Here is a 57,671-nt window from a genome sequence, read left to right as displayed (position 1 = left end):
GAACGCGAGCCTGAGCGGGCCGGTATCTCGCGGCGCAGGTGCTGCGCTCATTTCCGCTACCGGAGACGACCCCATTGCCGCGCCGCACAGTAGAGGCATTCTGCCGAAGGACAGCAGCGAACAATACGAAATCACCTTCTGGAATTCCATTAAGGACAGCAACTACCCGGGCGATTACGAGGCTTATTTGAAGGCCTATCCGAATGGCCGCTTTGCCGCGCTCGCCCACGCACGCATCGACCGGCTGCGCGCCGCAGCGGCGGCGAGTGCGCCGTCCGCTTCGCCATCTGTTGCACCGCCGATTGCACCGCCACCGCAAGTCGCCCGGCCGGCGCCACCCGCCAGCGCCGCGCCGCAAGACCACCCGCATGCGGCAGCGCCAGCCGCGACGCCCACTACAACGACCGCCCCACCCGCGGCCGCTGTCACGGCGGCCGTCGCACAAAAGCCTGCAGTGCATCCACCGGGCGCGGGAGAAAGCCGCGATTGCGCCACCTGCCCGATCATGATTGCGTTGCCCGCAGGCGCGTTCTCGATGGGCAGCAATTCCGACGATCCCTCCGAGAAACCCGTCCATCACGTGACCATCGGCGCGCCGTTCGCGATCGGCAAATACGGGGTGACCGTCGAGCAATGGAACGCGTGCGTCACCGCGAACGCCTGCCAGAAACTGACGCCCGACAGCAATACGAACAAGGCAGCGCCGGCACGCGACCTCAGCTGGGACGACGCGCAACAGTACGTGAAATGGCTGAGCAAAACGACCGGCAAACCGTACCGCCTGCCCACCGAAGCCGAATGGGAATATGCGGACCGTGGCGGCACCACGACCGCTTACTGGTGGGGCGATCAGATGCGCAAGGGCAACGCCAATTGCAAGGACTGCGGCGACCCGTGGCACAAGGAAGGTCCGGAAGCTGCCGGGTCGTTCGCGCCGAATCCGGTCGGTTTGTATGACATGAACGGCAGCGTCTGGGAGTGGGTCGCCGACTGCTGGCACAACTCCTATCAGGGCGCGCCCGCCGACGGCCACGCGTGGGACAGCCCAGGGTGCGATATGCGGGTGATCCGCGGCGGCTCGTGGCGCGAAGGCGGAAGCTACATGCTGAGCGCGACACGCTTCAAATACAGTTCGAGCGTGCGCCAGTCACAGGATGGATTCAGGGTGGTCAAGGACCTTAAGTGATGCGAGGCCGCGCGTCTCTTAAGGCGCGTGCGGCCTGGTCGTGATCGGCGCGAAGTCTGCAACGATATGATCCTGACCGTATTTACCGGCGATCTGTGCAAGCCGTGTGTCCAGTGCACGCAGATAATCGGCACGTGACTCGCTTTCGGGCCGCGGCTTGTCGAATAGCTGTGCCGGCGTAATCAGCAGCACCACCATCTCCGATCCGAACGGCTTCGAAATAATCCAGTCACCCGCGCTGCCGATGGTGGCCGCATAGTGCAGGGGCGCCTGATTGTCCTTCGCGCGCGGGCTCGGCACCATGTGCACGACGCTGCCGTCGAGTTGATAGTAGTCGAGGTTCACGTACGAGTCGTAACCGGGCGTCGTCACGTCGACCACCAGCGGATCGCCTTCGCTCAACTGGCCACCGGGCGTTCGTACATGCAGCGACGCAACGTGGCCTGCCTGCCAGTTACGGGTCCAGTAGGGAGCGAGCGCTTTGACCATGTCGCATTTGTCGTCCGCGAGCGGCTCGACCTGGAGCGTCAGCGTGTCGACGCCCGGCAATGCCGCCAACGTGTCCTTCAAATGGGCTGCGCCGTAGCGTTGCGAGACGTAGCCGCGTACCGTCAACGAATGGTCTTGTGCAGAAGCGGACAGCGCCGAGCACGGCACCTGTGCGAGAACCGGTGTGACGGCGGCTAAGGTTAGCGCGGGTTTGGGCGCGGGAGGTGCAGGAGCTTGCGTCGGGGCGGATGCAACTGGCGCGGCCGTTGACGGCGGCACCGGCGCGGTCGCTACCGGTGCGGCAAAAACAGGCGTCGCCGTCGAAGCCACCTGAACCTCTGGCGCTTCCGAAGCCGGTTGTGGGCCACTCTGCCGATTCGGCGCTGATCGCAAAGCAAACACACCGACAGCGGCGGCACACACCACCGCGAAACCCGCAAACCCCGCCTTGACCAACGTACCCGACTTCTCCGCACGCGCTTCGTTGTCGAACTCCGCGATGAAACGCACGACACTCGGCATACGTGTGTTGCGATCGAACGAGAGCGCGGCGCGCAACGCGCGCCACTGTTTCGCATCGAGATTAGGTGGACGCAGCGGTTTGAAGTCCGCATTGCGGGCCTGCGTCGCCGACAATCGGTCGAACGGATGGTGGCCCGTCAACAATTCATACGTAATGCAGCCGAGCGCGTAGATGTCGTCGCGCGGGTCCGGCTCGCGATGCTCGATCATCTCCGGACTCGCATACGCGGGCGTCAATGCACCGAGGCTGCCCGGGTCGAACACGGTGGCGTCGCTCTCCTCTTCCGGCCGCTGGAACACGCGGGCGATGCCGAAGTCGATCACCTTCACTTCGGCATTCGTCGTGAGAAAGACGTTGGCGGGTTTGAAATCGCAATGCACGAAGCCGTGTTCGTGCGCATAGGCCAGCGCATTGCACATGCCGCGCACAATCGGCAGCGCGGCGCGAACCGGCATGCCCTTATAGCCCGGCGTGCGCAATAGCTGGCTGAGCGGCTTGCCGGTGAGGTACTCCATCGTCAGGTAGACGATCGGCCCGTCGCGGTCGAAGTCGTACACCGTGATGATGTTGCGGTGCGCGAGCACCTGCGCCTTGCGCGCCTCGCGTTGCAGCGCGACCAGCGAATTCGGATTGCCGCGAAACTGGACGTTGAGCACCTTGATCGCGACATAGGGTTTGCGATCCGACGCCTCCAGCTTGCGCAAATCGAGCGCCTTGTACACCGTGCCCATCCCGCCGACGCCCAGGCATTCCTCGAGGACGAAGCGGTTGTTCAGCGTGTCGCCGGTGCCTTTGATCTGGTCATGTTCCGGCACACCGGCGGCGCTGCCTGCGCTTGCCGGGCTTGCCGGGTTTGCACTGCTCGCCGGGCGTACCGACGGTATCTCGACGGTGGTCTGCATGCCGGTTTCCTCGCCGCCGGCCGCCACGTTCGAGACCCGCAACTGCTCGATACGCCGCCGCACTTCGGCATAGAGATCGTCGGGCAGAGGGGATTTGCGATGCGCGACGCCGAGCATGTCCAGCAGCTGCGTGGGACCGAGCCCTTCGGTCGTCAACGTGCTGTCGAGTTGAGCGACGAACTCGTCACGTGACAACTCGCCGTTCTGATAGTCGCGAATCACATGCGCAAGGCTAGCCATTTGTGCGAAGCGCCCCCGCTGCCGTTGGGCCGGATCGCATGCGACCGGAGCCTTTCGGGCTGATAGAAAACCTGTCGTAACCAGTTACATGTGCCGCTTCGATACTAGCTCCCGACCCGCGCTTTCGCAAACCAGGATTGCCCCGCTGCGTGCACTGCCGGCGAGTGTCTTGCAGCGTCCAACAGAATCCGGCGCGTTGTTGGGTCCGCGCCGTCAGCCGCCAATCGTCTGCTGGTGGCCGTGCTACCGCCCCGACGCCGCGCCGTGGCGCGAAAGCCTTGTGTATCAAGCCTCCGCCAACTTTCTTAGGAGGCACGAATAAAACAGGCACAGCCCATGCGTTAGTGACACTCGAGCAGACAAGATGCTCGAACCCAACCGCAAGACTGTGATGTTTCCTTCCAGGAGATTTACCATGAACACGCTGATGATCAAAGACCTGTCCCTTACCGAACAACTCGACAGCAAGGCCATGAGCGCCGTACGCGGCGGCTGGGGCTACCCGTCCACGTCGTACTTCAACTTCAGCCCGGTGGTCGCGCCGAACAACAGCAAGAACGTCGACGCCACGCAGTTGATCAGCAACGAGATGAACATCCAGAGCGCCAACGGCAACAACGTCGCGTTCGCCGCAGGTCTCACCTCGACGATCAATCCCTGCGTCACGTCGAGCAACAACATCCACGTTTAAAGCCTGATTCGGCGAAGCGAAGGGGCCTTCGGCCCACTCCGCTTCGCCCCGATCACGCCCGTCTTCCGCGCACCTTTGGAGAATCACCATGTCATCCCTCATGATTCGCGATCTGTCCCGCACCCGCGAGCTCGACCGCCGAGCAATGTCGACGGTGGCCGGCGGCACCGGCGGCAGCGTGCCCGGCCTGCCTTCGGTGGCCGGCCTCAGCGGCATCGCCAATGTCAACGTCTCCGTGAACCAGAACCTCAGCCAGATCCAAACTGTTAATGTTGCCGCCCTCAACAACATCGGTGTCATCGGCGCGGGTTTCGTACCGTTGAATCTGAATGTCAGCCCGTCGCTGTGGGGCGCCAATTACGCCAACGTTTAACGGCGTGCGGTAGCGAAGGGCCGGGGACTTCCCTACTGCTGCCTGTTTGCATCCAGACGGCGAGTTGCAGGCAGATTTCCTATACTGATAGTGCGACGAGACCACCGCACACATAAACGCACACCCGGGCCGCGACTGGGCAACCGCACCAGCCGCCGGCTCGATTACATCCCTGGAGCTGCCATGGCAAAGCTCGTCATCAAAGACCTCACCGAGAGCGTCGAACTGGACCGCCAGGCGATGGCCGCCATTGTCGGCGGCGCACGGATCGGTGCGCGAGCGAGCGTCGCCGTACAGACAGTGCCGGCTTCCGCACGCGTTGTTGAATATCCACCGGGTTTTCCAGCGGCGCATCAGGCTATTGCCGATGTGCCCGCCGCCGCAGTGCCGCGCCGTTCCCCGCGCAGCTAGACTCCGGCTCAGACGCTCGCAGCAACGGCACGTGCTTAACGCTCGTGCCGTTTGCGTTTCATGTATTTGCGTTTGTTCCGTTTGCCATGCGTACGCGTGCCGGTCGTGCCGCTTGAGCGCATGGCGCGCTTCGAAACTGATCGATACCGACATCGTCGACAGCCCTATCAAGAATGTCTTTCTTGTAGGACGCACGAGAGGCTGGCAATTAGAAACATATGTAGCCGCCACGCTTTCCCGGCAGCGGCCGACTTGTTCGATTGACCTGGTGAATGTCCGTACGCAGCGACGTTTGTGACCGTGCGTTCAACTATGATGCTTAGGATGCCACGTAGTTTCATCTTGGAGACACGCAATGAAATTCATCGTGCAATGGAATGGTCTGCCGACCGCCGAAAATTCCGTCATCGAGCGCTTCATGAAAACCGGCGGTCAGGCGCCTGAAGGTGTCAAATTGCTGGGGCGCTGGCATGCGATCGGCGAGTTGCATGGCTTCGCGGTTGTCGAGGCGGAGGACACGCGTGGACTGTCGGCGCTGGCGCTCGAATGGGGCGACTTACTGACGATGCGCATCGTCCCCGCGGTGACGGACGAGGAACTCGGCGCGGCATTGGGCGCGTATCAGGCCGCGCGCAAGTAGGACGGTCATGACGCCCGGTTTCGACGCGCCTTTGCCTTTACCCAGCGGACAACTGCTGCCGTTTCGCGAGTCGCTGCTGGCGATGCTCGGTATCGCTTTCGTCTCGATGCTGGTCGCGCTCGATCAGACCATTGTTGGTACTGCGCTGCCGCGCATCGTCGCCGATCTGAAGGGCTTCGACCTGTATGCGTGGGTCGCGACGGCTTACATGCTGGCTTCGGTGATCACCATTCCGATTTTTGGGCGGTTAGGTGATCTGTTCGGCCGCAAGCCATTTCTGATTGCCGCGATTCTGCTGTTTACTGGCGCGTCGGTATTGTGCGGGTTCGCCACCAGCATGCTGTTGCTGGTTATTTCGCGCGGCTTGCAGGGGATAGGCGGCGGCATTCTGATCGGGACGGTATTCGCCACCGTCGCCGATCTGTTCCCCAATCCGAGGCTGCGGCTGCGCTGGCTCGTGTTCGTCACGTCCGCGTTCGGGGTCGCCAATATGGTCGGGCCGACGCTCGGGGGCATTCTCACCCAATACGGCGGCTGGCGGCTGGTGTTCTTCGTCAACGTGCCGGTCGGCGTCGTGTCGCTGCTGTTCGTGCAGCGCTTTTTGCCGCCGCTGCGTCACCTGCGGCGCAAGGGCCCCGTTCGGCTCGACTGGCTCGGCGCGTTTGTGATCGCGGTCACGTTCGGCGCGCTGCAATTATTGATTGAGCTGTTTCCGAAACATGGCGTCGACACGATAACCATCGTGCTCGCCGTCGTAGCGGCGAGTTTTGCGCTGACGTTGTGGCTATGGGAGCGACGCATCGCGTATCCGATCGTGCCGGTGGATATGCTGTTGGACCGCAAGCTCTCCGCGCTCTTCGCGATGTCGGTGCTCGGCGGTTTTGCGCTGTTTTCGCTGGTGTTTTATGTGCCGCTGCTGTTTCAGGGTGGCTATGCGATGTCCGCGCACGACTCCGGCATGCTGATCACACCGCTATTGCTCGGCACGACGGTTGGCAGCGTGGTGAACAATCGAATCGTCACACGGATCCGCCGCGCGAACGGCATCATGTATGTTGGTTTTGCTTTGTCCGCGTTGGCTTGTCTGAGCGTGATTGTGCTCAGAGGGACCGAGCCGCACCTGGTGTGGCTGTCGTGCATGGGTATTAGCGGTCTTGGACTCGGTCTGGTGGCGACCAGCCTGACAGTGTGTTCGCAGCAGATCGTTGCGCGCGACCAGCTCGGCGCGGCAACTGCGCTGCTGCAATCGCTGCGTACTTTCGGTGGGATGCTGGGGACGGTGATGACCGGTGCGTTGCTTGGGCATCTTTATACGCAGGGCGTGCATCGCTCGCTTTCTTCGTATCAGGCGACGCAGTGGTTTAAATCGTTTGCGAGCCCTGAGTTGCTGGTGGACCGCGCGGAGCAGGCGGCGTTGATCAATCGCCTGGTGAGCGCCGGGCATGCGGGTGATGCGATGATGAATTCTGCGCGAGATGCGCTCGTGCAGTCGATTCATATTGGCATTCTGGTGGCGGGGGCGGCGGCGTTGATTGGGTTGTGTCTGGCTTGGTTTGTGCCGCCGGTGAGGATTAGTTATACGGAGGGGGAGTTGATGCCCGGCGAACAGACGCAGGCTGATGCGCTTCAGTCGGGGGGGAATGTGCTTTGAGCAACACGTCTCTCAAGCTACCGCATGGAATCCTTGTGTGAACTGAAAAAACCCGAATTAAAGGGAATATTCGACACACTACCCACGCGAACGGTGGTCAGAAAGCTTGACCGGACAATTGTGATTTCTTACCATTGGCGCCGCCGCTTGCGCACCTACTACCAACTGGTTTTCACCCAGGCGCGCCCATAAAACAAGGCCAAAACTAAACAACGAGGTCTTCCGGGGTTCTTGCATGACAATGGATGAAGACATCGCGCACGTGGCGCGTGTGATGGAGCCGTCGTTGCGCGCATTTCGTGGTGAGCCTGTGCTGCCACCAGCATATTGGCGAAAGCGGCTACAGCGCATACAGGATGAATTCTCCCTGACCGCATTGCAGATGTTTCAGATCGAGCGTTTGCTTGGGGAGTTGGATCGGTTTGAGGCGGAGCGGTGCCGGAGGATTTAGAGGGCCTAGCGCGCGGGATCGGAGCACGCGTTGCAAAAACAGGCCCTACCAATTGGCATGACTATTGCTCAATAGCAGTGCGCGAAATCGTTCGCGTCACTTCTCCACATGAGCGTCGAGCCAATCCGGCCGCCCCCGACATGCGTATCCTGATCGTAGCTGCCCAATTTCCCACCCTCTCCGAAACCTTCGTCATTGAGCAAGCGAATGCGTTGAAGCACGCGGGCGCCGACGTCGAAGTGTTGACGCTCCGCCCAGGCGATCAGGATGTCCTTAGGTCGATCGCAACGGAGTTCCCGGTTCACGCGGTCCAGCCTGACGGCGTAACCCGCGCAATGAAGCTGGCAACACTCCTGGCGTTTCCGGTCCTTGCGATGCTGTCGTCGCGCGGCCGCAAAGCCTTGCGCGCGGCGATCTCGGCAGTTCGCCATGGGCTCGTGTCTCACGCGAAGCAGATTGTGCAACTGTTCAATCAAGGCTCCGTCCGCCGATACGACGCGATCGTCGCGCACTTCGGCCCGACCGGCGTCGCAGCACAGTATCTTCGCGAGGCGGGCTTGATCGAAGGCGCTTTAGGGACCGTCTTTCACGGCTACGACGTCAGCATGACCGAGGTCGTGGAACGCTACGCTCCGCACTATCGCAGGCTGTTCGAGTCGGGCGATTTGTTCATGCCCGTCAGTGAATTCTGGGCAGAGCGGCTCCGCGGATGGGGTTGCGATCACCGGAAAATTCACGTCGTACGCATGGGCATCGACGTCGATCGATTCAACTATGCCCCCCCGGTTCCGCCTGAGCGCCAGTTCGAACTGCTCGCCGTGGGACGGCTGACGGAGAAGAAAGGCATCGAATACGCGATTCGCGCGGTCGCAATGATCGACGCGCCGGTGAAGTTGACCGTGATCGGTGGAGGTGAACTTCTCGAACCGCTTCGACAGCTTGTGGCAACGTTGAATGTCGAGGAGCGCGTGCAGTTTCTCGGCAAACAGGCGCACACGGAAGTCGCACGCCGGTTGCGTCACGCGAACGCATTCCTGTTGCCGTCCGTCACGTCCAGCACCGGCGACATGGAAGGCATACCCGTCGCATTGATCGAAGCGATGGCGACCGGCTTGCTCGTCATCTCGTCAAGGCATAGCGGCATTCCCGAACTGATTGACGATCGGCAAACCGGGTTCCTCGTCGACGAGCGCGATGTCGAGGCACTGGCCAAGGTCATCGAAGCGATCAGTCGCGGGCAGTTCGATTTGCCGGCTATCACGCGTGCCGCCCGGGAGACTGTGGTTAGGCGCTTCAATTCTTCGGTCGAGGCGTCCAGGTTGATCGACCAATTGCGCCTTGTCTGCAAGGCGAATAGCGTGAATCATCCAGTCGCAACAAACCGTTTTCACTCAACCTCGACTTCTGCATGACGCGTCGCGGATGCTAAAGGATGTTCCCTTTATCCGTAACGTAGTAACACGTCCCCCGTAACACTCCCCTACTTTAGACACTGCGGATGGTTCTTCCGCGTGTCCAATTCCGTATCGACAAACACGAAAGGCACTTAACCGAGTCCTTGACGCTTAAGAACGACCGATGTTTTGCCCCTTAAGCGATATGGCACGCAATCTGCTTTTATCAGTGACAAAGGGACGACGGGGAGTCCTTGCCAATCTGGAGATCGAACCAGTTTTCTATGGCTCGACTCGAGCGCATATCCCGTTTCCCGCAATCATTGAAGCGTGCCGATATGCGTCGATCCAATTATCTGTCAACACCATCCGACTCTCAACGTCACATTCCCACGCTGAGGCTTTCACACGCAGCGTGGCTCCTGATCGCGCTTTGTAACGCGGGAACCGCACACACACAAACGGATTGGAACTCGTCGTCTACCAACAAGGGTTCGTACGCTGCCACCTATGGCACGTACAGCGACGACACGTCTGACACCGAGAGCGACTACACCGCCTTGGTGCCTCGTCAGTCGAGCCTGCCGCCGTCTTCCAGCTTTGCGTCGACAGGCACACACCAGGGCAGCACATCACGTCGATCCGCGAGCGCGACTTCGCGCAGTGCGCTCGACTCCAGCTTTACAGGCAACACCGGTACGTCTGCTTCGCGTGCGGCCCGGAGCAAAAACCGCTCAGTAACCGACCCGACTTCTAGCGACTATATGGGTCAGTCCGATACGGACGCCGGTTCGTATATGACCACGACCTTGTCGCCCAAAGCGGGCGCACGCGCGACCGGCAGCAAAAACCGCGCGCTAAAAAACATCGACGCGGGTGCACCGGGCATCTATCTGGGCGGCCAATACAGGACCACGGACGACGCTTCGGCAATCTATGCGCCGGCATGGAAGGCCGATCCGTATCCCGTTTATTGACGCAATCAGTTTGGCATGTGTTCAAGGATTGAATGCTTTAACTGGCAGTCCGAATGACAACATAAAACACCGGGGAAAGAAAAATGACACATCTACGCCGATACACACAACGGGCGCAAACAGGAGCACTCATCCGAAAGCGCCCGTCATAGCACGCTGATCGCCTAAGCAAGACGCTCCGTCCGACACACCGCCTTTCAGACGAATCACTCGTCTCGCTTCGTCACGCCTTGACGTTCTGACGCCGTGGATAGCCGACCCGCTCGAGTCGCGCCAACACAAGACGGACGCACGCCGGACTTGACCGCCAACCTATACGCGAAACCGACTATGACAAGCAACGCACTGCCATTCAGAAATACTCGCGATCTGCTCAGCCACACCAATCTGCTTGATAACGAAGACCATGTGTTCGACATGATCAACACCACGCAAAGCGTTGCAGAGCACCCGATCATTGTTTCGTGGGTAAATGCGCACGCTGTGATGCTAGCTAAAAACAATCCCGCGTTTTCTGAAACGCTGTCGCGATCGGATCTGATTTTCCGCGACGGTATCGGCGTCTCCATTCTTTTGCGTATGCTCGGGATCGATCCGCGCGGCAACATGAACGGCACCGATATGATTCCGCATATCGTTCGCGCTTATCAGGGCCGTTCGATTGCGCTGTTCGGCACCGCCGAGCCGTATCTGTCGCAAGCCACTGAAGCCTTTGGCCGCCAGGGCGCACGTGTCGTCGCAACGATGGACGGGTTTCAGAATCCGCAAGCGTATGTCGAACGTCTCGAAGGGCTCGACGTGGATCTGGTGGTATTGGGGATGGGCATGCCCAAGCAGGAAGGTGTCGCCGCACTGCTGGCCGAGCGCATCGCCAAACCATGCGTGATTCTCAACGGCGGCGCGATCCTCGACTTCATGGCGGGACGTTTTCCGCGCGCGCCGCGCGTGTGGCGTCAGCTAAAACTGGAATGGCTGTTCCGCATGATCCTCGAACCTAAGCGACTGTGGCGCCGGTATCTGCTGGGCGGTGTGAGCTTCGTCGCGCACGCGGCGCAGATTGCGATTTCCGCTCGCATGGAACGGTAGTTGCCGGTTGGCGAGTCCGCGGGTCTGCGAATCAGACCCGGCACAAAATCACTCCCGATCGCTACGAACCCAGCCCACGCGACGACCCACGATCAGGCTGACATACATCGGCACTTTGCGCAGCATATAGAGCGGGATATATAACGCGTCCGATCCGGCAAGCAGATCGCGACCGCTCGTCCACCATGCCATGACGATCGCACTCGCCGTCAAACACAGCGACGCGCATTGAATCACCACAGGGATCACGCTGCCGCCCAGCGCATGAAAGCACGCACTGACGGCGAAGCACGCTATCTGCGCAAACACCAGCAAGGTCAGCGGCACCACGATGAGATCGAGCGCCGTTGCCAGACATGTCCACGAACGACGCATGATCGCCGATAGCAGCAAACGCGGAAACATATGCGCAATCGTGCTCAGGTGCCCCTGCTCCCAGCGCTTTCGTTGCGCGTGGTGTCCTGTGTCCGAAGACGGAAGCGGGCTGGTCACAAGCGCTTCGGGACAATAAAGCGGCGGCCATCCGGCCAGTGTCAGATCGATCCCAAGCGCGAGGTCTTCCACGATATTCGGCGTTGCGAGTTGCACACCGGAGAGCACCGGCCATGGAAATGCCATTCCGCTGCCATTCAGCGAACAGGGTGCAGCGAGCCCAAGATTGCCGAGCGGCCGAACGTGATTTTTCAAACGCACCGCAAACGCCGATACACGCGCGCCAAGACCTGCCGACAGAGGCGCGTTCAATGCATAGCGCGCTTGAACCGGGCGCGTTGTCGCATGGGCGAGCTTCGCCAGCTTGCCGATTGCGCCCGGCGCGACTTCGCAATCGGCGTCGATGAAGATCACGACATCGGGCGCGCCAGACTGTGCGAGATGCGCCACGCCATAGTCCAGCGCGAAGCCCTTGCCTCGGCGCCGCGCATCGTCGCGAACGAGTACTTCCGCACCCGCTTTCATGCCGACGTCGGCGGTGTCGTCGGTGCAGTTGTCCGCGACCACGACGACGCGATCCTGCTTGCGCAATTGCGGCAATACCGTGGCCAGCAACTGCGCCAGCATCTTCGTTTCATTGTGCGCAGGCACGACGACGGCGATGCGCGGTGGCGTTGCGAATTCGTCCACACAAGACGATCGCCGCCTGAATGTCGCTACCATTACCTGAACGAACAGCATCGCCGAAGGAACCGACACGATCAGAACGGCAACCGTCAAGATTGCATTCGCGGTCTCGCTCATCACCATCCCCTCAGGTTCGACGGCTCCAACTGCCCCGCAAAAAGCCGCGCCAACAGTCCCGCCTCCCGCGCCTGATCGTGACGCTCCTTGATCAGACGCCGCCCTCGATCACCCATTTCCGAATGCGTGTCTTCATGCGCGGCGATGCATTGGCGAATTGCGCCAGACAGCGACTCGACCGAGCCGGGCGAGTAAAGCCAGCCGGTTTTATCGGTCTGCACGAGTTCAGGAATTGCAGCGATATCCGCGGCAATCACGGCCCGCCCCAGCGACATGGCCTCCATGATCACGATCGGCAAGCCTTCGGCAAAACTGCCCAGCACCAGGCCGCGTCCTGCGATCAACGCGTCGCGGACGCCCTCGGTGTCCTTCCAGCCCGTAATTTGCACGGCATGCTCGATCCCTTCGTTGCGAATCAGCGCCTCGATTTCCGCACGCATTTCGCCATCGCCGATCAGCATCAGTTCGAGATCGGGAATATCGTCGATAACATTTGCCAGCGCTCTGACCAGCAACATGTGACCTTTCTGCGCCGCAAGACGGCCGACACACACGAGCCGCCTGGGATGCGCGGGCGTCGCATAGCCGGTCGCACCGAACGACGCGTCGATCCCGCATCGGACGATCACCACTTTCTGCCAGTCCTCATACGCGCACCATCGATAGATCTGACTCGCGCAGAAATCGCTGATCGCAATGACGAATTTCGCATGTCGCACCTTCTTGCTGAGTTTGATGAATTCGGGCTTGTCGAACTCGTCGGGACCGTGGACTGTAAAGCTATACGGAATACCCGACAGCGTCGACGCATGCATCGCCACCTCGGTAGAATTAGTGCCGAAATGCGCGTGCATATGCGTGATGCCACGGCCTTTCATCAGACGCGCGAGAAGGCATGCTTCGGCCAGGGTGACGATGTGCAGTGCAACACTGCGGTCGCTTTTTCGCACCATTCCCAGCGCATGACCCAGTGCCCGAAAGAAGCACCCCGTATTGGCAACCAGTTGATAGATCGCGGCGAACAGCAGCGGCAGCAGTCCACCGCGAAGCAGGTATTCGGTCAGGTTGCGCTCGGCGATATCGGTCGGGTCCACCACATTCTCGGTCCATCCGCGTATCGCATAGCGGCACACCTGCACGCCATGGCTCTCCAGTGCGAGGATTTCCCGCCGGATGAAACTATGACTGACCTTAGGGTATTGATTGACCACGTATGCGACTTTCATTTTTATTCCCCGCCCTCTCACCTTCAGATGCAACGTCGATTTCCACTAAGCTTTGAGCACTTCCAGACGTATCGCAGCAGCAGGCCCCGGATGCTTCAGCACATGAACGACGCAAAGCGGCGCACCGTCGCGCGGCATGGCAATCGAGTCGGTTTCCTTCGGTCTGAGAGACCGCGTTGCGCCAAGGCGCTGCGCGCCATCTCCGGTCCGGATCTCGAACGAGGCCTCACACTCGCCCGTACCGGACGCGTTAATCCGATAGACGCTTCCCGCTTGCGGGTTCGTGTACCAACGCATCGCGTCTTGCCATTTGAACCACCTCGCCGGCGACGCGTCGTCTCTCAGGTAGAGAAGTTTTCGACACACAAGCGGTTGATCGCTCGCGGGCAGCATGAGCAGTCCGCTCGTCGTGTCGAATTCACAATCGGGCTGGCCGGTTCCATTTGCAAAGGTCCACGGTCCGCGCATCGACAGCAGGTTCATGTCCGACCATGGTGTTGGCGCAAATCTCGCACCGTTCGCGTCCAGCCATCCTTCGACGGACATCACCGGTCGCAGCGCATCGCGTATGCGCGTCAAATCCGTCTCCCAACCGCCGTTCCACGCGCCGGTTCCGCTTCGCGACTGCGACCATGCACTGCCGATCTCACCGTAGAACGCAAACGTGCCGACGGTCTGATCTACAAGGCGCGCGCCGAATGTCTTCAGCGTGCGCGCAATGGCGCGCGCGTGCGGGAACGCTAAACTCACTTCGTCGAAATCGCGCGGCAACATCAGCAGGGTGCCCATCGCGAACGGCCCCGTGTAACGCGTGCCGCCGTCGCGGTCTTCCAGGGTCGCGGGAAACATTGGGCCGCTGCGCAGCGCGTTGGCGTTGGCGGCCACGGCTATTGCATGAGACAGTTCGAGCAATTCCGCTTCGTGAATGCGCAATAATCCCCCGGCAGTCGATACGCCCGCCGCGCGCGGCCCGTCGGGTCTTTCGGGCGAGCCCCAACCGCTGCCGGCCGCCTGGACAACCGTGTACTTTTTGGCACGCCACATGCGGGCGTTGGCGTCGTACTTCATGCCGTAGACGGAGTGAATCAATCCGCTCGCACGATCATAGATCTCACAGTGACCATCTGTGCCCGTCGCAGGTTGCGTATCCGCAGGAAAGTGCGGAATCACCACGTTGCGATGGCGCAATTCGTCGGACACCCACGGCCCGTGAGCGTCTTGCGTACCAGCGATACTGACAGCCGGATCGGACAACGTTGCTTCGAACACGCGGCTTGAAAACGGTCCCTGCTCCAGATACGCCCGGTTATTCGTTGCGGGGATCGCCGTATTTCCAAGCACAGGATTCAGCGGCCTTGCATTCCACAATGAGCGCGGCGAGAAGGGCTTTTCGAACAGATCCACTGATTCTGGCTGCGGCTGTGCATGCGCGACGCTGCTCAATGAAGCGAACCTGCCAACCATCGGCGCGATCGCGATCGACTTCGCCACCCGCCGTCGAAACATGTCCGTTTTCACGCCACTGCTCCTGTCGAAGACCCGTACAAGCTCACGTCCCTTGCTTCAAGGCAAGCGCCCGGAATAGCCGCTTTTTGAACCCGTCGATCCGGTACTTGATCAGCAGCCTGGCCGTCGCGGCCCACGCGCCGAATGTCGCCTGAATCCACACCACGGAAGACAACTCAGCGCGCGACTTGCCGTTACGCAACGACGCGGCGGCAAGCCGGTACTCAGGCATCAGCAGATAAGGCCCGGCAAAGTGGCAGATCGCGGGGTGCACCAGACCGTCGTATCGCTCGAAGCTGCAATAGCCGACGATAGGGTCGATCTCCAGCGTACCTTTCAATCCGGTCGGCGTGCGCATCAAGCGTCCACCGTCCCGGTACAGATTCAGTAATCCAAGTCTCGACAGCGCGAGTGCGATCACCGTTTCATCGCCCGGTCCGCCACGGTCGAACGCTTTCAAGCCGTAGTGCCGATAGTTGTTGAAATACTCGCGCGCCGCTGAAAACACCGCAGTCGCTACCGGCGAACGTCTGAAGTAGTAGACGCCGCCGTTGAACTTGGGAAACGCTTCGCCGCCGACCTTCGTCAGCGCGGCGCGCAAGTCGTCGACATACTCGTCAGTGCCGTCGATCGGGGTCAACAGATCGACGATCGGCGTGATCGGATAGCGGCGAATCTCGTCGAGTTCATCGCCGAAATCGCGCGCTGCAATGCAGTCCGAGTCGATGAAGAACGTCTCTTCGAATGGCGAATAGCGGTCCAGCAGCAGCTTTTGCGCAGTGGCGATCGGCATCGAGTGATCAACCGGAATCAGTACGTCGCAGTATCCGCGCATCGTTTCGCTGTCGGACACAATCGCAATCGGTATGCCCGGCATGTTACGTCGCAACGACAACGATAAGGTCTCAGCCTGCTTCAGATAGCGGTCAGCACCGATTGCGATCGTGATGAAGCCCAAACCTCTGAAGCGCGCCGCATTCCCTGCTGTCGCGCCGTGTACCGTATCTGTGCCCATCACGTCACTCCCACGATGTTCGACCAGCCAACGCCCGTAGAGATCGGACCGCTTCTCGCGGCCCTAAGCACGGATCGCACTCAATACGCTCAATGCACTGTGGCGGATGCTCGCGCGCAAGATTCTCAGAAACAGCGCGGGTGAGGCGCGCCATCTGAACAAACGGAGCCAGTCTCCAAACGTCGGACGCGTGCCGTAGAACGGCGAGAAGATTTGCATATACAAACGGTGATGAAGATGCTTCGGCACGTCCAGATGCTTGCTCGATATCAGATCGAACGCGCGTCGCAGTGAATGGGTGTTGGCGGAGATGCGGTCGCGTCGCGGGTCCACATAGCAGACGTAAGTCGCGTCCTTCTCCCTGAGCGCCGCGCCGTGCGACTGAATCAACCGCATGAACATCTCGAGATCCTGCCAAGCGGGAAGATCCTTGTCGTAGCCACCTATCTTCAGAATCCGCTCGAGCGGGCAGAAAATCTGGTTACCGATAAAGTTATGCGTGAACAGATCCGCGTAGCTGACCGAGTCTTTCCGGTCCACCGTGACGGTTGCGTTAACGCCGTCCGTCATCACGCTCTCCGTGAAGAGGCAAGAGATGGATTGGGCCGCGTCGCCCAGCGATTCCCATTTCGCTACCAGCAACGCGATCCGGTCGGGCAGAAACTCGTCGTCGTCGTCGAGGCCGGTGACGTATTGCGCATTGGCGAGACGAATCGCGAGGTTACGCGCAGACGGCGCGCCCATCGATTTCTCCGTATGGAACACGGTCAGGCGCGGTTCACGGGCAGCGAGTGCGTCCAGGAACTGGCGCGTGTCGTCGGTCGAGCCGTCGTTCACGACGATTGCCGCAATGTTCGTGTACGTCTGCCGGAACACCGACGCGAGCGCCCTCTCCAGCAGAACCCGCCTGTTCTTCGTCGGAATGATGATCGCAACCTGTCTGCACGCGTTTGCGTTCAAGCTCCCGGCCGGAGTCTCCGTGGACCGTGGTGCGCCAGCTGACGGCGCACGCTCGATGAGGCGCAGATCAGCGCGCATGGCTGTAGTACCCGGCGCCGTACTTGACTCGCTGCTGCGGGATATCGGTCAGAAGCGCGCCCTTGATCGACACGCCCGCATGAAGAAGGCGGTTCGCCGTCTCCGTCACTTCGCCGATCGGGCTATGACCGAAACGGAACACCAGCAATGACACACCTGCGTGCTTACAGATCAGTACCGGATCGGTGACGGCGAGTACCGGCGGGGTGTCGATAATCACGACATCGTATGCGGCTGAGCATTCCTCGAGGACCTTCGTAAAGCGCTCGCGCAGCAACAACTCGGACGGATTCTTTTCGTCCGAGCCGCGCGGCAGCACATCAACGCCAGGCAGCACATCGCGAACAATGCTGTCGTGCAGATCGCGACCGCGGATCACGTCCGACAAGCCCTGCGAAGGCGGCATGCCCAGCACGGTATCGAGAACCCCGCGCCGCATGTCACCGTCGATCAGCAATACACGCTTGTCGCCGCTCGCAAGCACGGCGGCAAGGTTTAGCGCGATGAACGACTTGCCTGCTTCGGGGCGTGGGCCGGTTAGCGCGATGATGTTGTTGGACGCTTCGCCAAGACCGAACTTCAACGCGGTGCGCAGACTGCGAATACCTTCTACCGCGATATCGTCCGGGGCGGCCAACGCGAGCACGTTGGCATCGCCCGGCTGGTTGCGACCGAGGCGCCGGTTCATGCGACGCTGCGCAAAGCTTCGCGGTACCGCCGCAAACACCGGCACGCCGAGTGCGGTTTCGATCTCGCTCGCCGTCTCGACGCCGCCAAACACGGCGCGTCTCACGAACGACAGCCCTACGCCCGCGAACAGACCCAGCACCGACGTGATCGCAACGATGATCCAGCGTTTGGGCCACACCGCTGTCTCGGGCGTCACCGCGAAATCGACAAGCCGCACATTGCCGAGCTGCCCCGCCTTCGTGATCCGCAATTGCTGCGCACTGTCGAGCAGACTCGTATAAAGCTCCGTGTCGACACGCACGTCGCGCAGCAAACGCAGTGCGGATTGCTCGGTTTCCGGCAGCCCAGCGACATTTTTGCTCAGCAACTCCTGTTGGCCTTGCAGCGCCGTGATCTGAGAATCCAGCGCGACGACCGCGGGATGCGTGTCGGCAAAGCGCTGGCTCATTTCCAGACGGCGCTGCTGAAGCTCGGTGAGTTTCGCCTTGTTATCGACAACCTGCTGCAGCAGCAAACGCTCTTCTTCCGAGATGTTCGCCGTACCTTTCCTGTTACGGAAATCGTTATAGCGCGTCTCCGCCTGCTCCAGTTCCTTGCGCAGATCCGGTAGCTGATGGTTCAGGAATTCCAGCGCTTTCTCCGCGTCCGCGGACTTGCGATCGATGTTCTGCTGCAAATAAGCGTGCGCCAGAGAATTGACGATGTCGGCGGTGCGGGTTGCGTCGGTGCCATCGAGCGACAGCTTGATGATATCGGCCTGCTTGCTCTTCTCGTCGATCTTCAACGCGTTTTGCAGGGCGGCAGTCGCCTGGAGCGGCGATGTGCGCATCAACCGGAACTCGGTGCCCGGTCGCGCGACCAGACGATCGACCATCAACTCGACAAACCGGCCGCGCGCCAGCGTACCTGCCGTGCCATGCAACACCGGCTGACGGTCTGCGTCGAATAGATCGTACGCACCATTTTCCCTTGCGATTAGCGTGTAACGGGTTTCGTAGTCGTCGCGCGGCACGTCGAAGGTGGACACGGCGATCTTCTCGCCGCCCCACGCGAATTTCGACAGCCCCGGAACCGGTGACGCGAGCTCTTCGCTCCCGTTCAAACGTGCGATCGCCGCGCCGATCACCGGAAAATAATGCGGCGAAGCGGTGATGTCCAGATGCAGGTTATGGACAGCCTGATCGGCCACCAGCCGCGACTTGACCACTTCGATTTCAGACGCCGCGGTCTGCTTGGTATCGAAAATCGACGCGAGCCCATTCAATGCGCCTTGCGCGGGATTGATGCTCTCTTCGATCTGGAACATTGCGTCCGCACGATAGATCGGACTGGCGAGCAGCGAATACGCGACGCCGACACACGCGCCCGCAATGGTCCACGCCGCGATCATCTTCCATTTCTCACGGACCACGGAGAGATAGTTGGACAGATCGATCTCTTCATCGCCGGCCGGCGCGATACGGTAGGGTTTTTGAATTAGTTGCATGTGCTTGAATAGGTGAGGTTGCCGATCAACTCGAGCCAGTGTTCGAGTCCGCAATCGATCTGGGCGAGGCATGCTTCGAATGCATCACGCCCTAACCGGTATGGATCTACAACGTCGATCTGGTCTTTATGGCCGAGCCGGTACACCTTTCCAATCGCGAACGGATGCGCGATTTCGATGCGCTTGCATTGCGCTCGCGTCATTGCGAGTACGATCTGCGCAGACCTGACGTGATGCAATTCGAGTTGTCTGCCGACATGCGTGCCGATATCGATCCCACGTTCCACCATCAAGCCGCATGCAACCGGATCGGCGCGCTGCCCAACCAGCGCACTCAGCCCCGCCGACATCACATCGACACCCGGCAACGCATTGGCGAGAAGACCTTGAGCCATTGGGCTACGGCAAATATTGCCTTCGCAGACGATGAGAATTTCGCTGATCATTTGGCTATCAACGCACCGGTAAGCGCTGCATTGATACCCGGCAGCAGCAGTTGAAGGACACGGCTAAAGCGCACCAGACCGTTACCGTCCACGTAGACGACATCGCGCGGCTGCAACTCGAACTGGTTGGCCAGCACCATCGATACCGGCGATTGCCCGTCGAGATGGAAGACCTTGAGATCGTTTTGGTCCTTGCCGCGAATCACATAAATTTGCGCCGCATCGGCACTCGCGGTGTTGATGCTGCCCGCCTGAGAAAGCGCATCGCTCAGGGTGAGCGTGCCGGACCTCATCGGCACGGCCGTGGTCGGACGGTTGACCTCGCCCATCACATAGACGCCGTTGTCGTCACGGGCCACCACGCGCAGCAGATCACCGCCCTTCAACACGATCTCTGCCGGATTGACGCCCTTCGCGATCATCTGTGACAGATCGAGCCGGTACGTCGCGCCGTCCCTGACGAGGATCATGCGGCTCTGGTCGGCTGTCGTCGCGAAGCCTCCGGCCCGGCCGATCGCTTCGTACAAGGTCATCTGGATATCGTTGACCGGCTGCGGACCCGGCAGCTTGACCTCGCCATCGACATATACCTGCTGCGATCGGTACGACGCGACACGTACCGTCAGTTGTGGCCTGATGAACACCTTGGCGAGCTGCGCGTAAAGCTCGACGCGCATTTGCTCGACCGTCTTGCCGAGCGCCGGCACGTTGCCGACATAGGGGAATTGCACGTTGCCGAGGCTATCGATGACAAAACCTTGCGGCGGATCATTCGGGCGGCTCGTGGCAGGCGCTGTTTGCGTTCCCAACGCGGCATTGAGTTCCGGGTGGTCCCATACCGTGATCTGCAGCACGTCGCCTACGCCGAGCCGATACGCGCCCGCTTTCGCAAACAGCGTCTGGTTCTCTTCGACGCTCTTGCGTGCGCCGGCATCCTGTATCTGCCGGATCAACGTGAGGTCGATCGGCGTAATGGGAATACCCAGATCCGACGCGGGGGTCGCTTCGCCCGCACTGACCGCCGGCACGCTCGGCGATTTCCCCATCTTCATGCCTGGTGCAACAGCGCATGCGCCAAGTGTGGCCGTTATTGCGGCGCAGGCGGCTGCGCGAGCCAACGCGCGCAGAAACGGCCTGGCGCTAATCCCCGTGGATAAATAATGATTCACCAACGCCTCGTATTTTATTTAGAGCTACTGTCTCGCCTGCCCGCCAGTTGCGCGGATGGAGCAGCGTCTCTTCTCTCATGCAACCCGAACGTCGAACCGCAACGATCGGCCCCCGATACACTTCTCGATCTAGTAGGCTGCGAAGGCCACACCGTTGTTCTTTCGATTAGATCCGGCGGCGCGCCTGCAATAAAATTATCTATATTCGAACCAACAGCACTTCTGGTCTGAAATTCTGTTTTTTCCTTTATCAACTCAACCTTCCCCACCCTGGCGTCCGTCAAACGCGCGTTCGATGCAAGCGGCGTCAGGAGGGGAGAATTCATCGCTTATTCCTCTAACGCAGAAAACGTGCCATCCGTACGGACATTCGCAAAAGAAGCGGACATGTCTTTCCCATCCCCTTCAGATAGGGGACCTCGTCGATTTTTGTTCGGCGTGGCATCGCGGAGATCTGGTGTGGCGCAGAAACGTTACGTGACATCGCTTGCGTGCCGTCCAAGTTGTTACGTAACCCGCAACCGGCATTCGGATGGGGCAGTCACAACACGCTGCATCAAATGCGCTTCTTTGCAATAGCTTCGTACAGCCGCCTGTCCGTCCGAACATCACCATGGGTGTTTTCCTTATCGTTTCGCGCGGTTAAGGAGGCGCTTGAATGCCACGTCCCTTGAACGAATCGAACTCAAATAAGGGATTGGTACGGATGTTGCGTAAGAAGACTCAGCTTTCTGAAAAGCGCTGCGTCGGGTCCGTCATCAGGTGTTACGGGGGCAATGGGGTTTGCCAACCGGATGACGCGCGAAGCATCAATACATATCGACACCGCAAATACCATGAAAATAACCATAGTCGGCACCGGATACGTGGGCCTTGTGACGGCCGCGTGCCTCGCAGAACTCGGCAATGAGGTCTTTTGCCTCGACGTCGATTCACACAGGATCGACGCACTTAATCGACGGCCACAATCTCTATGAGCCGCAACAAATGCGCGAGTGGGGCTTCACGTACCACGCGATCGGCCGCTCGAGCGGGCTGGAAGTGGCGCTGGAAGTATCGGCGCAATAACGCTGCGAGAGTCGAGTCATGTCCAATCTGAATCACACGATCCGTAAGAGCCTCTTCGCGAACTTTATCGGGCGCTACAGCAATACCCTTGTCCAACTGGTAGTGACAGCCGTACTGGCGCGCCTCTTGAGTCCGTCCGACTTCGGCGTGATCGCCGTGCTGACGGTCCTCGTCACGTTCTTCTCCTTCATCAGCGAGATGGGGCTGGGGCCGGCCATCGTTCAGTTCGAACTGAAACGCGAGCAGTTGTCCGCGTTGTTCTGGCTGACGGTGTTCGTCGGCTCGATGCTGTCGATGATTTTCGTGTTCGGCGGACCGCTTCTCTCGACGTTCTATCACGAGCCGCGCTATATAGCGATCGCGAAAATTCTGGCGCTCAACATTGCGCTGTCATGCTGGGGCATCGTGCCGTTCGCGGTACTGCGCAAGCAGCTGAAGTTTAAAGAGATCGTGATGGTGGAGATTGCCTCCGCAATTCTTTCCGGCTGCGTGGGTATCGCCACGGCATACGCGAACTTCGGCGTGTTTGCGCTCGCCTTGAAAGGAGCGTCCTACGCGTGCAGCATGTTCGCGTTCTGCCTCGTCACGAGCCGGTTCAACCCTTTCAAGCGACCGGTCTTCCGCGGAATGACGCGAATCCTCTCGTACTCGGTTTATCAGTTCTTCTTCAACCTGACCAACTACTTCACGAAGAACCTCGACAAGCTCGTCGTGGGTCGGCTGATGGGAAGCAACGCACTTGGCCTCTACGACATGTCGTACCGGTTGATGCTGCTGCCCAATGCCAATTTGACGCAAATTATTTCGCCCGCGCTGCAACCCATCTATGCAGCCCATCAAAACGACAAGGCCACGATCTTTTCTTCATATCAAACGGTGATCCGCGCGCTGCTGATTGCGGGCGGCTTTGCGGGCGTCGGCTGCTTTTTGTGTGCTGACGAGATCATCTTTCTGGCCTATGGCAAGAAGTGGTCGCTTGCAGCGCCGATCTTTTCGATCCTGAGCCTGTCGATTGCGATACAGGTTGTGCTGTCCACCGTCGGTGCGATTTTTCAGGCCATCGGACGCACGGATCTGCTTTCCTTTTCAGGAATGCTGTGCGCAGCCTGCAGTATCAGCGCGATGGTGATCGGCGCGCTGTCGGGCAGTCTGGTGATGTTTGCGTGGCTGGTGTCGGCCAGCTTCGTGATCAACGGCTTGATGACCTTTTACATTCTCGCGCGCCGAGGATTCGGTACGTCGCTGCTTTCGCTGTTCCGGCCGTCGATCGGATGCCTCGGCGGAATCGCGCTGATGCTCGTCGCAAGCGCTGCGGTGAAATTGACAATGAGCGCATTCGAATTCAACCCGATCGTTCTCGCCGCGAAGATCATCGGCGTAACGGGTGCTTACGCCGCGATTTTGCATGTCACGGGCGACCTCCGGTTTCTGCTGAACACGCTGTCACGCCAGCCGACGCGTGCTTCCGTGCTCAAGTCGGACGCGGGTCAGGTTGGCGAAGCCATATAAACAGCAGAAACGCCGACGGCTTTGGGCCATCGTCGGCAGCAAACCGAGGACAAAAATAAAATGACATTGATCAGACGCACGCTATACGCAATCATCATTATCCGTTCGGCATTGGATATCGTCTTCGAATCGCTCAGGCTCGATGAGGGCGGCATGTCGCCTGGCGCCGCATTGAACGGTCTCATCATCATGCTGGGGCTCGTGGTGCTGCTTCGCAAAGGCCTCTCGATACCCCGCACGCCGCTGCTCTTCTGGATTGCGTATCTCGGCTACTCGCTGCTTTCGCTGTTACGCTCACCGGATTTCTACGAAGGCTTGCGGCTGTTTCTCGGCCAGTTCTCGGCTGCGATGATCTTCTTCATCGCAGCGAATGTGATCACGACGCGAAAGCACGCGGAAGAACTGATCAAGTGCGTGATCTACTCGTCGTTTGCCGTGTCGTTTTTCGCGATCATCCAGTACGTCTTTATCGACAAGCTGAGCGGCCGGCTGCAATCCACGTTCGAACACCCGAACATCCTCGCGTTCTATCTGGTGCTGGTCGTCCTTGCGCTGTTCTATCTGCCTCAGATCGACCCGCAGAGAAAGAATCCGCGCTGGAAAATGTTCAGGCTCATGTATGTGCCCTTCCTGCTGATCCTGCTTGTTCTCACCGAAACACGCAGCGCATGGATCGCAATCATGGTGTCGTTCATTCTGTATTCGACGCTGATCAACCGGAAGATGCTGCTCTGTCTGATTCTGGTGCCGCCGCTGCTACTCGTGCCGGCCATCTCCAACAGACTGACCGATCTCGGCACAAGCGGCTCCGCTCAAGACGTGCAAAGCGGTGTGCAGCTCGACTCCTTCTCATGGCGGCAACTGCTGTGGGAATACGCTTTGATCGATTCCAGCGACTCACGAACGGAGGGCAAGGGATTGGGCTCTTTCAGAAGCAACTCGCAACGCTTTTTCCCGCTGGAAGATACCGCCGACGCACACAGCGCCTATATACAGACGCTATACGAAACCGGCGTGATCGGACTCGGCCTGTATATCGCTACGTTCGGCGCCAGTCTCGTCACAATCTGGAAGACCCGGATGAACCGGAAATCAGCGGTGGTTGCGATTGTGCTTATCGTGTCGTACCTGCTTGAAAGTTACTCGGACAACACGCTCTACTACCTGAGTTACAACTGGTATTTCTGGACGTTCATTGGGTGTCATCTGGCAATGTCTGTCAGGGAGAAGCGCGCCGGCCGCGCGCTACCGCAGCCAGGCGGACCCGTGACGGACGGGTCGTTCAGTGTCGAACACCAACCCGCCGGATAGCCACATTGCAGATGAACAGGATCGTCGTCGTATGCACGTCGAACAAATGATGTGCTCGGTGCAATGGATCTTCGTGATGTTTGACCAGGTGAGTGGCGTTCATCCTCAACAGGACGGCGCCACCCTGCCTCAATAAAGTTGTTCGTCTGGTCGAGTTACTTCGCCGACGTCCCCGTCCCGGCACTCCCCCCCGTCCCACCCGTCGCCCCACCACTCCCGCTCGAAATCGGCGCCGCCGCCCCTGCCGCCAACGCGGCTGCAGCCAATGAAGCCGCCGGCTGCCCATTACTCAAAATCGCTCCGGCCGCAAGCAACGCGTCGAGATCCGCATCCGCACCCGGCGTGCCCGGCGCAAACGAAACCGTCAGGAACGACGACGACGCAAGCGTGATCCCATACCGGTCTTTGATCAGCTTCGCGACGGCCGCCTCAGCATTCGCTATCACCGTGCTGTTCGACAGCGCGCTCTGATACGAAGTGTTAGAAGATATCCCCGAGAGCAACCCACTCTCAGTCGTTCCCAACTGCCCCGCCAGATAGTCAAGCAACAATTCCGTCAGCGGCGTCACGTTGAATGTACCCGCGCCGGCCGCAAACGAGTGAATCGTGATCGCGCCGCCGGTCGCAGTAATCGTGCAGGGACCGTCGAACGCGAACGTCGTCGTGTAAGCGCCGTTGGAATTAGCCGTCGCGCTACCTGAACCGTTCTTGCAGGTCAGCGTGATGCTTGCGTTAGCCAGCGCCACGCCGACAGCGGCTGTGCCGCCCACCGTTCCCACCGGCGAACCGCCGCTACTGGTTCCACCACCGCATGCGACCAATGCACTGGTCGCAAACACTATCGATCCGAACTGCAGCGTGCGCAGCGTGGCGCCGTTTAGAAGCTTCATCGCCTATCTCCAAAGAAAGTCATTCACAATTGACCGGCACCAGTGCCCGTCCTTCGCTTACACCCTGCAAACCGTTTCCGCAGATGCCATGTGAAAGCGCTGCGCCCATCGATACAGCAGGCACATTCGCTTGCGGCTTCAGCTTTTTTTCGTCAGTACCAGGGCGCCCGTAACGCAAATACGCATCGCGCATCCGGTAAAGCTGAGTCGAGAAGTACTCGCCACTAAAGCGGCCCTGATTCAGCAAGAACTGCTGCGTGCTATACGGGAAGGTCATGTTCTCCGCCGCATTGGTCGCCACGTAATTCGTCGATCCCACCCGCGTGCGGAAGTCGAGCCCGAACTGTTCCGAGCCGTACACTTGACTGATCCCGGGCTTCATGCCCTGACGCAGCGTCAGCGGGAAGCTGATTGCGGCGCCCACAAACGTGCCCTGTCCGCTATGCTCGCCATGCACGCTCACCGATACGTCGTCGAACCAGCGTGTCAGCGTCGCAACCGGTCCCTTGTCCCCACCAACAAAGCGAGCTACGCCCGCTTCGATCCACAGCTTCCAGGACGGCTGCACCCAGCGGTAAGTCAGCTCGGCGTTCTTCTCGCTCGGCAATGCGTCATGGCCCGGCTCATGGTGCAGATAGGCGAGCCGCAGGCGGATCAGATCGGGGCGGCCCGGCACGAACACCGTTGTTTCGTTTTGCACGCCGACATACGAGTAATCGAATTTGCCGACCGATGTCACGTTGAACACTTGCGGCATGATCCAGAAGCTTTGTGTCAATGCGACCGCATTCAGACCGCCGCGCAAGCGGTAGTTGCTGAACACACGGCCTTCGTCCATGTTCTTCGTGTTGTAGATCGGCGCGATATAACTCGCGTACAGTTCGGCACCGCGCCATAGCGGCACGAACCCCTCGATGTTGGCGCCGAGCGAGATGTCGAAGTTGCCGTACTCGGTGCCGTACAGGTAACTGACAATCGGCTCGATCTGAATCCGCGTCAGCCCGTGCGTGTGCTCATTGCCATGCCATGCGATCGAGTCCGCGTCGTAGGTCGGACGCGTGCGCATCGTCATTGATGCGCTTGCGGCTGTCGGCGCGCCGCCTTCAACGAATTGCGCAAATGCATCGCGATCGACAATGACTTCGCCTAACGGCTCATTGGCCTTCTTGATGACCACGTGAATCTTGTCGGTGCCGTGCGGCGCGTTTACGCTCGCCACGCCAAGCACGATGCCGAGCGCGTCAGCCTCGTTCTGGTTGTAGCGATGGTTCTCGTACTCGACCACCAGATCGCGGCCACTCATCCCGACACGCACACGCTCGAGGCCGGCGGCAAACAGTTGTGCGGCGATTTCGTCGAGCGCGGAGGTATCCAGCGCTTCCGGAATGGAGGCAGACTGCGCATCCGACGATTTAGCAGCTGTCACGTCACTCAGCATCACAGACGCATACGACTGCAGCGGCGGCACATACGTAATCGGCGCTGCGGCCAGCGCATTGTTGGTACCTGTGGAAGCGCGCGTGTCCACCGATTGCAGGCTGGCGAGGCGGATCGGACCTTCATCGCCGGCATCCGCGGTCTGGGCGACCGGTACTTGCGGGCCTTCGCACAAGCCGTTTGCACAACGCGTACTGCTAAAGCGCTTGCCCAGCGGAATCTGAATGGCCACCGAGAACGACGTGCGCGGCGACACCCCATTCGTCGAACGGATCGAACGCATGAGCGTACCGATCACGTTCGCATCGGCTAGCCAGCTAATCCGCGGAGACTGATAGCGCACGCCGGCATAAGGCGTCTTCGAATCGTCTTCTGCGAGCAGCGACAATCCCGTGTTCCACAGCGAGACCTGCGCGCCGCCGAACGGACCGTCGAGCCGATCGCCCTGGCCGTAACCGGCAGTCAAAGTCACCGGTCCAAACGTTTGCGAGACCACGCCGTATTTCGATCGGAAGAAATGCGTCTGGCCGCCAACGTCCGTGACACCAAATGCAATGCTCGGCTGATACTTGAAGAACTTTGGCACTTCGAGCTTGACGTCCGCCATCAGGTGGCGAAACAGGTTGTGGTCGGCGGTGCTGAAGGGTGCGTGGACATCAGCCGGGTAATTGGCAAGCCCGCCGGACACCTCGACATAAGGCAGCAAACCCACTGCGCCCCAGTACATCTGCGCACCCGTCGCCTGCTTTCCGTAGCGCGGATCGATGTAGTTGTTGTATTGCGCCTCCGCCGTTCCTTCGGGCAGTACAAACGCATACGGAATCACCAAACCACCCGCCTGCCCGAGCGCATTCAGCGCAGGGTCGGCCGCTTGCGCCGAAGCGGAGAAGGCTAAAGCCGCAGCAAGTGACAGCGCGCTTGGCGCCGATCGGAGTGGTTGTCCGCGTAGTTTCAGGGCCATGTTTTTTTATTGTGTGCAGGTGTCAGTACGCGTTGCTATGAACCAGACCCTTCGCTATCGTCGCCGCGACTATCCGCATGTCGAGCCCAAACGACCAATTGCGCAGGTAATACAGATCGTGTTCGACGCGTCCTTGCATCTTTTCGATCTGGTCTGTCTCTCCTCTAAATCCGTTGATCTGTGCCCAACCTGTGATCCCCGGTTTGATCCGGTACCGATGGATGTAGCCGTTCACTACTTTCTGATAAAGCTCGTCGTGTTCGATCGCATGAGGCCGCGGCCCCACTACCGACATATCGCCCCGCAGTACATTGAAGAATTGCGGCAACTCATCCAGGCTGGTACTCCTGAGAAACGCACCCACTCGCGTAATACGCGGATCCCCCCGTGTGGCCTGTTTCACCACGCCTGTTTCGACGGTATGAGGACGCATCGAGCGGAACTTGTAGATCTTGAAGATGCGTCCATCCGCACCTTTGCGCCGCTGCGTGAAGAACACTGGTCCACGCGATGACAGCTTCACCGCAATCGCGATTGCAATCAGCAACGGGGCAAGCGCAATCAGCGCGCAAGCGGCGAACATGCGGTCAAAAATCTCTTTCTTCACCAACGCGCCTGCCGGCACCGGAGACGCGACCAGGTTGATCGCAGGCATGCCGATCAAATCGATCATGCCGCTATCGAACAACGCAACGCTGCGCATATCGGGTACAAAGCGCACGTTCACGAGATCGTCGCGAAACTCAGCCACAAAGCGCAACAGCGTGCGTTCCTCGGAGAGTGGCAACGCAAGCCACAACTCCTGCACGTCGTGAGATCTCACGTAGGCGGCGAACTTGGTGATGTCGTCGTACACCGGCACACCTGAGCCTATAGTTCCCAACACCGGCCGCACATCAAAGGCCGCCACTGCGCGAAATCCGCTAGTTGTCGAGCCCTCGATATTGCGCACGACCTGGTGGCAATGCGACCCGCATCCGACAACCGCAACCCGGCGAAGATTCATCCCTGCGTGCCGCACGCGTGCGAGCACGGCGTGCACAAGCAGACGCGACGCAATCAGCGCGCCGCCCGTGATCGCCATCCAATAGGCAAACCAGAGACGTGAAATGAAATCCGTGCGATGCAGCGAGAACATCAGCACGAGACCACAGCCTTGAACCACGAACCACGCTAGCGATACCTGACCGGACATCCGCAGCATTGCTCGCCCACGCCATGAGCTGTAGACGCCGAATACGGGGAACAAGACCAGAGTAAAAGCCGCGGCAAACGCAACGAATGCCGTATCGATACGGCTTTGCGTGAGATATTCAAATCGCACCTGCGATGCGGCCAACGCCCCGAAGACGACGAGCATCACATCGAGCAAGCGCGCGATCAGGCCTTCCAACCCCGGTATCGTTCTTCTTTGCTGCGCAAAATTTGTTGTATCCATTCTTATCCCCGCGCTGGTCTCTCACGCCAAACGTTCTTGTCGAGCTGCTCAATTTGTGTCTGCTTTGTGTTCGCTTCGACAGCTCATGTCTTTCTTACTTCAACCACCACGCCCTTCGCGGCGACAACACTGCCCCCGCCCGCTAAAAAGCGCGCAATGCAAAACAATCTGGATTTCGCTCATCCAGCGCGAAACCGAACGACTGGACGTTCCTGAACAACGATGGGGGATGTACAGCAAGCCGCTCGCACCCGTCTAATCTGGGTACTCAGGCAAAACGCCGCCGCGACGGAATCCGAACAGAGGATCACACCGCATGTGCGTTGAGGAGACAGACCTGATACCCCCGACCAGGCCAGTCGCTGATTCGAACTTCACCTTCACTTACTGCTTGTCTTGCCTGTGTTGTGCACCGCGCAACCTTTAAAGCAGCAAGCATGCCAATCGTCAGATTTCTTTAATAATTGATCAGCGCACATCGGGCAAACCCTTGTCGGATATGCATTTTTTGTTCCGACGCTGCGGCTCGGGGCCGGCAAAAAAGACGCGAAAGCGTGTTCGGTAACGCGCCCGTTACGTAACGTCGCCCGTAACGGCTTCGATCGATCGAGTGATCGGAAGTGGGCGTAGTGCGGCGTGGTGAAGGTCTGAAGTAAGGAGAGTGGAGAAGTACTTTTACGCGGCCGAAACACTTGCCTTTTCGCTTGCGCTGTGCAAAACGGTGCGTAAAACTAGCTCCCCTAGCCCGCGCAAAATGCCATATCTGCACACGCACGCACAGGCTGCGTACGAGCAAGGAGGGACCGATGGCAAACCATGAATACACGCTGTCACATCAGGACGTGGTGAAGGCAGTGATCATTCATCAGAACATTCATGAGGGCTTCTGGACGCTGAACATCAATTTCAACGTCACCGCCACTCATGGTCCGCAAGTGCCGGACCCCTGCCTCGCGGTGACGATCAAGGGCATCGGCATCATGCGGGCCTCGTCTACCGATCCTCTCGCCATCGACGCCGCCCTCGTCAATCCACCCGTGCCAGAGCCTGCTGAAAGTGCAGTGCATATAGCGGTCGCCGTCAACGGCACGCATGAAGCCGGCATGCAATTCTGTCGCGACGTCTATCGCAATGTCGCGGTACAAAGCGCGGTCAGCGCGCGGACCAAATCCAGCTGAACGCGATCTGTTATCTGTGTCGCAAGAAAATGCTTCCATGCCCGGCGAGCGCGTCTTCCGGCACTGGTGGCGCCGGAATTCGCCCGCGTGCCGCCGTCCTGTGAAGGCAGCGAGACACCGGATGGCAGCTTGTGGCCGCGCAGGACCGCAGGCCTGAGGCCGGCGGCCCGGACGGTTGTCCCGGGCATGAAAGCACCCTGAAAATATACCCGGACGCAGGCTGGATATGCTTCCTAAAGCAATGCACCCATCCGCCGTCCGCAGGACAATCTTCCATTAGAATGGCATTTATCTGAATAAACTCCCGAGAATGCCGTGACCACCCGAAATCGCCCACTGGACAACCAGGATCGGAAGATCATGCGCGAGTTGCAGAAGAACGCGCGCCTGAGCAACGCCGAACTCGCCGAACTGGTCGGCATGTCGACCACGGCGTGCTGGAATCGCACGCGTCAATTGGAAACTGAGGGGTACATCCGCGGCTACGTCGCGTTGCTCGATCAGCAGAAGCTCGGCTTCGCCGACGTGGTGCTGCTCGAAGTCACGCTCGACCGTCACGACGACGACGCACTCGCCCGCTTCGGCGCCGAACTGGCAACGCTGACTGAAGTGCTGGAAGCGTATCTGGTGTCGGGCGATTACGACTATCTGGTCAAAGTGGCGGTCGACGGTACGGCGGGCTACGAGCGGTTTCTGCGCGAGAAGCTCTATAAGATCGCGGGCATCCGCCATAGCCGCTCGATGTTTGCCCTCCGATGCATGAAGAGCATTCCATCGATTGCGATCTAGCTCGGTTTGTAAAGGAGAAGAACGGGGCGTTGTCGCTACGCAGGCTTACCTGTCGCGCAACGGAACGCCCACGTCTCTAGTGCTTATGGTGCAGCCAGTCCTTGATCGGATGCGCGTGCAGCCAGCGAGCAACCGGCTGATCATCCTTGTGTTCTCGCCTGTAGCGCGCCGCTGTAAATATTACGAGGCATAGCACCACGACGATTCCTACTACAAAACTCATCATCGATTGAGTCATGGCAACCTCCTTTGAGGTCAAAACCATGCCTATATATTAGGTGACCAGAGAAATAGCACCTACCGTTGCTCATTCATCCCTACCCGGTTCGCACGGGCTGTTTCGCACGGGCGTTCTCGAAACCGGCCGGCCCGAACGGGTTCCAATACATCTGATACACGCTATTGCCCCATGACAGCGGCAATCGCCGCTCGTTGCAGCACGGTCATCGGACCGAGCCTCTCGATAACTTGCAACTGTGCTGCGTCCCGCACGAAGAGCGATCCCGCAAACGCCAACGCATTCACCGAAATTCCCTCGACACGTTCCGAAGACCTTGGCACGAGCAGCATCCATCGAGGAGAAACAAGCAGGTTGTACGGCGCCGACTGGTGGAGTTCGCCATTCACCTCGATCGCTCGCAGGCCGACTGCTTCGAGCAACGCGTGGTAGCAATCTAACGCGGCGTGTGCGGCGTCCGTTGAGATGGCGGAAGCCAATTCCAGAGGGGCGAACGCGTGCCTGAATGCCAGACCGGGTCCCCTGCCAATCGGACTCTCCATGCAAGCGGATTCAAGCACAGACTCAATGGGGAGTGCCGGACCAGATTCGCCGAGCGGCAGCGGCACGATCTGCAGATGCTTGTGCTGTTGACTCGCGCCGGCCTCCGCGCCGCCATTGTAGAAACCCAGTCCATCGAACTCGGCCATGCAGGCAATCAATGCAGCAAAGTCCGCGAGATCGAGCAGCGCGTCCTGCGATTTGAAGCTACGGGTGACGATCAGGAGATGATGGTCGATGACGTTGAACTTGTTGAGCAAGGCAACGTGCGTGTCCGAGAGATCGGACACAAAGAGGTCGGGATCATAAGGAAGAAACGGATTGATCGCGCTGCGTGTGCCGGCCCGATCTGCAGGTGCCTGTCGCGTTGCCTCCTTGCGAGCGAGGCTTGAGACCTGGCGGACCAGGAAGCGTATGCCGTGATCTTCGATCAGCGCCTGGGTTGTCTCGATCGGCCGCAGTGCGCCACAACGCAGCGCATGCTCAGTCTGGCGCAGAATGGCCGGCCACAGGGTGCCGGGCTGGAGATGCCGATGTTCCATGATTCACGCAGACCGAAGCGCATGTCGCAGACGCGCATGTCGCAAACGCGCATGTCGCAAACGCGCATGTCGCAAACGCGCATGTCGCGGAATACGCGTAACCGCACCTACGCTTTGTAACCGATGGCACGTAACAGATCCTTGCGCCATTGAACGCCCTCCTCGTTTTCAACGCCGAGCGGCGGGAGCCCGTCGACCACACCCAGGATACCGCGCCCCTGGTCTGTCTCGGCAATCAGAATCTGCGTGGGATTCGCCGTCGCGCAGAAGATCCGGCAGACCTCCGGCACAGCCTTGATCGCGTTCAGCACATTGACCGGGTAAAAGCCATCGCCCAGAAAGATCACGAAGCAGTGGCCGGCGGCAATGGCCATGGCATTCTGGCACGCCAACTCGACGAGATCCGCATCGGTGCCGGAGCGGCGCACGAGACGATTACCCGACGCTTCGCAAAAAGCCAAACCAAACTTGATGCCCGGAACGGTACCGACCATTGCCTCATGCAGGTCCTCGACAGACTTGATGAAGTGGGTCTGCCCCAGGATGAAGTTCGTCGCTTCGGGTTTGACGATTGTTACCGTAAGCAGTTGCATATCGGACCTCGCTCTGTGGCCCCAGGAACCCCGGGGGGAGGCTGCTTTCGTCAGCGGATCGCGGTTCGTCAAGTTTCGCCGGCCGGCGACTGCCTTCCACAATCAAGCCTAGTACGAACCCGCCATCAGCGATAGCGCGGGGCGCGGGTGCCAGTGAGCACTGGGCAAGATGAGACGCATGACTGCGCATTTGCTGCACTAGAATGAATTTTCACCGTACTGGATCGTGCTGGCGAACCAGACCTCGCCGGCGCAGGTGAAATTCGTGTTGGAGGAGAGTCATGCCGACGTATCAATATCGTTGTGAGAAGTGTGGCGAGTTGTTCGAGCACGCTGAACATCTCGCTGAACATGAAGTCGCCCATCCCCGTTGCCCGAAATGCGGCAGCGAAACGTGTCAGCACGTACCGACGCCGTTTGTCGCCAAGACATCAAGGAAAAGCTGAGGTGTCAGGCAGCAGGATCCGCTCGTTCACCTGGCGGATATCAGTGTGGCCGCAAAAGGCCATGGTGATGTCCAGTTCCTTCTGGATGATCTGCAGGCACTGCGTGACACCTGCCTCGCCCATTGCACCCAGGCCATAGAGAAAGCTGCGGCCGATCAGCGTGCCTTTCGCGCCCAGCGCGACAGCTTTCAGCACATCCTGTCCGCTGCGAATGCCGCCATCCATCCACACTTCGATGCGCGAGCCGACTTCGCGTGCGATCTCGGGAAGCACCGAGATCGAAGAGGGCGCACCGTCGAGTTGGCGGCCGCCATGGTTTGAGACGATCAACGCGTCAGCGCCGCTGTCGGCGGCGAGACGCGCATCTTCGACATCCATGATGCCTTTCAGAATGAGTTTGCCGCCCCACTGCTTCTTGACCCATTCGACGTCGGCCCAGCTCAGCGCCGGATCGAACTGCTCTGCGGTCCAGGAGCTCAGGGACGACAGATCGCCCACGCCCTTCGCATGGCCGACGATGTTGCCAAACGTGCGCCGCCGCGTGCCGAGCATGCCGAGGCACCAGCGCGGCTTGGTCGCGAGGTTGATGAGGTTCGCGGGGGTCAATCTGGGCGGCGCCGACAGCCCGTTCTTGATGTCCTTGTGACGTTGGCCGAGGATCTGCAGATCGAGCGTCAGCATCAAGGCGCTGCACCGTGCCGCGCGAGCGCGCTCAATCAAGCGCATGATGAAATCGCGGTCGCGCATCATATAAAGTTGGAACCAGAACGGCTTGCTGGTGTGGGCGGCAACGTCTTCGATCGAGCAGATGCTCATCGTGGACAAGGTGAACGGCACGCCGAACTTCTCCGCCGCGCGCGCGGCGAGGATTTCACCGTCGGCATGTTGCATACCGGTCAAGCCCGTTGGCGCAAGCGCCACGGGCATCGCGGCCTCCAGACCGATCATTTCCGTGCGCGTGCTGCGGCCCGCCATGTTGACGGCCACGCGCTGACGCAGCTTCAGGCGATGGAAGTCGCTTTCATTGGCGCGGTAGGTACTTTCCGTCCACGAGCCACTGTCGGCGTAATCGTAGAACATGCGCGGCACACGCCGTTGAGCAAGCACGCGTAAATCTTCGATGCAGGTAATGACAGGCACGATTTCTCTCAGCGCTGGGAACAAGCGGTGAGTGTACGTGCTTCAGACAGTCGCCCGGTATAGCGGGAATTCCTGGGGACAATTCACCTAGACGCCGCGCAAGGGCTTCTGGCAAGCCGCCAGCACCGCGCCGGCCGCCAGCAGCAACGCGGAATAAACCAGCCCGCGAGCCAGACCGGCACCATCCGAAACCCAGCCGATCACCATCGGCCCAACGATCTGCCCGAACGCAAATACGATCGTGAATGCGCTGATGCCCTTGGCCCAGTGGCTCACCGGCAAATTGTGGCGCACGAAAGCCGTGGTCGACGCGACGGCTGAGAGAAATGTCGCGCCGAACAGCACACCGGAGACGAACGCCACCCACGGTTGCGTGAACAACGCCGGCAGCAGCGTCGCCACGGCGAGCAGCGCGTTGAGTATCGCAAGCGCGTGGCCGCCACGCATGCGGTCGAGCAGACCGGACCATACGCGCGCGGATACAACCGTCGCCACGCCGAGCAACAGGTAGAAACCCGTCACCACCACCGCGCTCATACCCGCGTTGCGCAGCAGCGCGACGATGAAGGTCATGTAGCCGATATAGCCGACGCCGAACAATCCATAGCCGGCCAGCGCGAGGCTGAATTGCGGCCAACGTGGCGCGGCGGCGACACCGGCAGCATGCGCGGCAGACGACCCGGTCGCGTGCGTTCTTTCGATTTTTCTCGCGGCGCCAACGGCGATCGCGGAGAACACCGCGCACGCGGCCGCCAGCGCGAACCACGCAAACTGCCAGCCATGTGCGACGTTGAGAATCGTCAGGGGCACCAACACCGAGGAGGCGACGATGCCCCATCCGGTCCCGCCGTAATACAAGCCGAGCACCAGGCCCGCATCGTTCGGTCTCGCGGACGCAAGCCGCGCCGCCAGCACGCCGCCACTGATGAAAACCGCCGCGCTGCTCGCGCCGGTGATGACGCGCAACACGAGAAGCGAATGCGTGTCGGCAAGCAGACCGCTAATGGCCATCAGGAGCGCGGTGGCCGCGCAGCCCACGCCGAACAACGCACTGGCCGGCCAGCGTCGCGCGAATGGCGGAAAAGCCAGCGCGCCGAGCAGATAGCCCAGCGCATTGGCCGTGTTCATCGCGCCGGCTTGAGCGAAGCTCCAGCCGAGGTCGAGTTTCATCGACGGCAACAGCAACGCATACGCAAAGCGGGCCAGGCCCAGCGCGATCGCGCTGCCTAGCGACAGCCCGGCGGCCAGCATCAAGGTAGGCAGGCGCTGCGCCGCTTCGGTGGAGTGAGTGGTCGATGCGGCGTCGAGAGATTTTGTCGGCATTGGCTAGCGTGGGTAGGCAAGGATGCGGCCGGCTTGCTGCGGCATGGCGCCATCATATCCGGGGGCGCCAGCCGCGATTGACCGTTAGTTGCAGAGTCAACGCCCGGCACGCGACCGCCAGGCCCTTCGGACCGCTCGCGGACTGCACCAATCCACGATGCTGCACGCTGTCCAATTCACTTTATAAATGAGAATGATTTGCATTTACCGGCAATTTGGCTCATCATGAAGGCCTGCGACGCTGCCCTCATCCGATCAGGCCGGCGCGACTTATTGGACCGTGTCCACTCAGGAGCATCGATGAACTTCCGCTCTCAATACAGCAGCCGTGCCGACCTGGTCGACGATCACGTCACGGATACCGCCGACGCACCCGATCGCACGGTCCTCAGCGCCGTACGCACCTGGCTGCGGCCGGCGTGCGAAACGGCGCGCGGCGGCGTGCATTGGCGCGACATCCTGAGCGGCGTGGGCTTGCGGCAAGACGGCATCGAACATTTCGATCTGCTGATGCGTTCGCTGATGTGCGTGTCCTATCGTCCGCTCGACATGCGATGCCGCTGCGCCAGTGATCTCGGCAAAGACGAAGCCGTGATTCTGCAAACCATCGCACTGCTGCAAAAAACGCACAGCGGCGCCGCGTTGCGCATGCTGAACGAATGGCTGCCGGCGCCGGCCGTGAGCGGCGTATTGAAGCTGATCCGCTGGTTCGCCATCGATCTGCTCGACGCCGGTGTCGAACTCGACGTACAAGCGCGCCGCGTCACGTATATGCATTGAGGACCCGAGCGTATGCCGTTGGACCTCGCTCCTCTCGCTCCTTTAACTCTGTCGCGCGTGCGTGACAGCATCGGCTCACAGGCGACGAATAGCGCAAACGCCTTGCAAGCTGCTCAACCTGCACAACCCGTTCGAACCGCGCACGCGATCGTCAGCGCGGCCCTGCCGCAATTTGTCTCGCATCCGCTAACGCGCCACTATCCGCGCGGCGTCGCCGCGCCACGCGCGGGTGAGTTGCATCTGTGGCGATTCCGCTGCGAATGGCTACCCGTGCCGGTGCAGGAAGGCGAAGTGTGGCTGTCGAAGGGAGAGCGCGAACGCGCCCGGCTTCATCCGAACTCGGCGCTACGCAAACGCTTTGTTAGCGCACGCGTGGTGACGCGCTGGATTGTCGCGAATCTGTTCGACTGCCACCCGCAGGCCGTCGATTTGCAGGACGACGGCAACGAGAAGCTGCGCGCGCGTCATCCGCAGGACGGTCGCGGCATCACGATCGACATCGCGTACGCCGGCATCTGGATCGTGATCGGGATTGCGTCGGCGACGCTCGGTTTGAGCGTCGTCGTACCCTCGCCGGGTGCGGCTCGCGACGAGCCGCCGGAAGGCTCACGCCGATGCGCGCGTTACGGCAGTTTGAGCAACGCGTTGCGCTATGCGCCCGTCAATGTCGATCCGGATCTGCTGTCGAGCGATGGCGTAGCCTGCGCATTCGATCTCGCAGAGCATGGCCGCTGGCATGTGCTCGATTTGCCGATGTCGGGAAAGATTCGCGCGGCGGTTGCACTCGCGCAGCCGGTCACGCAGGTGCATGCCTTTGGATGGCCTAAGGCGTTGGTGTTTGGCGAATCGGGCGCCTAGCGGGCGAAGGTTTTCGTCGACCACGACACGCATGCAGCATAGCCTTCTGGCGCTGCGATCCAGCGCGCAGCAATCTCGCGCATGTCATCCGGAATCGTATTGCGTAGCGTCACCTGCATGCTGTCGCGCGGCAGCACCGTCAGATGCTGCAAGCCGCGCGTGATGCCCACGCCCGTCGTTTTGACTAGCGCTTCTTTCGCGACCCACGCGTCGTAAAACGCAGCCAGCTGCTGCTCAACGTCAAGGCGCTCGATCCACGCCGCTTCGTTCGCATCGAGCGTCAACGTTACGATCGAACGCCAATCGAAGCTATCGTTGAGCCGTTCGATATCGACTCCGACACGCCGCTTTGACGACATCGCGATGAGCCCGTGCGAGCCTGCATGCGATACGTTGAAATCGAGCGAGTGGGAATCGGCCAGATGAGGGCGACGGTTTGCATCTAGCTTGAATCGAACGGCGTGTGCCGCCATGCCAAGATATCGCGCGAGTTGCTCGCGCAGCGCCGCGCGCACAGACGCGAAGCGAAGCGCATCCTCGTGGCGGCGAAAGGTAGCGGCTCTCGCTCGTTCGTCGTCGCTTAGCGATGCAAAGGCGGCATCCTCCAACGACGCGTCGAAAGCGAAATCGACGCGCCACAACGAAACGTCGGACGGGCAGTCAGGCGGCAATGCAAGCGGTTCGATCGAATACATCGCGAAGGTTCGGGCGTTAGACACGCGGTCGTAAGAGAATATGCGCGACTGTACCCGAATTGGCATCCTCCCCTATCTGACGGAAGGGGATTCCCGCGTCATGGAATGCAACGCAACATCATCTCAAAGGGACATGGGACCTACGCTTTCCACGTGGGCTGACATCGCAAGCCCGGCGGCCCGAACATTAAGCGCAGCGTCGATGTCGCGATCGTGGATTGACCTGTATTCCGGGCATCTCCATGTACAGACTTTCAACGACATGTCTTCCGATACGAGCTAGCAGACGGTCGTTATCTTCGCCAGCAGGCCAAGCCAGCACAACGCAATGAAGCGGTTGATCCCGTTCAACGGTTGAATGCTCATGACCTCTTCCTGAGTCGCAATTCTTCGGCCTTCATCGCCCGCTGATATGCTTCCATACGCCGCCACGCATCGACACAGCGCACCTGCGGGCGTTCGCGGTTCCGGCTGATCCACCACGGCCTGCCCTGCTTCACGTACCAGCGCCACACCGCGGCTTCGCAGATTTCGTGTTCCGTATCGGGACATACCCCGTCAATGAAGTCGTCGAAGTGCAGCGCATGGGCGACACCGTCCTGCCAGTGACGCCACAGGTCATCCGCAATGAATCCCACCGTGAACCCCAGCAGGATCAGCGGGTACTGTATCCATGCCGGATCACCCAGGTCCTTTGCGGCAAACCATCCCACCACGTTCGTGTAGATGGCCGTTATGAACATGCCAGCCCAGGTGAACCTGATGAAAGGCGGAACCAGCAGAATGCGCATCCGCCGCAGATCTCGTGTGGGCATCATGAACCTTCGTGGCACACGCGCCAGACTTCTTCGGCAAGCATCCTTGACCGGAAGTATCTCTCCGCAAAAAATCCCGCAATACCGACCACCACGATGACAACGCCCGCGGTCTTCAGTCCGTTCCAGCCCACGCTGTCATCGAGTAGCAGCACGCCAAGCACGCTCATGCACACCAGAACAATCTCGGCACATGGAATGATGGAATACTCATAACTGTCCTTCCATGGCAGATTCACCGGCTGCGCTTCCCTGGCGACGAGACTGAACGCCACACCCTTTTCACCTGGTAACGCCACGAGTTGAGCACCCTGTCCGAAGTGCGCCATCCTGGCGGCGAGCGCATACAGCAGCCACCGCGACACCGGAGCCTGGGGGCCGATTGCCGTGTCGAGCGCATGCGTGGAAACCTCCAGACCGCTTTCCCTAACGGCGCCCAGGGTTGCGTGCTGCGCGAGGCCCTTCAGACGGTTATGCCAGAAACTGCGGATGCGTTTCGTCTCGACCTGCTCCGCGCTGAGCAGCAGCGTCAGCGCATCCTCGGCCTGATCGGCTTCGGTCGCAATCCCGCGCAGCAGCCACGCCTGCGCCTTGAGCTTGCCCCGCTGGTTGTACATGAGCTGATGCGAGCCCAACAGCAGCGCTACGGCAAACTCCGAGCAGTCCTTTGGCGCATCCGGGCCGCCATCATTCAGATGCCACGCCAGAACAAGCCGGTAATACGGATCGCTGTCAGCCGGGAACCATTTTTCCGCAAACTTCGGCTCCGTGATGGCCTTCATGCGGACAATGCGCGGCGCCCCGGGCAATTCCAGCTTCTTCCATACGGCGCGAACGATGTCGGACGATTCATCCCGGTCGCCCTGCATCATGAGCAGGAACGAATCGCTGCGCATGGCCCCAGCCAGCTTCGGCGCGAGCGGCACAAGCAGTTTTTCCAGCACGGCATGCAGCCGGGATGCAGCCCCCGTCTCATCCATGTCGAGCGCCATGACCTTGCCGGGATTCTGTGGCGGCGTACCGTCCAGGCCCAGCATGCGCTCGGCCAGTTCCGGTTCCGGCGTGAGCACCACGCTGTCCAGCACGGCGACGCCGCAGCGGCCTTGCTGCTGCCATGACCTTCGCTGCCGCCAGCGTTCCTGATTCACAACGGCTGTCTCGAAGGCGTAGAGTCCGTGGGCACTGTGATAAATGAATGCGCATATCGCCCCCCAGAAAACCGGCCCGATCAGCAGGACTCCCCGGAAAAATTCCATCGAATTCACCGATTTGCCCTTCGGCCACGTCGCTACGGTAAGCGCCAGCGCAACGCACTCCACGATGATGAACAGCACGAGATAGATCCAGACGGGCGGAGGCTCTCCCGCCTCCCGTTCATCTGGTATCGCCTGGTCCCAGCGAAAACTCATCCTTCCTCCGTGTCAGCTTCCGTACGTCCAGTCGCGCTGGGAGGCAATCAGCGTCGGCGGCGGGCTGCAGCCACAGCGGCAGAAGTCGCCCTCCAGTGCGGGCAGCTTGCCGTCCAGGCCGTCGTCCTCGGCACGCGGGCCATTTGGGACAACGTGACCGATGGAGCCACAGGCGGGGCACTGCACGCGTGCTCCGATGTAACTCATGCCGCGATCGTCGGTGCCAACGTTCTCGATGCTGTCGAGCACGATGCCGTTTGCTGTAGTGCGGTCCAACCGGAGAATGCAGGCGCGTTCGCTCATGTCATATCCCCAGCCATTCCCAATCGGCTCCGTCGTTTCTGACGGGCATGCTCTGTCCGTGACGCAGGGTAACGATGCCCGCGAGGTCGTAGCGATACGACCCGGCGGTGGAGAAACTGCCCGAGTGGACACGTGCAAGCCAGCGGCCACTACGTGGGCAAACGGTCCCTGCCTGGCAGACGTGTTCGGTGCCTTCAGTGATGTCGAACGAGTATTGCTTGACGGGCGTTGGCGCGCTGCCCTCCCATACCCATTGCACCGGCCCATCAAACTCCGTACCGCTGGCGGACGCCATCAGCATTTTTACGTTGTCCCTCGTAGCAACGTCCCCGGCCTTGAATGGCACGACAGGCTGCGATAGGCACCGCTGCCTGTCGTGCGCACCGCGCGATACAGACCGTCCTCGGCAAACTTCTCGCCAGGATTGACCGGGAAATACGACAAGCGAGTCCGCTGGTACGCTTCCCACTGCTCGCGCTCCTGCGGAGTCGAGGGGTAGTCACGGTCGAAGGTCACGCGGGTCGGGTTCTTGTAGTCAGAATGGAAATCGACACGCACCAGACTCGATTGGGTACCAATGACTTCCATGTTCATGAACACGCCAACATGGAGATCATAGCTACCCGCGACGAATTTACTGACGGATGTTGTTTTCATCCTGAAAGTCACCGAACTGCGCGGCGCAAGACTGACCTCTCCATCGGGAAATTCGCCCGAATTTTCAAGCAACTTACCCGCCAACCCAAGACCAAATTTAGAATCATGTGATCCAGTTTGGTAGCCGTTTACGCCCAAGATATCAATATCCTTGCCAATCCTGGCATCCCACTTATCGGGCGTCTTGAATTTGATCGGATAATCTCCCGTATTGTCGAATCTTACGTGCACCAGAAATCCATCCTTCGCGTGGGCAATAGACGTGAGTAAGACATCCAGCTTCACAATTTTCCGTCCATCCTGAACCCCTGCATTACTTAGCAAATCCACCAGATCGGCGATCTTGATTGCAACAGAACGACTAAGGTCCCTCACGAAACCACTTCTCATTTTTCCGTCGCATCGTGCACCGTAAAGATCAGTGACTGGAACGTCGCTTTTTGGGTCCTTCGGAGAGCATAGCAACTCAGCAAGCGTCTTGGCCGATTCCAGATTTTCACCCTGCAACTTCAATTCATAGATCCCAATCCCATTGATATTCCTGTTGTTTGAAGAGTCACCAATCTGGACCGATAGCACATTCCCCGAAACTGTCACTTCGTTGTTTCCGTAGGAATTGGCGCTTCCATCCGCGCCGCCATTTGTGGTGTAGCTAAATTGCATCGCGTGATTTTCCATATCCATAGTCCCTCCATTTGCACACCCCGCCAGAACAACTGGGGAGATTGCCAGAATGCTCAACGCAATACGCCGGAAATTACGAATCATAGCCAACCCTCCACAACTTCTTTGTTGAAAGCGAGAACTGACGCCGCACGTATTCCATGTAATACGGTTTGATCGTTGCCGTTACCTTACCCTCCTGCAACGGTTCATTTGCACCATAACCCATTAGGTTCTTCGGTGAACGTGCCTGCCACACCAAGGTTCCCGCCTCCGTATCGACCAGAGAAAAATCGATCTGCTCGTCCTTGATATAAGACTCGTGAAGCCAGCCACCCAGATCGAAATACTCATCGGGAAATTCGCGACAATGTGACCGATGGAGCAACAGGCGGGGCACTGCACGCGAGCCCCGATGTAAATCATTCCGCGTTCGTCGGGACCAACGTTCTCTATACCGTCAAGCACGATGCCGTTTGCTGTAGTGCGGTCCAACCGGAGAATGCAGGCGCGTTCGCTCATGTCATATCCCCAGCCATTCCCAATCGGCTCCGTCGTTTCTGACGGGCATGCTCTGTCCGTGACGCAGGGTAACGATGCCCGCGAGGTCGTAGCGATACGACCCGGCGGTGGAGAAACTGCCCGAGTGGACACGTGCAAGCCAGCGGCCACTACGTGGGCAAACGGTCCCTGCCTGGCAGACCTGTTCGGTGCCTTCAGTGATGTCGAACGAGTATTGCTTGACGGGCGTTGGCGCGCTGCCCTCCCATACCCATTGCACCGGCCCATCAAACTCCGTACCGCTGGCGGACGCCATCAGCATTTTTACGTTGTCCCTCGTAGCAACGTCCCCGACCTTGAATGGCACGAGCTGCAGGCTGCGATAGGCACCGCTGCCTGTCGTGCGCACCGCGCGATACAGACCGTCCTCGGCAAACTTCTCGCCAGGATTGACCGGGAAATACGACAAGCGAGTCCGCTGGTACGCTTCCCACTGCTCGCGCTCCTGCGGAGTCGAGGGGTAGTCGCGGTCGAAGGTCACGCGGGTCGGGTTCTTGTAGTCAGAATGGAAATCGACACGCACCAGACTCGATTGGGTCCCGATGACTTCCATGTTCATGAACACGCCAACATTGAGATCATAGCTACCCGCGACAAATTTACTGACGGATGTTGTTTTCATCTTAAAAGTCACCGAACTATGCGGCGCAAGAGTGACCTTTCCATCAGGAAACCCGACCGGATTTTCGAGCAGCTTACCCGCCAACCCAAGACCAAATTTAGAATCATGTGATCCAGTTTGGTAGCCGTTTACACCCAAGATATCCATATCCTTGCCAATCTTGGTATCCCACTTATCAGGCGTCCTGAACTTGATCGGGTGGTCTCCGCTATTGATAAACCTGACGGACACCAGAAATCCATTCTTGGCACGCTCAATTGAAACAAGTGAAACATCGAGTTTCACAAGCTTTCGCCCTTCCTGAATCCCCGCATTTGTTAACGAGTCCACCAGATCAGCAATTTTGCTTGCGACATCGCGACTAAAGTCTCTTATGTAACTGCTTCTCATCTCCCCACTACATTTCGCTGTGTAAAGATCAGGGATCGGCACGTCGCTTGCCGGGTCCTTTGGAGAGCACAGCAATTCCGCAAGTTTCCTGGCATCTTCCAGATTCTGGTTTATCAGTTTTAACTCATATATACCGACACCATTGATATTTCGATCCAATGAGGAGTCACCAATTTGAACGCGTAAAGTATCACCCAGAACTGATATTGCATTGTTCCCATATTTATTGATACTGCCATCCGCAGCCCCATTTGTCGTGTAGCTAAATCGCATCGATCGATTCTCCGCGTTTACAGTCTCAGCGTGTGCGTTGCTTCCAAGCACAACCAAGGCGAGGGCCGCATGCCAAAAATGCCTGATCCATGAATTACGAATCATAGCCAACCCTCCACAATTTTTTTGTCGCAAGCGAAAACTGACGCCGCACATATTCCAGGTAATATGGCTTGATAGTCGCGCGACCATTCTGCAACGGCAGGTTGGCACCATAGCCCATCAGGTTTTTCTGCGAACGCCCTTGCCACACCAGGGTTTCCGCCTTCGCATCGACCAGTGAAAAATCGATCTGCTCATCCTTGATATAGGATTCGTGAAGCCAGCCACCCTGATCGAAATATTCATCGGGAAAATTGAAATAATGGCCGCACTCATGCGCTTCGACATTCGCCATTGGATAATCATGTATGTCCCCCTTGTCATCCAGCCATTTCTGCCCCTCCCCCCATGACGACGTATCCGCCCGAAGAACAAATGGAAACAGGTGATTCGAAACATGAGGAGTAAATCCAGCAATGGACGCACCCTTGACCGATACGCGAAGATCAACCCTGAAATTGACCTTCACTCGGCATCCGCACGCCGCGCCCTTGGAGCAACCGTTCAGGATCAGCTTATAGCCACCCTGATCCAGCACTGCTTCGATACGACTTTTCAGCGCGATGAGATCGTATTTATCTCCTACCGCATCGCGATAGTCCATCTTGACACCCTTGCGTGTAGATCCAGGCGTCATTTTCGAATGACCGGAAAAATTGTATGGGATCGTTTGATCGTGAGCCGTAAGATCACGCTTTCCAGTTGCGTCAACCGGAAACAGATCCATCGGAATCAACATCACGCGAACGGTGCAGGTAATCGCCTTGTCCTGTTCGCTGTATGCAAATTCATAATTTGAGTCTCTCGAACCACCGCCCCGGTACTGCGTCGTTTTATCGTCGCTCATCCACGGAGTCCGGTCGTCCAGCCTGCCCCAATACGACTTGGCTTCGATATGCTCACTGACATCAGCCTTCACGTCCGTGATCTTCCAGTCGCAAGGAACCGCATTTGCGAGCTTGATAGGATCAGGCGCAACATAGGCTTGCTGCTGATCGTCGGGACTGTTCAATGTGACCTTGGCTTTAGGCACCCCTGAATCCACATTTGACGGCTTTCCGTCAAACGGTGAAAAGGCAGATGCACCCGCTGGCACGCCACCGCTGGATTGACGTGAGAAAAAGTCGCCAGGCGGAGACGGCGCTATCGCACCCGCATCAGGCGCAGGCGGAATTGCTCCCGCATTCCCCAACGACTCCCACTGCGACGCGTCTGGTGCTGGCGCAGGTGCTGGCGGCGAAACGAAATCCGGATTCGACCGCCATACCTCACACCCGGTCGTGAACGGCACGAAGACCGGTGCGAATGCCGCGCCACCCAGGTCCATCTGCGCAGGACCCACCTTCTTCAAGCCACTTGTCCTGAACACGGCGCCACCCCGGGAGCCATATTCGATCCCGTCCGGCGTCATCCGCATATACGTGCCGCCGACACTCAGCGCGATCTCCCTTGACGACTTCACATGCAGCACGCCGCCAACCGTTTCAACGGTCATATCATTCTGCGACGCAAGCTGCATCGACCCGCGCTGGGCCTGCACGACGACCGCACCCGCCGCCGCGATCAGACTCATGCCTTTCTGCGTGAACAGCGATACCAGATCGCGCGCGGCCACGGTGAAACGCTTGAGCGTGCTGAAATGCACACCCTTCTTTGCGGTGCCGATGATCGAACCGTCGGCGGCAAGCTGTACGCCGTCACCTGACACGACGCCGACCGGACCAGGTGCAGTAACGAGGCCGCCTGGCCGCCTGAGCTCACTGAGGTCGTCGTTGATCGCTTTCTGCGCGCGGGTGTCTGCAGGCGACGCCTTCGACGCTTCCGCGGATTGCGCCAGCGATTCAGCAAGTGCCAGCATTTCCTTGAGTTGCGCAATGGTCTCCTGCATGTCGGTCTGATGCCCGCGACCGCCCGCGCGGTCGTAAGCCGTCATCATCGCGCCCGCGCCGCCCCGCATGACTGCGGCCTTGTCGGTGCGAAGCTCGGCACCATTACCGCGCTCGTTCTGGTCACGATCGACGGCATGCCCAAGGTTCAGCTGTGACTTCCCCTGTTCTGTCGCAACCTTGATGTGCTCCCGACCCGCGCCGTCCTCCATCTCGAACGTGTTGTTCGAGCGCGTGCGCAGCGTGTTACGTGTGGCCCACGGATAGGCGGAATTGATCGGGTCGGTATCCTGCGCCGTGTGCAGTACCTGACTGATGAAGGGAAGGTCCGGGCAGCCCCACAGGAAGCCCACCGTCACCACCGTCCCCTCGACCAGACCGAAATGGAAACCGGTCTGTCCCGCACCCGCGAACGGCTTCGCCAATCGCATCGGGCAGCTTTCCAGTCCAGGTTTGCGCTTGTCCTGATCCGCATGGATGTGCACGATATAGGCACCCTGCGCGTCCAGATACGGGTCCTTGTACCCGCCCGGCGAGGCAATCGTGCCCGTGATGACCCCTTCGACTTTGGGCCACGTATCTTCCAGCAGAGGCAGCCGATACAGCCGGTCAGAAGGAATCGCGGTGAATTCGACGCGGTACGGCTGCTTGCGCGATGCGCTGCATTTCACGCGTACCGTGAGCAGCCCGTACTCAGCATCGGGCAGTGTCCGGTTCGGGAACTTGAGGATGCAACTGGGCGCGAGGTCCAGCATGTTGCAGGTGCCGCGATACACCACCTGGGAAGCTACGGCCGCCTCGCGTCGCAGCAGCGCTTCTACCTTTGCCTCATCCTCGCTCAGGTCCGGCGTGCCCCACGTATAAGCCTCGCCATAGGTGGTGCGGTCCTCGGTGATCCGGCTGGCCGCTTCGATCGGTTCGGATAGCGGACGCTCAGTGCTGAACGTGCGCACCTTGTAGCTCGTCGGCAGGGTCGTCGCGTCCATTTCAAGCGAATCGACCGATTCCACCCCCGGGCTTTCCAGGCCACTGTACTCACGATACGGCACGCTCAGGTCGGGGTCGCGGCGGTAGTGCGTGAAGTCGTCACCGAATCGCACGTTTTCGCAGTGCTTGCCCTCTTCGCAGACGAACCAGATACCGCAGCGACGGCATAGCCGCGTGATGAAAGTCAGATCGTCTTCGCCCCATTGCATCACGAAACTACGCTTGCGATAGGTGCGGTACAGGTTGAACTCGAAGCTGCCGTGGATCCTGTCGAAGCCGTGTTCGCGCAGGATCTGTTCAATGATGTCCGGAAAACTCTTCTCAAGGAAGAACCGGCACTTCGGTGCGTTGCGCAAGAGTGCCAGGCGCGATTCCAGCACAACCTCGTAGGTGGTTTCGTCCCGGCTACTGCCCCGCTGGCTGAAGCCCGTGACAACGCCTTGCACACGCCGTTCGGGTTCCGCCCTGAGCGTTGCGAGCGGATTGAATGGCGGCTGGATCACGAACGCCGCAGGCTTGTTCAGATAGTCCGTGCGCGACAGGTCCGGCTGCGAATGCGTGAACTGGATCTGATACCGGGTAGGCTCCCCGATAGCCCGCTCCCCCACAAAGGCAAAGATATCGGCCAACTCGGCTCTACTGGCCTGTGGCATGTCGAGACGATAGTGCCGGTGCGCGGAACCCGTTTTTTGACTCACGCCCCCTCCTCTTAGAGATTCACCGAATACCCCGGCAAAAACTCTAGTGGACTTTGGGACCGAATCAAATAGGACAGTCTCAGAATGATGTCATTTTTTGTCAACACAATTCATTTAGTATTGCAAACTGTTAAATAGATAACTAAATCGCATACTTTTGCAGCATTGTCGGCGGCGCCCCCAAAGAATTTTCTTCTATCTACCCTTCATCCTTCTCGCGGCATGCAGCGGAAAATCCGGTCATGACCACCACCGATCGCGCCGCCATACAACTGCGCCGAATCTGCCTGGCCGCCAGCCGGGCGCGCCTTGTCGGCGGCCCGTGCAAGTCTTAGATTCGCTTCATTTCCTTCGGCACGCCAACCAGCAACGCGACACCGCTAACGAACAGCAGCGCGGCCAGCAGATACAACGCATTGTCCATGCTGCCGGTGTGCGTCTTGATCAGACCGATCACCCAGGGGCTGACAATCCCGCTCGTAATGCCGATGCTGCTGATCAGCGCAATCCCGGCCGCCGCCGCGGTGCCGGACAGATAGCCCGACGGCACGGTCCAGAAAATCGGCAACGCGGCGAAGATCAGCACGGCCGCCAGCGAGAGAATCGCGAGCATCGCCGGGAAGCTACTCAGATGCAGTGTCAGCAGAGACAGCGCGATGCCGCCGCCGATCGTGCAAACCGCAAAGTGCCGGCGTCGTTCGCCGCGACGGTCCGAGTGGCGAGCAATCAGGATCAGGCCCACCGCGCCGACCGCATTCGGAATCACGGTGTACAGGCTGATCGCCAGTACATCGTGAACGCCGAAGTCGCGAATCATCAGCGGCATCCAGAAGTTCAGCGTTAGCGAGGCGCAGGTGAGCGAGAAGTAGATGAACGCGAACAGATAGACCCGCGGATTGCGCAGCGATTGCATGACGGAACGCGATGAATGTGCGTCCGATGAAACGCGACGGTCTTCATCGCGCTGTGCAATCAATTGCGCCTTCTCGGCAGCATTGAGCCACGTTGCATGTTGCGGACCGTCGACCAGATAAAACGCGGCAAGCAGGCCGAGTACGATGGCCGGCGCACCTTCGATCACGAACATCCACTGCCAGCCGAACAGACCCATCACGCCGCCCATATCGCGCATGATCCAGCCGGATACGAGGCCGCCGAGCACACCCGCCACCGCGACGCCCGCGAAGAAAATCGACAGCACGGCTGCACGCCGCCGCGCCGGATACCAGTAAGTCAGATACAGCACGATGCCCGGGAAGAACCCCGCTTCGAACACGCCGAGCATAAAACGCAGCACGTAGAAGTGCGCGGGCTTCGATACCAGCATCATGCCAACCGATGCAATGCCCCACAGCAGCATGATCCGCGTGAAGGTGCGGCGCGCGCCGAAGCGCGCCAGCAGCATATTGCTCGGCACTTCACACAGCACGTAGCCGATATAAAAGACCGCTGCGCCCAACCCGTACATGGCGTCGCTAAAACCAAGGTCGTGCTTCATCTGCAACTGCGCGAAACCGATATTGATTCGGTCGAGAAACGAGACCACGTAACACAGGAACAGAAACGGAATGATCCGCATCGAGACCTTGCGATATAACAGATCGTCGTGCGCAGCAGCGGATGCGCCCGGCTCGAGCGCGGGGGCGTGGGATTGGCTCATCGGTTATCTCCAAACGTGAGGGTCCAGCGGACCCGCTGGGTCCGGCGTCTTGATGCGCCGCGTTTCTGTTTTCTGCGGGAACGGCATGCGGTGGCATGGGTGCGCCGCGCGCCGTGGTGAATTGCGCGTGGCTCGAACGGCCACGCGCGTACAGCGTTTTATCGTTACCGCTCGTCGTGACTCGTGTTCAGGCAGCCAGCGAATGCGTCCGCGCGCCTTGCGCCGCAACGTCGGTCACGCCTTCACGTGCGTGCCGCATTGCTTCGAGCAAGGTCGCGTGATCGCCGATATGGTTGGCGAGCAACAGGATCAGTTGCGCATTGGCCGACTGACTCTGCGCATCGTCCAAATCGCGATGCATGTCTATCAGTGCCTCGTAGAAATCGTCGGGGCGGGCGAGATTGGGTTGCGTGTTCAATGCCATAAGTGTCTCCTGCTATTTTCTTGTGCCGATGTGCTGCGTTTTCCGCCTGGGCCGCAAGTGCCACGTGTACTGTCAATGCGGAGACTTCAGGCCGTGCCTTCAACGCACAATGCTCGCTTCAATGAATCTTCCACAAAGCTCGCGTCGAGTTGTCGCCGACGCGCGCAGACATGCTGGTCAGGACGGATCAGGTAGAACGTGCCGGGTTTGGCGTCGTAACGCGCGGCGGCAAGACCGTCAATGTCGTGCAACACATCTGCACCCGAAGCCGCAACGACCTGCGCATCACCGCTCGTCACCACGACGAGCTTCAGCGGAATCGGACCGCTACGCAATGCATCCAACGCAGCTTGCGTCGCCTGATCGACGCCTTGCGAGCCGCAAAACAACACGCCTGTGAATTGCTGGCCGAGTTGCTGTAACAACCAGGCCGGTTGTCCGGCAGCATGAACCGGCGCATCGACGCACGATGCCCCCGGCACCATCAGACCTTCGAAGCTCTCGCTGTCCGCTGTATTCAGCGGGGAATCACGCAACACCGCAGGCACCGAGAGGCGGCCGCTATTCGTCAACTGTCGTGCGAACGGGTGATGCCGGGCGAGCTTCAGCACGGCATCGCGAAACACGCGGCTCACCGGGCTCTTCGGCGTGATGAAATCGGTCGAGCGCGTGGAGTTGCGAATGTTTTCGTCGGCGGCGAATTCGCGCTCGCTCGCATACGTGTCGAGCAAGGTGTCGGCGGCTTTGCCTTCGAGCACCATTGCCAGTTTCCAAGCGAGGTTCTCCGCGTCCTGCACGCCGCTATTCGCGCCGCGCGCGCCGAACGGCGACACACCATGCGCGGAATCGCCCGCGAACAACACGTTGCCATGCCGGAAGCGTTCCATGCGCAAACACGAAAACGTATAGACGCTGACCCATTCCAGCTCAAACTTCGCATCTGGTCCGAGCAACGCACGCACGCGCGGAATCACTCGTTCCGGCGTTTTTTCCAGCACCGGATCGGCGTCCCAGCCCAACTGAAAATCAATCCGCCACACGTTATCCGGCTGACGATGCAATAACACCGATTGATTCGGATGGAACGGCGGATCGAACCAGAACCAACGCTCGGTCGGAAACTCCGCTTCCATCTTCACGTCGGCGATCAGGAAGCGGTCTTTGAACGTGACGCCCTTGCTGTCGAGTCCCATCAGATTGCGCATCGGGCTGCGCGAGCCGTCGGCGGCCACCACATAGCGGCCGCATAACGGGTACTGACCGTTGGGCGTATCGATGGTGAGCGTCACACTCGCTTGAGCAGTGCCAGGCGCGCCGTGCTGCTGCACACCGACCACCTTGCTCTTCCAGCGGATCTCGAGATTCGGCATCTCCTGCGCGCGTTCGAGCAGAAAGCCTTCCACGTAGTACTGCTGCAAGTTGATGAACGCGGGCCGGTGGTGGCCCGCTTCCGGCTGCAGATTGAACGTGTAGACCAGTTCATCTTTCAGGAACACTTTGCCGACATTCCAGCTGATGCCCTTTTCCACCATGCGCTGCCCGCAGCCGAGCCGGTCGAAGATATCGAGCGAGCGCTTCGAGAAGCAGATCGCCCGCGAACCGGTGGACAACGAACAGTCGTCGTCCACCAGGACGACCGGGATGCCCTGCTGCGCGATATCGATCGCGGAAGCGAGGCCCACCGGCCCCGCGCCGACCACGATCACGGGATAAGGCGCCTGATCCGCAGCGCTTTGCCCGCTTTGTTCGCGGCACGGCTGATAGTCGAACGACAGCGTCTGGTAGTTGATGCTCATCTTGTGTCTCCGTCCTTCTCTGCTCTGCTTCAGGCTCTCCGGCGTTTCTATGCGCCGGTCAGGCTTGCAGCGCGTCCCACATTTCCTTGTCGCGCTGCGCGGTCCAGATGCGCGGATGCGTAATGCCGCTCGCTTCGTCGAAGGCACGCGAGACGTCGAACGGCAGGCAGTGCTCGTAGATAAACACGTGGCCGAATTTCGGATCCATTGCCTTGCGCGTGTGCGCCATCGCGGCCTTCAGATCGAGCTTCTGTTCGACAGCTTCGCGGCCTTGCTGCAACAGCGTGGTGACGAAGTCTTTCGTGTAATCGAGGCCCTTGTTGACGTCTTCCGGCGTGGTCAAGGCAGGACCGCGGCCCGGCACGAGCTTCTCAGCCTTCAGCGCGCGCAGTGCTTCCAGCGTGGCCGGCCATTGTTCGAGTTGAGCGTCGCCGCAATAACAGGCTGCGTCGTATTCGACCAGGTCGCCGGAGAACAACACCTTCTGCGACGGCAGCCACACCACCGTATCGCCCTTCGTATGACCCGCGCCCAGATGCGCAATGCGCACTTCGAGTTTGCCGAGGAACAGCGTCATTTCTTTTTCGAATACCAGCGTCGGCCACGTCAGGCCCGGTACCGTTTCGACACCGGCGAACAAGCGCGGGAAGCGTTCGATTTCCGACTTCATGTCGGCTTCGCCGCGCTCGACGATCATCTCGTACGTGCCGCGGCTCGCGATCACCTGCTGCGCGCCTTCTTCGAAATACGCCGACGCGCCCAGCACGCGCACTGCGTGGTAGTGCGACAGCACGACGTATTTGATGGGTTTGTCGGTGACGCTGCGGATCTTTGCGATGAGGTCTTGCGCCATGGCCGGCGTGGCGGTGGTGTCGACGATCAGCACGCCGTCGTCGCCGATGATCACGCCCGAGTTCGGATCGCCTTCAGCGGTGTACGCGTAAGCGTTCTCGGACAGCTTGGTCCACGTGACTTTCTTGACTTCCAGGTCGGCCTGGGATGCGAATGCCTTTGCCATGCTTGTCTCCCTCAAAAGTTGGACGTGAGGCGAGACGGCCGGCTGCGCGCCCGGATTTCGGATACGCGGGCTGACGGTATTGGAGCTTGTCTCGCCCCGTTTTGACTCTGTGACTGCACCGGTATGTCGGGGTGAATGCATCTTATGGCCGCCTCAGATTATTTGTCAATAGCGAAATGTATCGCTATACGCAAATTTCAAAGCGCCTAAGATGAGGACAGGACAGCGCGGGCTTTCGCGCGGGGCTTCGGCTAACATGGACCCTTTTTACGGACGAGCGCGGGTGTGAGCAAAGCAGCGAAATCGGCCACCGGCAAAGGCGCGGGCGGCAGCGAGACGGCAGATGGCGGCAAGACGCAGCGCGGGATTCAGAGCGTCGAAGTGGGCGGCCGTGTGTTGCTGGCACTGGCGCAGGCGCGCAGTCCGCTCGCTTTGTCCGATCTCGCCACTGCCGCACAGATCGCACCGGGGCAGGCGCATGCTTATCTGGTGAGCCTGAGCCGCTTAGGTCTGATCAAACGCGACGAATTGTCGGGCCGTTATGAACCGGGGCCGCTGTCGTTGCGGCTTGGATTGATGCATCTGGAGAACCAGCCGGCGTTTCGCGCCGCCGTGCCGCGCGTGGCGGCTTTGGCCGAGGCGATCGGCTTCAGCGTCGCGATCTGTATTGCCGGGCCGCAAGGGCCGACCATCGTCCGCTACGAGCATGCGGGCTTTCCGTTGCATGTGAACCTGCACGTGGGCACGGTGATGTCGCTGCCGGCCACGTCGACGGGGCGCGTGTTTTGTGCTTATCTGCCACGCGAAGCACTGGCGGGGATGTGGGCGAACCAGTCGGGCTCGGTGAATCAGGCAATGACGCCACCTGATGAAAGCGCCGCGTTCGAGACCGCGTTAGAGGCAATCCGCGCACGCCGGCTGGAATGCAGCGTCGACGCGCCGAGTCCAGGCATCAGCAGTTTGAGTGCGCCGGTACTCGATGCCGACGGCCGCTTGTGTCTCGCGCTGACGGTGATCGGCTCGACCGGCGCGATCGACGTCGCCGCCGATGGCTCGACGGCTCGCGCGCTGCTTGCCGCCGCTCATGGCATCAGCGCTGAACTTGCGGCAGCACCTTCCTTGTTAGCGTCTTCCGCACCGTGACCGATTCTCCTGACACCTCTTACGCCGGTTCCGGCGCTTCCGCCGATGCGAAGCCGCAGCGCGGCATCCAGTCGCTCGATAGCACGGGCGAGTTGCTTGGTGCACTCGTTTCTGCCGCACGGCCGTTGAGCTTGCGCGACCTTGCCGCGGCGGCGGGCATGCCGCCGGCCAAAGCGTTTCCGCATCTGGTGAGTCTGCTAAAGATCGGCTTGCTCAATCGTGATGCTGCTGGCTGTTTCGAAGCCGGGCCGTTAGCGTTGGAGCTTGGCTTGATCGGCTTGCAGCGTTTGTCGCCGACGCGGGAAGCTGAGCCGGAAGTGGTCGAACTGGCGGCGTCGACGGGAATGAGTGTCGCGATGGCGGTGCTCGGGCCGCTCGGGCCGACTGTCGTGCGCCTCGAAGAGTCGGCGCGGCCGCTGCATGTGAGCTTGCGGGTCGGCACGGTGATGTCGCTGGTGAATACCGCGATCGGGCGAGTGTTCGCTGCGTATGTCGCGGACGATGTGCGTCATGGTCTGTTGGCGCAGGATCACTTGCGGCTGGCTGGGACCGAGGCGGGGGTGACAAAAGCCTACACGCAACGCCTCACGCAAATCCGTGCGGACGGCATCGATACCGCATTAAGCCGGCCAGTGCCTGGCATCGACACCTTGGCCGCGCCGGTGCTGGACCATACCGGCAGCATCTGTCTGGTGCTCGCGTTGATGGGGCCGAGCGGCAGCTTCGATAGCGCGCTGGCGGGCGGCCCCGCGCAGACGTTGCGCGCGGCAACCCTCAGGTTGTCACGGCGGTTTGGCTGGATGGCGGTGGTGCCAGAAGCGGAATAAGCTGCCGCAATAAGCGATAAGCGATAAGTAATCGATTTACGAGCCCAGCAATCGGAACTGATCGGGTCCATTCATTCGCTGCGCATCAAGTCTCAATTTATCGACAAGCTAATCTCACTTTTGAGATTAGCGGCAAGCCCTTGTATATAACCGGGTTTATCCATGTCGAAACAACGCCTTTCCACATAACGTCCGCGATTTGAGACGCTTTTAAAGTAATTCTTCTCACCGGCGCGCAGGCAGATAGGCGCACAGGCCGGCGGCAGCGCATTTCACCTCATATGGCACAGAGTCTGCTTGATGGCCCCGGTCGCTTTGCCCTGTGCGGGTGTATTGTTTTACCGCTGTACGACTGGTCGAACCCGTTGTTATTCAAGTTCTCAGCGACATAACCAAACAATCATGGAGGCAACAATTGCGTGCGAGACACCTTGGTCATGTTTTGAACTCGTCCGGAGCGGAATGGCTTATCGCGTCGGCTGGAATACTTATTTTGCTGTCCGGATGCGGCGGCCATATCGATAGCAATGCGCCATCACGCGTGGCACTGAGTTGCGCGCAACTGGCCGGCATGAGCGTGCCCGCGTCCTCCATCGGCCTGCCGACCACGGGCGCGGCCGTGACCGCGGCAACCACGGTCCCCGCGTCGGGCACGGGCGCCACGGCGACTGGCGAATACTGCATGGTCACGGGGGCAATCAGCCCTGTCGATCCTGCGGCGCCAAAGATCAATTTCCAGCTTGCCTTGCCGACTACCTGGAATACCAAGATCATGATGTTCGGCGGCGGCGGCTATGACGGCACGATTCCCTCTCCGACAGGCAATGTTCCTGCGGGCCCGACCAACCAGCTCACCCCGCTTGGACGCGGCTACGCCACCTTCGCAAGCGACTCGGGCCACCAGGCCAATGCGCTGGGCAGCAAGGATGGATCGTTCGGCGTAAACGACGAAGCGGTCCAGAATTTTGCCGGTGACGCGTTGAAGAAAACCCGTGATGCAGCCGTCTATCTGATCGATGCGCGCTACGCGGTCAACGCGCCGACGAGGTCGTATTTCGCGGGTGGCTCATCCGGCGGCCGCGAGGCACTGGCTGTCGTCCAACGATGGCCGCAAGACTGGGACGGGTCGATCGTCCTGTATCCGGCGTGGAACGCCGCCAGCCTGGATCTGCAGTTCGGCCGGATCACACGCGCCCTCGCGGCTCCCGGTGCGTACCTCGATCAGTCCAAACGCAAGGTGCTTCATGACACGGTGATAGCTGCGTGCGACGCGCTGGATGGCGTCGCGGATGGATTGATCAGCAACATCAACGCTTGCAACGCGAGCTTCAATCCGTCTACGGCCACCCTGAATGGCACGCCCTTGCGCTGCCCCGGCGGGGCGGATACCGGCGACACCTGCCTGTCGGATGCCCAGATCGGCGCGCTCAACGTGTACAACACGCCGATCACCTTCAACTACGCACTCGCCAGCGGCGAAACCCAGTATCCCGGGTTTAACGTCTACGGTGCGGATCTGGGCGTCGTGAATGCGTCGCCGTTGCAGCCTACCGTGACGACGCTTGCGCTCGGCACTTCGCAGCCGGCGTCACCGATGCCCAACACGGCACCGTACATGAGTGTGTTCTGGGATCAGTGGATCCGCTATTTCGTGACGCGTGATCCGAACTTCAATTCGCTTACCGTCGATCCGCAAAACCCGGGCACACTGCAGACACGCATCAGTCAGTTGACTGGCATCCAGGACGATAACAAAACCGACCTGTCGGCCTTCAATGCGAAGGGCGGCAAGATCCTGATGGCGCATGGCATGTCCGATGTGCTCGTCAGCACCCGGTCGACCGAGCAGTACTATCAACGCCTGCAGAGCACCATGGGGGTATCGAACGTCGCCAACTTCGTGCGCTTCTACGAGATTCCAGGCTATGGCCACGCCGTCAGCACGGTGTACAACGCCGCCTGGGATTCACTGACGACCATGGAAAATTGGGTTGAACATGGCACGACGCCGCCGCCTCAGGTTGTCGCCGACACGGCCGGTGTTCCGGGACGGACCCGACCGCTGTGCGAATTCCCGAGCTGGCCGAAATACAACGGCTCGGGCGACGTCAACACGGCCTCGAGCTTCACCTGCGCGACACAATGACATTTGGGCCATGCAACAGGCGATGGAACTGACCGAAGGTTGGTGATTCCATCGCGGCCCTATGCGGGGGACAGGCGCGGCCTCAGTCTGGCCGCGCCTTCGTCTTCCGATAGCGCCACACGCCCACACCGATCACACCCGCGGCGATCAGCAGCCCGATCAGCGCCACGCGTTTCTTATTGCGCCCTGCGTCACGCTTCACGTTGCGCCATGCCTGCGTATAGGTGAACGCCGCCGCGGCGCGGAAATCCGGTTCGGGGCACAACGTGCCGAACGGACCGCCGAAGTCGACGAAAGCCCCCTCCTTGACATAGCGCTGATAAAAACCGAGCGCGCGCGACGGATCGTCGTTGTGCATCCAGCCGGTCCCACGGCATAGCACGGCGGCGAATGCCTGCGAACGCGGCGGCAGCCCGTCGGCCGCTTTGCCGATGTAGTCGGCAGCGATTTCGCGGTAGTGAAAACGCGTCAACGGTTTGCTCTCGCTGGCCGCATAGCGGCGCTTCTCGTCAGCGGTGACGAACGGTCCAGCCAGATCCGCCTGCGCGCGCGCCGCCGGTGTGTCCGGTACCGCGGGCGCACGGGCCGCGCCAGCCTCGGAAGCCCGATTCACCCGCGCACCGATAACGCCTGAGCGTCCCGATCCACCTGCGAACGCGCCGTCGACGTCGTGAAAATCCGGCCCTTGCTCATAGCCCATCAACTCCATGCCGGACCGCTTCGCGAGCG

General features: G+C 59.9%; 54 protein-coding genes and 1 pseudogene (1 of these 55 cut by a window edge). 22 read left to right on the top strand and 33 right to left on the bottom strand.

The window, feature by feature from the left end:
- The first annotated feature begins 505 nt into the window (after positions 1 to 505).
- Positions 506 to 1,186: a formylglycine-generating enzyme family protein gene (locus KHO23_RS35630; protein WP_407946052.1), complete on the top strand. Its 681-nt coding sequence runs from the start codon at positions 506 to 508 to the stop codon at positions 1,184 to 1,186.
- Positions 1,187 to 1,204: 18 nt separating this feature from the next.
- Here the strand turns inward: KHO23_RS35630 and KHO23_RS12550 are convergent, their stop codons facing one another.
- Positions 1,205 to 3,340: a serine/threonine protein kinase gene (locus tag KHO23_RS12550; protein WP_211611545.1), complete on the bottom strand. Its 2,136-nt coding sequence runs from the start codon at positions 3,338 to 3,340 to the stop codon at positions 1,205 to 1,207.
- Between the two features lie 415 nt (positions 3,341 to 3,755).
- On the opposite strand from KHO23_RS12550, the gene KHO23_RS12545 reads away from it, so the two are divergent.
- From KHO23_RS12545 to KHO23_RS12520, 6 genes are all read left to right on the top strand, one after another.
- Positions 3,756 to 4,031, top strand: coding sequence for a hypothetical protein (locus KHO23_RS12545; RefSeq protein ID WP_211611544.1), 276 nt, complete (start codon positions 3,756 to 3,758; stop codon positions 4,029 to 4,031).
- Positions 4,032 to 4,119: 88 nt separating this feature from the next.
- Positions 4,120 to 4,404, top strand: a complete 285-nt coding sequence (locus KHO23_RS12540) for a hypothetical protein (RefSeq protein ID WP_211611543.1) — start codon at positions 4,120 to 4,122, stop codon at positions 4,402 to 4,404.
- A gap of 183 nt (positions 4,405 to 4,587) precedes the next feature.
- Entirely contained in the window at positions 4,588 to 4,815 is a 228-nt protein-coding gene (locus KHO23_RS12535; protein WP_211611542.1) for a hypothetical protein, read from the top strand.
- A gap of 355 nt (positions 4,816 to 5,170) precedes the next feature.
- Positions 5,171 to 5,455, top strand: coding sequence for a DUF3303 domain-containing protein (locus KHO23_RS12530; RefSeq protein ID WP_211611541.1), 285 nt, complete (start codon positions 5,171 to 5,173; stop codon positions 5,453 to 5,455).
- 7 nt (positions 5,456 to 5,462) lie between these two features.
- Positions 5,463 to 7,106, top strand: a complete 1,644-nt coding sequence (locus tag KHO23_RS12525; protein ID WP_211611540.1) for an MFS transporter — start codon at positions 5,463 to 5,465, stop codon at positions 7,104 to 7,106.
- Positions 7,107 to 7,697: 591 nt separating this feature from the next.
- A complete protein-coding gene (locus KHO23_RS12520; RefSeq protein ID WP_211611539.1) occupies positions 7,698 to 8,969 on the top strand; it encodes a glycosyltransferase in 1,272 nt (423 codons plus the stop codon).
- Positions 8,970 to 9,522: 553 nt separating this feature from the next.
- On the opposite strand, the gene KHO23_RS12515 is transcribed toward KHO23_RS12520, so the two are convergent.
- Positions 9,523 to 9,678, bottom strand: a complete 156-nt coding sequence (locus KHO23_RS12515; protein ID WP_211611538.1) for a hypothetical protein — start codon at positions 9,676 to 9,678, stop codon at positions 9,523 to 9,525.
- A 37-nt stretch (positions 9,679 to 9,715) separates the two neighbouring features.
- On the opposite strand from KHO23_RS12515, the gene KHO23_RS12510 reads away from it, so the two are divergent.
- Complete coding sequence (locus KHO23_RS12510) at positions 9,716 to 9,928, top strand: hypothetical protein (protein ID WP_211611537.1); 213 nt, start codon at positions 9,716 to 9,718, stop codon at positions 9,926 to 9,928.
- Positions 9,929 to 10,258: 330 nt separating this feature from the next.
- The gene (locus tag KHO23_RS12505; RefSeq protein ID WP_211611536.1) at positions 10,259 to 11,014 is read left to right on the top strand and encodes a WecB/TagA/CpsF family glycosyltransferase; all 756 of its coding nucleotides are present in this window, start codon (positions 10,259 to 10,261) and stop codon (positions 11,012 to 11,014) included.
- A gap of 48 nt (positions 11,015 to 11,062) precedes the next feature.
- Here KHO23_RS12505 and KHO23_RS12500 read toward each other — a convergent pair whose 3' ends face one another.
- From KHO23_RS12500 to KHO23_RS12465, 8 genes are all read right to left on the bottom strand, one after another.
- On the bottom strand, positions 11,063 to 12,250 hold the full coding sequence (locus KHO23_RS12500) for a glycosyltransferase family 2 protein (protein WP_211611535.1): 1,188 nt from the start codon (positions 12,248 to 12,250) through the stop codon (positions 11,063 to 11,065).
- A complete protein-coding gene (locus KHO23_RS12495) occupies positions 12,250 to 13,476 on the bottom strand; it encodes a glycosyltransferase family 4 protein (RefSeq protein WP_211611534.1) in 1,227 nt (408 codons plus the stop codon). The genes KHO23_RS12500 and KHO23_RS12495 overlap by 1 nt, the downstream gene beginning before the upstream one ends.
- Positions 13,477 to 13,521: 45 nt before the next feature.
- Positions 13,522 to 14,994: a hypothetical protein gene (locus KHO23_RS12490; RefSeq protein ID WP_211611533.1), complete on the bottom strand. Its 1,473-nt coding sequence runs from the start codon at positions 14,992 to 14,994 to the stop codon at positions 13,522 to 13,524.
- A 31-nt stretch (positions 14,995 to 15,025) separates the two neighbouring features.
- A complete protein-coding gene (locus tag KHO23_RS12485; protein WP_211611532.1) occupies positions 15,026 to 15,997 on the bottom strand; it encodes a hypothetical protein in 972 nt (323 codons plus the stop codon).
- Between the two features lie 63 nt (positions 15,998 to 16,060).
- Positions 16,061 to 16,957, bottom strand: a complete 897-nt coding sequence (locus KHO23_RS12480; protein WP_211611531.1) for a glycosyltransferase family 2 protein — start codon at positions 16,955 to 16,957, stop codon at positions 16,061 to 16,063.
- A 67-nt stretch (positions 16,958 to 17,024) separates the two neighbouring features.
- Positions 17,025 to 19,211: a polysaccharide biosynthesis tyrosine autokinase gene (locus KHO23_RS12475; protein WP_211611530.1), complete on the bottom strand. Its 2,187-nt coding sequence runs from the start codon at positions 19,209 to 19,211 to the stop codon at positions 17,025 to 17,027.
- Positions 19,202 to 19,657 carry a low molecular weight protein-tyrosine-phosphatase gene (locus KHO23_RS12470; RefSeq protein ID WP_211611529.1) on the bottom strand — a complete coding sequence of 152 codons (456 nt, stop codon included), beginning with the start codon at positions 19,655 to 19,657 and terminating at the stop codon, positions 19,202 to 19,204. Before KHO23_RS12470 ends, KHO23_RS12475 begins: the two co-directional genes overlap by 10 nt.
- Positions 19,654 to 20,703, bottom strand: coding sequence for a polysaccharide biosynthesis/export family protein (locus KHO23_RS12465; RefSeq protein ID WP_236066815.1), 1,050 nt, complete (start codon positions 20,701 to 20,703; stop codon positions 19,654 to 19,656). Before KHO23_RS12465 ends, KHO23_RS12470 begins: the two co-directional genes overlap by 4 nt.
- A gap of 959 nt (positions 20,704 to 21,662) precedes the next feature.
- Between KHO23_RS12465 and KHO23_RS12460 the strand changes: the two are divergent.
- The 5 genes and pseudogenes from KHO23_RS12460 to KHO23_RS12440 form a co-directional block, all read left to right on the top strand.
- Positions 21,663 to 21,782: pseudogene (locus KHO23_RS12460) on the top strand (NAD-binding protein); the annotation flags it as partial.
- Positions 21,733 to 21,894 carry a hypothetical protein gene (locus tag KHO23_RS12455; protein WP_211611688.1) on the top strand — a complete coding sequence of 54 codons (162 nt, stop codon included), beginning with the start codon at positions 21,733 to 21,735 and terminating at the stop codon, positions 21,892 to 21,894. The pseudogene KHO23_RS12460 and the gene KHO23_RS12455, both read left to right, overlap by 50 nt.
- A gap of 18 nt (positions 21,895 to 21,912) precedes the next feature.
- Complete coding sequence (locus KHO23_RS12450; protein ID WP_211611527.1) at positions 21,913 to 23,403, top strand: lipopolysaccharide biosynthesis protein; 1,491 nt, start codon at positions 21,913 to 21,915, stop codon at positions 23,401 to 23,403.
- Positions 23,404 to 23,463: 60 nt separating this feature from the next.
- On the top strand, positions 23,464 to 24,714 hold the full coding sequence (locus KHO23_RS12445) for an O-antigen ligase family protein (RefSeq protein ID WP_211611526.1): 1,251 nt from the start codon (positions 23,464 to 23,466) through the stop codon (positions 24,712 to 24,714).
- Entirely contained in the window at positions 24,689 to 24,850 is a 162-nt protein-coding gene (locus KHO23_RS12440) for a hypothetical protein (RefSeq protein ID WP_211611525.1), read from the top strand. The genes KHO23_RS12445 and KHO23_RS12440 overlap by 26 nt, the downstream gene beginning before the upstream one ends.
- Before the next feature lie 19 nt (positions 24,851 to 24,869).
- On the opposite strand, the gene KHO23_RS12435 is transcribed toward KHO23_RS12440, so the two are convergent.
- The 3 genes from KHO23_RS12435 to KHO23_RS12425 are packed head-to-tail and all read right to left on the bottom strand — an operon-like array spanning position 24,870 to position 29,440.
- Entirely contained in the window at positions 24,870 to 25,604 is a 735-nt protein-coding gene (locus tag KHO23_RS12435; protein WP_211611524.1) for a carboxypeptidase regulatory-like domain-containing protein, read from the bottom strand.
- A gap of 19 nt (positions 25,605 to 25,623) precedes the next feature.
- Positions 25,624 to 28,002, bottom strand: coding sequence for a YjbH domain-containing protein (locus tag KHO23_RS12430; RefSeq protein WP_211611523.1), 2,379 nt, complete (start codon positions 28,000 to 28,002; stop codon positions 25,624 to 25,626).
- Between the two features lie 22 nt (positions 28,003 to 28,024).
- Positions 28,025 to 29,440: an undecaprenyl-phosphate glucose phosphotransferase gene (locus KHO23_RS12425; RefSeq protein WP_211611522.1), complete on the bottom strand. Its 1,416-nt coding sequence runs from the start codon at positions 29,438 to 29,440 to the stop codon at positions 28,025 to 28,027.
- A gap of 806 nt (positions 29,441 to 30,246) precedes the next feature.
- Between KHO23_RS12425 and KHO23_RS12420 the strand changes: the two genes are divergently transcribed.
- Together KHO23_RS12420 and KHO23_RS12415 are read left to right on the top strand one after the other, a co-directional pair.
- The gene (locus KHO23_RS12420; protein ID WP_211611521.1) at positions 30,247 to 30,618 is read left to right on the top strand and encodes a hypothetical protein; all 372 of its coding nucleotides are present in this window, start codon (positions 30,247 to 30,249) and stop codon (positions 30,616 to 30,618) included.
- 315 nt (positions 30,619 to 30,933) lie between these two features.
- A complete protein-coding gene (locus KHO23_RS12415; RefSeq protein ID WP_154562395.1) occupies positions 30,934 to 31,407 on the top strand; it encodes an Lrp/AsnC family transcriptional regulator in 474 nt (157 codons plus the stop codon).
- Between the two features lie 76 nt (positions 31,408 to 31,483).
- Here KHO23_RS12415 and KHO23_RS12410 read toward each other — a convergent pair whose 3' ends face one another.
- The 4 genes from KHO23_RS12410 to KHO23_RS12395 form a co-directional block, all read right to left on the bottom strand.
- Positions 31,484 to 31,645 carry a hypothetical protein gene (locus KHO23_RS12410; RefSeq protein ID WP_181448450.1) on the bottom strand — a complete coding sequence of 54 codons (162 nt, stop codon included), beginning with the start codon at positions 31,643 to 31,645 and terminating at the stop codon, positions 31,484 to 31,486.
- Positions 31,646 to 31,806: 161 nt separating this feature from the next.
- Positions 31,807 to 32,727: an ATP adenylyltransferase family protein gene (locus KHO23_RS12405; RefSeq protein ID WP_211611520.1), complete on the bottom strand. Its 921-nt coding sequence runs from the start codon at positions 32,725 to 32,727 to the stop codon at positions 31,807 to 31,809.
- A 3-nt stretch (positions 32,728 to 32,730) separates the two neighbouring features.
- Positions 32,731 to 32,877: a pentapeptide repeat-containing protein gene (locus KHO23_RS35625; RefSeq protein WP_211611519.1), complete on the bottom strand. Its 147-nt coding sequence runs from the start codon at positions 32,875 to 32,877 to the stop codon at positions 32,731 to 32,733.
- Positions 32,835 to 33,320: an adenosine-specific kinase gene (locus tag KHO23_RS12395; protein ID WP_211611518.1), complete on the bottom strand. Its 486-nt coding sequence runs from the start codon at positions 33,318 to 33,320 to the stop codon at positions 32,835 to 32,837. The genes KHO23_RS35625 and KHO23_RS12395 overlap by 43 nt, the downstream gene beginning before the upstream one ends.
- A 281-nt stretch (positions 33,321 to 33,601) precedes the next feature.
- Between KHO23_RS12395 and KHO23_RS12390 the strand changes: the two genes are divergently transcribed.
- Positions 33,602 to 33,766 carry an FmdB family zinc ribbon protein gene (locus tag KHO23_RS12390; RefSeq protein ID WP_093642035.1) on the top strand — a complete coding sequence of 55 codons (165 nt, stop codon included), beginning with the start codon at positions 33,602 to 33,604 and terminating at the stop codon, positions 33,764 to 33,766.
- On the opposite strand, the gene KHO23_RS12385 is transcribed toward KHO23_RS12390, so the two are convergent.
- Positions 33,752 to 34,906 (bottom strand): alpha-hydroxy acid oxidase, encoded by a 1,155-nt coding sequence (locus KHO23_RS12385; RefSeq protein ID WP_211611517.1) that lies wholly within the window; start codon positions 34,904 to 34,906, stop codon positions 33,752 to 33,754. The two genes, KHO23_RS12390 and KHO23_RS12385, sit on opposite strands and share 15 nt — an antisense overlap.
- Before the next feature lie 87 nt (positions 34,907 to 34,993).
- Positions 34,994 to 36,229, bottom strand: a complete 1,236-nt coding sequence (locus KHO23_RS12380) for a YbfB/YjiJ family MFS transporter (RefSeq protein ID WP_211611516.1) — start codon at positions 36,227 to 36,229, stop codon at positions 34,994 to 34,996.
- Between the two features lie 300 nt (positions 36,230 to 36,529).
- Here KHO23_RS12380 and KHO23_RS12375 point away from each other — a divergent pair, with 300 nt between their 5' ends.
- The gene (locus KHO23_RS12375; protein ID WP_211611515.1) at positions 36,530 to 37,009 is read left to right on the top strand and encodes a hypothetical protein; all 480 of its coding nucleotides are present in this window, start codon (positions 36,530 to 36,532) and stop codon (positions 37,007 to 37,009) included.
- A 12-nt stretch (positions 37,010 to 37,021) separates the two neighbouring features.
- Positions 37,022 to 37,867, top strand: coding sequence for a hypothetical protein (locus tag KHO23_RS12370; RefSeq protein WP_236066814.1), 846 nt, complete (start codon positions 37,022 to 37,024; stop codon positions 37,865 to 37,867).
- On the opposite strand, the gene KHO23_RS12365 is transcribed toward KHO23_RS12370, so the two are convergent.
- The 13 genes from KHO23_RS12365 to KHO23_RS12310 all read right to left on the bottom strand — a co-directional run bounded on the left by KHO23_RS12365 (position 37,864) and on the right by KHO23_RS12310 (position 52,826).
- Complete coding sequence (locus tag KHO23_RS12365; protein ID WP_211611514.1) at positions 37,864 to 38,562, bottom strand: 4'-phosphopantetheinyl transferase family protein; 699 nt, start codon at positions 38,560 to 38,562, stop codon at positions 37,864 to 37,866. The genes KHO23_RS12370 and KHO23_RS12365 overlap by 4 nt on opposite strands.
- 362 nt (positions 38,563 to 38,924) lie before the next feature.
- Positions 38,925 to 39,353 (bottom strand): hypothetical protein, encoded by a 429-nt coding sequence (locus KHO23_RS12360; protein ID WP_211611513.1) that lies wholly within the window; start codon positions 39,351 to 39,353, stop codon positions 38,925 to 38,927.
- Between the two features lie 23 nt (positions 39,354 to 39,376).
- Positions 39,377 to 40,786 (bottom strand): hypothetical protein, encoded by a 1,410-nt coding sequence (locus KHO23_RS12355; protein ID WP_211611512.1) that lies wholly within the window; start codon positions 40,784 to 40,786, stop codon positions 39,377 to 39,379.
- Positions 40,787 to 40,798: 12 nt separating this feature from the next.
- The gene (locus KHO23_RS12350) at positions 40,799 to 41,089 is read right to left on the bottom strand and encodes a PAAR domain-containing protein (RefSeq protein ID WP_201107833.1); all 291 of its coding nucleotides are present in this window, start codon (positions 41,087 to 41,089) and stop codon (positions 40,799 to 40,801) included.
- 1 nt (position 41,090) lies between these two features.
- Complete coding sequence (locus tag KHO23_RS35040; RefSeq protein ID WP_236066813.1) at positions 41,091 to 41,384, bottom strand: hypothetical protein; 294 nt, start codon at positions 41,382 to 41,384, stop codon at positions 41,091 to 41,093.
- 8 nt (positions 41,385 to 41,392) lie between these two features.
- The gene (locus tag KHO23_RS12345) at positions 41,393 to 42,514 is read right to left on the bottom strand and encodes a hypothetical protein (protein ID WP_236066812.1); all 1,122 of its coding nucleotides are present in this window, start codon (positions 42,512 to 42,514) and stop codon (positions 41,393 to 41,395) included.
- Positions 42,504 to 42,809 (bottom strand): hypothetical protein, encoded by a 306-nt coding sequence (locus KHO23_RS12340; protein WP_211611511.1) that lies wholly within the window; start codon positions 42,807 to 42,809, stop codon positions 42,504 to 42,506. Before KHO23_RS12340 ends, KHO23_RS12345 begins: the two co-directional genes overlap by 11 nt.
- 123 nt (positions 42,810 to 42,932) lie before the next feature.
- The gene (locus tag KHO23_RS12335) at positions 42,933 to 44,360 is read right to left on the bottom strand and encodes a hypothetical protein (RefSeq protein WP_211611510.1); all 1,428 of its coding nucleotides are present in this window, start codon (positions 44,358 to 44,360) and stop codon (positions 42,933 to 42,935) included.
- Entirely contained in the window at positions 44,350 to 47,883 is a 3,534-nt protein-coding gene (locus KHO23_RS12330; RefSeq protein WP_211611675.1) for a type VI secretion system Vgr family protein, read from the bottom strand. Before KHO23_RS12330 ends, KHO23_RS12335 begins: the two co-directional genes overlap by 11 nt.
- Positions 47,884 to 48,259: 376 nt before the next feature.
- A complete protein-coding gene (locus KHO23_RS12325) occupies positions 48,260 to 49,588 on the bottom strand; it encodes an MFS transporter (protein WP_211611509.1) in 1,329 nt (442 codons plus the stop codon).
- 187 nt (positions 49,589 to 49,775) lie between these two features.
- Positions 49,776 to 50,012 (bottom strand): DUF2783 domain-containing protein, encoded by a 237-nt coding sequence (locus tag KHO23_RS12320; RefSeq protein WP_211611507.1) that lies wholly within the window; start codon positions 50,010 to 50,012, stop codon positions 49,776 to 49,778.
- Between the two features lie 86 nt (positions 50,013 to 50,098).
- On the bottom strand, positions 50,099 to 51,808 hold the full coding sequence (locus KHO23_RS12315; protein ID WP_211611505.1) for an FAD-dependent oxidoreductase: 1,710 nt from the start codon (positions 51,806 to 51,808) through the stop codon (positions 50,099 to 50,101).
- A gap of 58 nt (positions 51,809 to 51,866) precedes the next feature.
- Entirely contained in the window at positions 51,867 to 52,826 is a 960-nt protein-coding gene (locus KHO23_RS12310; protein ID WP_201082675.1) for an MBL fold metallo-hydrolase, read from the bottom strand.
- 285 nt (positions 52,827 to 53,111) lie between these two features.
- Here KHO23_RS12310 and KHO23_RS12305 point away from each other — a divergent pair, with 285 nt between their 5' ends.
- The 3 genes from KHO23_RS12305 to KHO23_RS12295 all read left to right on the top strand — a co-directional run bounded on the left by KHO23_RS12305 (position 53,112) and on the right by KHO23_RS12295 (position 56,942).
- Complete coding sequence (locus KHO23_RS12305) at positions 53,112 to 53,969, top strand: IclR family transcriptional regulator (RefSeq protein WP_211611503.1); 858 nt, start codon at positions 53,112 to 53,114, stop codon at positions 53,967 to 53,969.
- Positions 53,966 to 54,796: an IclR family transcriptional regulator gene (locus tag KHO23_RS12300; protein WP_211611501.1), complete on the top strand. Its 831-nt coding sequence runs from the start codon at positions 53,966 to 53,968 to the stop codon at positions 54,794 to 54,796. The genes KHO23_RS12305 and KHO23_RS12300 overlap by 4 nt, the downstream gene beginning before the upstream one ends.
- Before the next feature lie 571 nt (positions 54,797 to 55,367).
- On the top strand, positions 55,368 to 56,942 hold the full coding sequence (locus KHO23_RS12295; protein WP_236066828.1) for a tannase/feruloyl esterase family alpha/beta hydrolase: 1,575 nt from the start codon (positions 55,368 to 55,370) through the stop codon (positions 56,940 to 56,942).
- Between the two features lie 82 nt (positions 56,943 to 57,024).
- Here the strand turns inward: KHO23_RS12295 and KHO23_RS12290 are convergent, their stop codons facing one another.
- A protein-coding gene (locus KHO23_RS12290; RefSeq protein WP_211611497.1) for a hypothetical protein crosses the window boundary here: on the bottom strand, positions 57,025 to 57,671 show its end. The gene runs 2,032 nt beyond the window's last position; the window shows 647 of its 2,679 coding nt (coding positions 2,033–2,679); its start codon lies beyond the right edge, outside the window — the gene reads right to left on this strand; its stop codon occupies positions 57,025 to 57,027.

Origin of the sequence: Paraburkholderia haematera, from assembly GCF_905220975.1 — a bacterium.
In the GTDB taxonomy this organism is placed as follows: Bacteria; Pseudomonadota; Gammaproteobacteria; order Burkholderiales; family Burkholderiaceae; genus Paraburkholderia; species Paraburkholderia haematera.
Note: the sequence above shows the minus strand (reverse complement) of the source record. Positions and strands in the feature narration are given on the sequence as shown.

Coding starts and splice junctions, on each gene's coding strand:
- KHO23_RS12410 (WP_181448450.1), bottom strand. CDS start 31,645: ATGACTCAATCGATGATGAGTTTTGTAGTAGGAATCGTCGTGGTGCTA.
- KHO23_RS12425 (WP_211611522.1), bottom strand. CDS start 29,440: ATGGATACAACAAATTTTGCGCAGCAAAGAAGAACGATACCGGGGTTG.
- KHO23_RS12335 (WP_211611510.1), bottom strand. CDS start 44,360: ATGATTCGTAATTCATGGATCAGGCATTTTTGGCATGCGGCCCTCGCC.
- KHO23_RS12315 (WP_211611505.1), bottom strand. CDS start 51,808: ATGAGCATCAACTACCAGACGCTGTCGTTCGACTATCAGCCGTGCCGC.
- KHO23_RS12545 (WP_211611544.1), top strand. CDS start 3,756: ATGAACACGCTGATGATCAAAGACCTGTCCCTTACCGAACAACTCGAC.
- KHO23_RS12320 (WP_211611507.1), bottom strand. CDS start 50,012: ATGGCATTGAACACGCAACCCAATCTCGCCCGCCCCGACGATTTCTAC.
- KHO23_RS12355 (WP_211611512.1), bottom strand. CDS start 40,786: ATGAGTTTTCGCTGGGACCAGGCGATACCAGATGAACGGGAGGCGGGA.
- KHO23_RS12380 (WP_211611516.1), bottom strand. CDS start 36,229: ATGCCGACAAAATCTCTCGACGCCGCATCGACCACTCACTCCACCGAA.
- KHO23_RS12350 (WP_201107833.1), bottom strand. CDS start 41,089: ATGAGCGAACGCGCCTGCATTCTCCGGTTGGACCGCACTACAGCAAAC.
- KHO23_RS35040 (WP_236066813.1), bottom strand. CDS start 41,384: ATGGCGTCCGCCAGCGGTACGGAGTTTGATGGGCCGGTGCAATGGGTA.
- KHO23_RS12360 (WP_211611513.1), bottom strand. CDS start 39,353: ATGCGCATTCTGCTGGTTCCGCCTTTCATCAGGTTCACCTGGGCTGGC.
- KHO23_RS12455 (WP_211611688.1), top strand. CDS start 21,733: ATGAGGTCTTTTGCCTCGACGTCGATTCACACAGGATCGACGCACTTA.
- KHO23_RS12370 (WP_236066814.1), top strand. CDS start 37,022: ATGCCGTTGGACCTCGCTCCTCTCGCTCCTTTAACTCTGTCGCGCGTG.
- KHO23_RS12530 (WP_211611541.1), top strand. CDS start 5,171: ATGAAATTCATCGTGCAATGGAATGGTCTGCCGACCGCCGAAAATTCC.
- KHO23_RS35630 (WP_407946052.1), top strand. CDS start 506: ATGATTGCGTTGCCCGCAGGCGCGTTCTCGATGGGCAGCAATTCCGAC.
- KHO23_RS12485 (WP_211611532.1), bottom strand. CDS start 15,997: ATGGGCACAGATACGGTACACGGCGCGACAGCAGGGAATGCGGCGCGC.
- KHO23_RS12295 (WP_236066828.1), top strand. CDS start 55,368: ATGAGCGTGCCCGCGTCCTCCATCGGCCTGCCGACCACGGGCGCGGCC.
- KHO23_RS12325 (WP_211611509.1), bottom strand. CDS start 49,588: ATGAGCCAATCCCACGCCCCCGCGCTCGAGCCGGGCGCATCCGCTGCT.
- KHO23_RS12345 (WP_236066812.1), bottom strand. CDS start 42,514: ATGATTCGTAATTTCCGGCGTATTGCGTTGAGCATTCTGGCAATCTCC.
- KHO23_RS12475 (WP_211611530.1), bottom strand. CDS start 19,211: ATGCAACTAATTCAAAAACCCTACCGTATCGCGCCGGCCGGCGATGAA.
- KHO23_RS12540 (WP_211611543.1), top strand. CDS start 4,120: ATGTCATCCCTCATGATTCGCGATCTGTCCCGCACCCGCGAGCTCGAC.
- KHO23_RS12450 (WP_211611527.1), top strand. CDS start 21,913: ATGTCCAATCTGAATCACACGATCCGTAAGAGCCTCTTCGCGAACTTT.
- KHO23_RS12525 (WP_211611540.1), top strand. CDS start 5,463: ATGACGCCCGGTTTCGACGCGCCTTTGCCTTTACCCAGCGGACAACTG.
- KHO23_RS12375 (WP_211611515.1), top strand. CDS start 36,530: ATGAACTTCCGCTCTCAATACAGCAGCCGTGCCGACCTGGTCGACGAT.
- KHO23_RS12495 (WP_211611534.1), bottom strand. CDS start 13,476: ATGAAAGTCGCATACGTGGTCAATCAATACCCTAAGGTCAGTCATAGT.
- KHO23_RS12365 (WP_211611514.1), bottom strand. CDS start 38,562: ATGTATTCGATCGAACCGCTTGCATTGCCGCCTGACTGCCCGTCCGAC.
- KHO23_RS12435 (WP_211611524.1), bottom strand. CDS start 25,604: ATGAAGCTTCTAAACGGCGCCACGCTGCGCACGCTGCAGTTCGGATCG.
- KHO23_RS12520 (WP_211611539.1), top strand. CDS start 7,698: ATGCGTATCCTGATCGTAGCTGCCCAATTTCCCACCCTCTCCGAAACC.
- KHO23_RS12420 (WP_211611521.1), top strand. CDS start 30,247: ATGGCAAACCATGAATACACGCTGTCACATCAGGACGTGGTGAAGGCA.
- KHO23_RS35625 (WP_211611519.1), bottom strand. CDS start 32,877: ATGGCGCAAGGATCTGTTACGTGCCATCGGTTACAAAGCGTAGGTGCG.
- KHO23_RS12430 (WP_211611523.1), bottom strand. CDS start 28,002: ATGGCCCTGAAACTACGCGGACAACCACTCCGATCGGCGCCAAGCGCG.
- KHO23_RS12395 (WP_211611518.1), bottom strand. CDS start 33,320: ATGCAACTGCTTACGGTAACAATCGTCAAACCCGAAGCGACGAACTTC.
- KHO23_RS12505 (WP_211611536.1), top strand. CDS start 10,259: ATGACAAGCAACGCACTGCCATTCAGAAATACTCGCGATCTGCTCAGC.
- KHO23_RS12470 (WP_211611529.1), bottom strand. CDS start 19,657: ATGATCAGCGAAATTCTCATCGTCTGCGAAGGCAATATTTGCCGTAGC.
- KHO23_RS12465 (WP_236066815.1), bottom strand. CDS start 20,703: ATGGGGAAATCGCCGAGCGTGCCGGCGGTCAGTGCGGGCGAAGCGACC.
- KHO23_RS12445 (WP_211611526.1), top strand. CDS start 23,464: ATGACATTGATCAGACGCACGCTATACGCAATCATCATTATCCGTTCG.
- KHO23_RS12310 (WP_201082675.1), bottom strand. CDS start 52,826: ATGGCAAAGGCATTCGCATCCCAGGCCGACCTGGAAGTCAAGAAAGTC.
- KHO23_RS12405 (WP_211611520.1), bottom strand. CDS start 32,727: ATGGAACATCGGCATCTCCAGCCCGGCACCCTGTGGCCGGCCATTCTG.
- KHO23_RS12535 (WP_211611542.1), top strand. CDS start 4,588: ATGGCAAAGCTCGTCATCAAAGACCTCACCGAGAGCGTCGAACTGGAC.
- KHO23_RS12390 (WP_093642035.1), top strand. CDS start 33,602: ATGCCGACGTATCAATATCGTTGTGAGAAGTGTGGCGAGTTGTTCGAG.
- KHO23_RS12510 (WP_211611537.1), top strand. CDS start 9,716: ATGGGTCAGTCCGATACGGACGCCGGTTCGTATATGACCACGACCTTG.
- KHO23_RS12550 (WP_211611545.1), bottom strand. CDS start 3,340: ATGGCTAGCCTTGCGCATGTGATTCGCGACTATCAGAACGGCGAGTTG.
- KHO23_RS12330 (WP_211611675.1), bottom strand. CDS start 47,883: ATGCCACAGGCCAGTAGAGCCGAGTTGGCCGATATCTTTGCCTTTGTG.
- KHO23_RS12500 (WP_211611535.1), bottom strand. CDS start 12,250: ATGAGCGAGACCGCGAATGCAATCTTGACGGTTGCCGTTCTGATCGTG.